The organism is Porcipelethomonas ammoniilytica, from assembly GCF_025567485.1.
GTDB classification, from domain to species: Bacteria; Bacillota; Clostridia; order Oscillospirales; family Ruminococcaceae; genus Porcipelethomonas; species Porcipelethomonas ammoniilytica.
The window spans coordinates 57,672-100,168 of the sequence record NZ_JAOQKH010000008.1 but is presented as its reverse complement, the minus strand read 5'-3'; the positions used below and the strand labels follow the sequence as shown (position 1 = coordinate 100,168).

49 protein-coding genes, 1 tRNA gene, 1 other RNA gene and 3 pseudogenes (1 of these 54 only partly in view) are annotated in these 42,497 nt (G+C 35.2%); 16 read left to right on the top strand and 38 right to left on the bottom strand.

Annotated features, from left to right (window positions below):
* Positions 1-118: 118 nt before the first annotated feature.
* The 13 genes from OCV67_RS08230 to OCV67_RS08170 all read right to left on the bottom strand — a co-directional run bounded on the left by OCV67_RS08230 (position 119) and on the right by OCV67_RS08170 (position 9,564).
* Entirely contained in the window at positions 119-1,192 is a 1,074-nt protein-coding gene (locus OCV67_RS08230) for a DNA cytosine methyltransferase (protein WP_147643499.1), read from the bottom strand.
* Positions 1,170-1,409 (bottom strand): helix-turn-helix domain-containing protein, encoded by a 240-nt coding sequence (locus OCV67_RS08225; protein ID WP_147643498.1) that lies wholly within the window; start codon positions 1,407-1,409, stop codon positions 1,170-1,172. The genes OCV67_RS08230 and OCV67_RS08225 overlap by 23 nt, the downstream gene beginning before the upstream one ends.
* Positions 1,410-1,485: 76 nt before the next feature.
* Positions 1,486-2,226 carry a DNA adenine methylase gene (locus OCV67_RS08220; protein ID WP_147643497.1) on the bottom strand — a complete coding sequence of 247 codons (741 nt, stop codon included), beginning with the start codon at positions 2,224-2,226 and terminating at the stop codon, positions 1,486-1,488.
* Positions 2,227-2,283: 57 nt separating this feature from the next.
* Complete coding sequence (locus tag OCV67_RS08215) at positions 2,284-3,138, bottom strand: peptidoglycan recognition protein family protein (protein ID WP_147643496.1); 855 nt, start codon at positions 3,136-3,138, stop codon at positions 2,284-2,286.
* A 3-nt stretch (positions 3,139-3,141) separates the two neighbouring features.
* The gene (locus OCV67_RS08210) at positions 3,142-3,312 is read right to left on the bottom strand and encodes a hypothetical protein (protein ID WP_178085057.1); all 171 of its coding nucleotides are present in this window, start codon (positions 3,310-3,312) and stop codon (positions 3,142-3,144) included.
* Between the two features lie 10 nt (positions 3,313-3,322).
* On the bottom strand, positions 3,323-4,459 hold the full coding sequence (locus tag OCV67_RS08205; RefSeq protein WP_147643495.1) for a hypothetical protein: 1,137 nt from the start codon (positions 4,457-4,459) through the stop codon (positions 3,323-3,325).
* 14 nt (positions 4,460-4,473) lie between these two features.
* Positions 4,474-5,091 (bottom strand): hypothetical protein, encoded by a 618-nt coding sequence (locus OCV67_RS08200; protein ID WP_147643494.1) that lies wholly within the window; start codon positions 5,089-5,091, stop codon positions 4,474-4,476.
* The gene (locus OCV67_RS08195) at positions 5,088-6,239 is read right to left on the bottom strand and encodes a baseplate J/gp47 family protein (RefSeq protein WP_147643493.1); all 1,152 of its coding nucleotides are present in this window, start codon (positions 6,237-6,239) and stop codon (positions 5,088-5,090) included. Before OCV67_RS08195 ends, OCV67_RS08200 begins: the two co-directional genes overlap by 4 nt.
* 12 nt (positions 6,240-6,251) lie before the next feature.
* On the bottom strand, positions 6,252-6,608 hold the full coding sequence (locus OCV67_RS08190; RefSeq protein WP_147643492.1) for a contractile injection system sheath initiator: 357 nt from the start codon (positions 6,606-6,608) through the stop codon (positions 6,252-6,254).
* A gap of 11 nt (positions 6,609-6,619) precedes the next feature.
* On the bottom strand, positions 6,620-6,988 hold the full coding sequence (locus OCV67_RS08185; protein WP_147643491.1) for a hypothetical protein: 369 nt from the start codon (positions 6,986-6,988) through the stop codon (positions 6,620-6,622).
* Positions 6,989-6,997: 9 nt separating this feature from the next.
* Positions 6,998-7,903: a phage protein gene (locus tag OCV67_RS08180; RefSeq protein ID WP_147643490.1), complete on the bottom strand. Its 906-nt coding sequence runs from the start codon at positions 7,901-7,903 to the stop codon at positions 6,998-7,000.
* Positions 7,896-8,225 (bottom strand): phage baseplate plug family protein, encoded by a 330-nt coding sequence (locus tag OCV67_RS08175; protein ID WP_262644429.1) that lies wholly within the window; start codon positions 8,223-8,225, stop codon positions 7,896-7,898. The genes OCV67_RS08180 and OCV67_RS08175 overlap by 8 nt, the downstream gene beginning before the upstream one ends.
* Positions 8,226-8,637: 412 nt before the next feature.
* On the bottom strand, positions 8,638-9,564 hold the full coding sequence (locus tag OCV67_RS08170) for a phage baseplate protein (protein WP_147643488.1): 927 nt from the start codon (positions 9,562-9,564) through the stop codon (positions 8,638-8,640).
* Positions 9,565-9,714: 150 nt separating this feature from the next.
* Here OCV67_RS08170 and OCV67_RS08165 point away from each other — a divergent pair, with 150 nt between their 5' ends.
* Entirely contained in the window at positions 9,715-10,062 is a 348-nt protein-coding gene (locus OCV67_RS08165) for a hypothetical protein (RefSeq protein ID WP_147643487.1), read from the top strand.
* Positions 10,063-10,113: 51 nt separating this feature from the next.
* Here OCV67_RS08165 and OCV67_RS08160 read toward each other — a convergent pair whose 3' ends face one another.
* The 6 genes from OCV67_RS08160 to OCV67_RS08135 all read right to left on the bottom strand — a co-directional run bounded on the left by OCV67_RS08160 (position 10,114) and on the right by OCV67_RS08135 (position 12,813).
* Entirely contained in the window at positions 10,114-10,356 is a 243-nt protein-coding gene (locus tag OCV67_RS08160; protein ID WP_147643486.1) for a hypothetical protein, read from the bottom strand.
* A gap of 15 nt (positions 10,357-10,371) precedes the next feature.
* Entirely contained in the window at positions 10,372-10,695 is a 324-nt protein-coding gene (locus tag OCV67_RS08155) for a hypothetical protein (RefSeq protein WP_178085056.1), read from the bottom strand.
* Positions 10,696-10,697: 2 nt separating this feature from the next.
* The gene (locus OCV67_RS08150; protein ID WP_147643485.1) at positions 10,698-11,372 is read right to left on the bottom strand and encodes a capsid assembly scaffolding protein Gp46 family protein; all 675 of its coding nucleotides are present in this window, start codon (positions 11,370-11,372) and stop codon (positions 10,698-10,700) included.
* Positions 11,373-11,561: 189 nt separating this feature from the next.
* On the bottom strand, positions 11,562-11,801 hold the full coding sequence (locus OCV67_RS08145; protein WP_147643484.1) for a hypothetical protein: 240 nt from the start codon (positions 11,799-11,801) through the stop codon (positions 11,562-11,564).
* Between the two features lie 13 nt (positions 11,802-11,814).
* A complete protein-coding gene (locus tag OCV67_RS08140) occupies positions 11,815-12,255 on the bottom strand; it encodes a hypothetical protein (RefSeq protein ID WP_147643483.1) in 441 nt (146 codons plus the stop codon).
* A 39-nt stretch (positions 12,256-12,294) separates the two neighbouring features.
* A complete protein-coding gene (locus OCV67_RS08135; protein WP_147643482.1) occupies positions 12,295-12,813 on the bottom strand; it encodes a phage minor head protein in 519 nt (172 codons plus the stop codon).
* Between the two features lie 153 nt (positions 12,814-12,966).
* Here OCV67_RS08135 and OCV67_RS08130 point away from each other — a divergent pair, with 153 nt between their 5' ends.
* The 4 genes and pseudogenes from OCV67_RS08130 to OCV67_RS08115 all read left to right on the top strand — a co-directional run bounded on the left by OCV67_RS08130 (position 12,967) and on the right by OCV67_RS08115 (position 15,818).
* Complete coding sequence (locus OCV67_RS08130) at positions 12,967-13,245, top strand: transposase (RefSeq protein WP_147643408.1); 279 nt, start codon at positions 12,967-12,969, stop codon at positions 13,243-13,245.
* 128 nt (positions 13,246-13,373) lie between these two features.
* Positions 13,374-13,670, top strand: a pseudogene (locus OCV67_RS08125) (tyrosine-type recombinase/integrase); the annotation flags it as partial.
* A gap of 303 nt (positions 13,671-13,973) precedes the next feature.
* The gene (locus tag OCV67_RS08120; protein ID WP_147643481.1) at positions 13,974-15,383 is read left to right on the top strand and encodes a leucine-rich repeat protein; all 1,410 of its coding nucleotides are present in this window, start codon (positions 13,974-13,976) and stop codon (positions 15,381-15,383) included.
* A 120-nt stretch (positions 15,384-15,503) separates the two neighbouring features.
* Positions 15,504-15,818, top strand: coding sequence for a DUF4231 domain-containing protein (locus OCV67_RS08115; protein WP_178085055.1), 315 nt, complete (start codon positions 15,504-15,506; stop codon positions 15,816-15,818).
* 123 nt (positions 15,819-15,941) lie between these two features.
* Here OCV67_RS08115 and OCV67_RS08110 read toward each other — a convergent pair whose 3' ends face one another.
* Entirely contained in the window at positions 15,942-16,124 is a 183-nt protein-coding gene (locus OCV67_RS08110) for a hypothetical protein (RefSeq protein ID WP_262644434.1), read from the bottom strand.
* A 41-nt stretch (positions 16,125-16,165) separates the two neighbouring features.
* On the opposite strand from OCV67_RS08110, the gene OCV67_RS08105 reads away from it, so the two are divergent.
* The gene (locus OCV67_RS08105) at positions 16,166-16,582 is read left to right on the top strand and encodes a TIR domain-containing protein (RefSeq protein ID WP_178085054.1); all 417 of its coding nucleotides are present in this window, start codon (positions 16,166-16,168) and stop codon (positions 16,580-16,582) included.
* 87 nt (positions 16,583-16,669) lie between these two features.
* Here the strand turns inward: OCV67_RS08105 and OCV67_RS08100 are convergent, their stop codons facing one another.
* The 9 genes from OCV67_RS08100 to OCV67_RS08060 form a co-directional block, all read right to left on the bottom strand.
* On the bottom strand, positions 16,670-17,476 hold the full coding sequence (locus OCV67_RS08100; protein ID WP_147643477.1) for an N-acetylmuramoyl-L-alanine amidase: 807 nt from the start codon (positions 17,474-17,476) through the stop codon (positions 16,670-16,672).
* Between the two features lie 419 nt (positions 17,477-17,895).
* A complete protein-coding gene (locus tag OCV67_RS08095) occupies positions 17,896-18,081 on the bottom strand; it encodes a hypothetical protein (protein WP_147643476.1) in 186 nt (61 codons plus the stop codon).
* Positions 18,078-18,299 carry a hypothetical protein gene (locus OCV67_RS08090; protein ID WP_147643475.1) on the bottom strand — a complete coding sequence of 74 codons (222 nt, stop codon included), beginning with the start codon at positions 18,297-18,299 and terminating at the stop codon, positions 18,078-18,080. Before OCV67_RS08090 ends, OCV67_RS08095 begins: the two co-directional genes overlap by 4 nt.
* Before the next feature lie 12 nt (positions 18,300-18,311).
* Positions 18,312-18,953 carry a hypothetical protein gene (locus tag OCV67_RS08085; RefSeq protein ID WP_147643474.1) on the bottom strand — a complete coding sequence of 214 codons (642 nt, stop codon included), beginning with the start codon at positions 18,951-18,953 and terminating at the stop codon, positions 18,312-18,314.
* Between the two features lie 62 nt (positions 18,954-19,015).
* Positions 19,016-19,972 (bottom strand): phage tail protein, encoded by a 957-nt coding sequence (locus tag OCV67_RS08080; RefSeq protein WP_147643473.1) that lies wholly within the window; start codon positions 19,970-19,972, stop codon positions 19,016-19,018.
* Between the two features lie 50 nt (positions 19,973-20,022).
* Positions 20,023-20,373 carry a hypothetical protein gene (locus OCV67_RS08075; protein WP_147643472.1) on the bottom strand — a complete coding sequence of 117 codons (351 nt, stop codon included), beginning with the start codon at positions 20,371-20,373 and terminating at the stop codon, positions 20,023-20,025.
* A 422-nt stretch (positions 20,374-20,795) separates the two neighbouring features.
* Complete coding sequence (locus OCV67_RS08070; RefSeq protein ID WP_147643471.1) at positions 20,796-21,188, bottom strand: hypothetical protein; 393 nt, start codon at positions 21,186-21,188, stop codon at positions 20,796-20,798.
* 572 nt (positions 21,189-21,760) lie between these two features.
* A complete protein-coding gene (locus OCV67_RS08065) occupies positions 21,761-21,916 on the bottom strand; it encodes a hypothetical protein (protein WP_178085053.1) in 156 nt (51 codons plus the stop codon).
* 1 nt (position 21,917) lies between these two features.
* Complete coding sequence (locus OCV67_RS08060) at positions 21,918-22,073, bottom strand: hypothetical protein (protein WP_178085052.1); 156 nt, start codon at positions 22,071-22,073, stop codon at positions 21,918-21,920.
* Positions 22,074-22,283: 210 nt separating this feature from the next.
* Here OCV67_RS08060 and OCV67_RS08055 point away from each other — a divergent pair, with 210 nt between their 5' ends.
* Complete coding sequence (locus OCV67_RS08055; protein WP_147643470.1) at positions 22,284-22,931, top strand: dockerin type I repeat-containing protein; 648 nt, start codon at positions 22,284-22,286, stop codon at positions 22,929-22,931.
* A gap of 87 nt (positions 22,932-23,018) precedes the next feature.
* Here the strand turns inward: OCV67_RS08055 and OCV67_RS08050 are convergent.
* The 4 genes and pseudogenes from OCV67_RS08050 to OCV67_RS08035 form a co-directional block, all read right to left on the bottom strand.
* Positions 23,019-24,050 (bottom strand): annotated as a pseudogene (locus tag OCV67_RS08050) (3-deoxy-7-phosphoheptulonate synthase); the annotation flags it as partial.
* 161 nt (positions 24,051-24,211) lie between these two features.
* Positions 24,212-25,177, bottom strand: a complete 966-nt coding sequence (locus tag OCV67_RS08045) for a glycosyltransferase family 2 protein (RefSeq protein WP_147643468.1) — start codon at positions 25,175-25,177, stop codon at positions 24,212-24,214.
* Positions 25,178-25,315: 138 nt separating this feature from the next.
* The gene (locus tag OCV67_RS08040; protein WP_147643467.1) at positions 25,316-25,552 is read right to left on the bottom strand and encodes an AbrB/MazE/SpoVT family DNA-binding domain-containing protein; all 237 of its coding nucleotides are present in this window, start codon (positions 25,550-25,552) and stop codon (positions 25,316-25,318) included.
* Positions 25,553-25,658: 106 nt separating this feature from the next.
* Positions 25,659-27,251: an NAD(P)/FAD-dependent oxidoreductase gene (locus OCV67_RS08035; protein ID WP_147643466.1), complete on the bottom strand. Its 1,593-nt coding sequence runs from the start codon at positions 27,249-27,251 to the stop codon at positions 25,659-25,661.
* Between the two features lie 207 nt (positions 27,252-27,458).
* Here OCV67_RS08035 and OCV67_RS08030 point away from each other — a divergent pair, with 207 nt between their 5' ends.
* From OCV67_RS08030 to ssrS, 5 genes and pseudogenes are all read left to right on the top strand, one after another.
* Positions 27,459-28,448 carry a deoxyguanosinetriphosphate triphosphohydrolase gene (locus OCV67_RS08030; RefSeq protein ID WP_147643465.1) on the top strand — a complete coding sequence of 330 codons (990 nt, stop codon included), beginning with the start codon at positions 27,459-27,461 and terminating at the stop codon, positions 28,446-28,448.
* Positions 28,449-28,482: 34 nt separating this feature from the next.
* Positions 28,483-30,234: a DNA primase gene (gene dnaG, locus OCV67_RS08025; protein ID WP_147643464.1), complete on the top strand. Its 1,752-nt coding sequence runs from the start codon at positions 28,483-28,485 to the stop codon at positions 30,232-30,234.
* 30 nt (positions 30,235-30,264) lie between these two features.
* A pseudogene (gene rpoD / locus OCV67_RS08020) lies at positions 30,265-31,353 on the top strand (RNA polymerase sigma factor RpoD); the annotation flags it as partial.
* Positions 31,354-32,268: 915 nt separating this feature from the next.
* On the top strand, positions 32,269-32,592 hold the full coding sequence (locus OCV67_RS08015) for a DUF1292 domain-containing protein (RefSeq protein ID WP_147643462.1): 324 nt from the start codon (positions 32,269-32,271) through the stop codon (positions 32,590-32,592).
* A gap of 55 nt (positions 32,593-32,647) precedes the next feature.
* Positions 32,648-32,836: non-coding RNA, 6S RNA (gene ssrS / locus OCV67_RS08010), on the top strand.
* 56 nt (positions 32,837-32,892) lie between these two features.
* Here ssrS and OCV67_RS08005 read toward each other — a convergent pair.
* Positions 32,893-35,199 (bottom strand): glycoside hydrolase family 9 protein, encoded by a 2,307-nt coding sequence (locus OCV67_RS08005; protein WP_147643461.1) that lies wholly within the window; start codon positions 35,197-35,199, stop codon positions 32,893-32,895.
* Positions 35,200-35,475: 276 nt separating this feature from the next.
* Positions 35,476-35,613, bottom strand: a complete 138-nt coding sequence (locus OCV67_RS08000; RefSeq protein ID WP_147643460.1) for a cyclic lactone autoinducer peptide — start codon at positions 35,611-35,613, stop codon at positions 35,476-35,478.
* A gap of 286 nt (positions 35,614-35,899) precedes the next feature.
* Between OCV67_RS08000 and OCV67_RS07995 the strand changes: the two genes are divergently transcribed.
* Both OCV67_RS07995 and OCV67_RS07990 read left to right on the top strand, forming a co-directional pair.
* Positions 35,900-36,604, top strand: a complete 705-nt coding sequence (locus OCV67_RS07995) for a LytR/AlgR family response regulator transcription factor (protein WP_147643459.1) — start codon at positions 35,900-35,902, stop codon at positions 36,602-36,604.
* 4 nt (positions 36,605-36,608) lie between these two features.
* Positions 36,609-37,835, top strand: a complete 1,227-nt coding sequence (locus OCV67_RS07990; RefSeq protein WP_147643458.1) for an ATP-binding protein — start codon at positions 36,609-36,611, stop codon at positions 37,833-37,835.
* Here OCV67_RS07990 and OCV67_RS07985 read toward each other — a convergent pair.
* Complete coding sequence (locus tag OCV67_RS07985) at positions 37,821-39,086, bottom strand: bifunctional folylpolyglutamate synthase/dihydrofolate synthase (RefSeq protein ID WP_147643457.1); 1,266 nt, start codon at positions 39,084-39,086, stop codon at positions 37,821-37,823. The genes OCV67_RS07990 and OCV67_RS07985 overlap by 15 nt on opposite strands.
* A gap of 68 nt (positions 39,087-39,154) precedes the next feature.
* On the opposite strand from OCV67_RS07985, the gene OCV67_RS07980 reads away from it, so the two are divergent.
* Positions 39,155-39,231: transfer RNA gene (locus OCV67_RS07980), tRNA-Arg, on the top strand.
* 476 nt (positions 39,232-39,707) lie between these two features.
* Positions 39,708-41,093 (top strand): D-alanyl-D-alanine carboxypeptidase family protein, encoded by a 1,386-nt coding sequence (locus OCV67_RS07975; RefSeq protein ID WP_147643456.1) that lies wholly within the window; start codon positions 39,708-39,710, stop codon positions 41,091-41,093.
* A 55-nt stretch (positions 41,094-41,148) separates the two neighbouring features.
* Here the strand turns inward: OCV67_RS07975 and pyrB are convergent, their stop codons facing one another.
* Both pyrB and OCV67_RS07965 read right to left on the bottom strand, forming a co-directional pair.
* Positions 41,149-42,231 carry an aspartate carbamoyltransferase gene (gene pyrB / locus OCV67_RS07970; protein WP_178085050.1) on the bottom strand — a complete coding sequence of 361 codons (1,083 nt, stop codon included), beginning with the start codon at positions 42,229-42,231 and terminating at the stop codon, positions 41,149-41,151.
* Positions 42,232-42,254: 23 nt separating this feature from the next.
* Positions 42,255-42,497: the 3' portion of an HD domain-containing protein gene (locus OCV67_RS07965; RefSeq protein ID WP_147643455.1), read on the bottom strand. Its footprint extends 426 nt past the window's final position; the window shows 243 of its 669 coding nt (coding positions 427-669); the start codon falls outside the window, past its right edge; its stop codon occupies positions 42,255-42,257.

Genomic DNA, 42,497 nt, shown 5'->3' with positions numbered 1-42,497 from the left:
ATGTTGCTTGACACGCAAAATGCAAAAAAGTGACAAGCAAAGTGCAAAACTTTTGACACGCAAAATGCAAAAAAGACCATTTAAAGAGTAAAAAAAGAACTCCTTAAATGGTCTTTAATCATTTTATAAAACTTAAAATATGGGCAATCACATCAACAGTCCATCCGTTTCCAAGCTGCTTATATCGTTGTGTATTTGATACTCCTTCGGTATAATTATCAGGAAGTGTCTGAAGCCGTTCGCACTCAATAGGAGATAATTTCCTGATTATATAATCTCCGTCAGGCAAATCAATCTTATAAAGTCCGGTAGAACCGCCCTGACCTCCGCCGCTTGCTGAAATTGTAACGGATTTGCCACGTACAGAATAAACTCGATGTCCCTGTGCATTACTTCCAATATCTCCGATTCTGATAGGCTGAAGTACCATTGAATCTTTAGTAACAGTTGTCATGCAATTAGCTTTTCCGTCTTTTCGTGCTTCAATTGCCGAAAAAGTTTCGCCGCCGGCTTTTTTACTTCTGTTTCCTGTATCCTTATATCTGCTTCTGACTGCACAACTAACAGGTTCAGCGATCATGGTTCTTTGATGACGTTCAAGAGTATTTTTCAAATATGCATTGCCATAATTTGCAGTAAGACAATAAGTTTTTCCCTGCCAAGCCATACCGCTTTCAATAATATCTTTCAGTAAAATGCCCTTGTCATCCGGCTGAGTAACATTTGGAATGTTAGTCCAGTAACAGCGTTTTCGGCTTTGTGCTGAAACGAGAGCAGAATTGATCATTATAGGTTCTACTCCCAGCTGTCGGCTTATTTCCGCTTTTATATCCTTATGTATACTATAGTTATTTTCATATAAAAAATATCTACAGCCGCTTTCTTTCAGCGCACGAACATACTGCATAAAAAATTTAAATCCTTCGCCTTCGCATGTTGTTTCACGATTCCGTTTCGCTATACTCCAATATGTACACGGCGAACCGCCTATTAATAAGTCAAAACCCTTGTACTGCGTAAAATCTCCGTCAAATACGTTTCCGCAGTGTTCTATAAAGGGATAATTTTTCTCACTGATTTTAATTGCATATTTATCAATTTCATATGCTGCATATCTTTCAACAGGCATGCCGGCACGTTCAAGCGCCGCCATACCGCAGGAAATACCGTCAAATAAACTTAATACTTTCATTATCTGTCCTTTCTGCCGAAGGGACAATTTCAATGAAATTCTCTAGCTTGCAGTCAAGCTTACTGCAAATTTTATCTATATTTTCTAACTTAAGAAAAGCACAGTTGTTATTGCACATATCGCAGATTGTAGACGGTCTGATTCCTGTAATTTCAGACAATTCCGACTGCGTCATTCCACGTTCTTTTAACAGCTTCAGTAAATTAATTTTAATCATAAAATCGCCCTCCGATGATACTTTTGTTAATACGCAAATAACGTATTCTGTTATTTGTGTTCTAAAAAAAATAACATCAATAATTTGTTATAATAAGTTCCTTGTACAAACCGCTTGAAAGATTATTCTGTCTTTCAACAGCCATAATATTGAAGTCCTTGTACAATTCACGTATATATTCATCGTCATTGTAAGAGAGAATAAACCGTCCTTTAATATTGCTTAAAGAGTTCTTTAAACGTTTGTGATCACTGTCAGTAAACAATACATCATAATATTTTTCAGTTTTATGATAAGGCGGATCACAATAGAAAAGTGCATTCGGACGATCATAAACTTTAATGAGATTTTCAAAATCCTTATGTTCAATTACCACTCCTGCACCTGATTTAAGACGTTTTTCAATTTCGGTCAAATATTCCGGAGAGATGTTCTTCTTGTTGCAGCCGTAAGTTCTGCCGTCTGCCCCGTAACTGATTTTGATTTGAACATAAAACATTGCTGCTCTTTGGATATCGGTCATACCCCTTACATTTATCTGCGCCTTTATATCTTCAAAAATTTCTCTTGCATTAATATAACCTGAAATTTCACGCTGAAGCTCTTCACGGTGAAAGCGTATACATCTGAATAAATTCACAAGCTGACCGTTTGCATCATTGTAAACCTCCAGCGGAGCATGTTTGTCCTTGGCAAAAAGCACAGAACCTCCGCCTCCGAATACTTCAATGTACCTGTCAAAATCATCCGGAAACATTGATACAATTTTCTTTGCAAGAAGACTCTTGCCGCCTATCCATGGAATAAAACTTTTCATATAAATACCTCCAAAAATTAATTTATAAAATAAGGAGCAGATTTCTGCTCCTTAAATTTATGCTTTTGTCAAATTATTTTTATGCACTGCAGCCGTAACAGCTCCATTTACGCCGATTACAACACGATCACCGCTGATTTCAAGAATCGTATATGTATTTTTATATACAAAGCTTGCAAGACTGCTGCCGATGTAATCCTTGGCTTCTGATTTAACTTTTACTTTATCGCCCCTTTTAAATGTTGCTGCCGACTTACTGTAAACAGGCTTGCCGTTCCAATCATAGACGGTATAACCGCTCTTGCAAGCTTTTTTGGCATTTTCCAAAGAAGAATACGCACCGATCTGGCTTTTTACATCAGACCATGATTTGCGTATACGATAAAGCTTTTGAGTGTTGGAAGACGATGCTGCTGTACTATTAAGCTTAGCCTTAACGTCTGTCTTAAATTTTTTCCAAGCAGTATTGCTGTTATCGTCTGAGCCGCCCTTTGACTTCGGAACAAATCCTTTCGGGCAAACTTTACCTGTAACGTCATAATGACGAATCAAATCGTTTTCATTCAGCTTGTACTTTTTACATAAATAAACGCAAAGTTCAACAAGGCTGTTGTAAGTCTTACTGTTTAATTTGCCTGTGCTGTCAGGATGACAATTTTCAATCGATACACTGTAGCTGTTCGCCTGACAGGTACACCATGCGACTTCCTCGTCTGGAATGCAGCATATTATTTCACCATTCAGCCCAATAATATAGTTACTGGAAACATCATTATTATTGCTATTAAAATAATTTCTATTAGCTTCAGCCGACGTATTGGGATTTCCTATGTAATGCACTGCAATTTTAGTTGTTTTAGTCCTCTTCGTATACGGACGATTTTTTGTAATGTACATATTTTTGATATTCATAAATTATACCTCCTTCAAGTTCATAACAGCCGCAAGACCTGCCGAGACAGCTGATACAGCCAATCCCAAAACAGCGGATTTTACAGTTAAATCCGTTGCGGCGATATTTACCGCTATGTAACCTACAGCCGTTTGTAAAAATGTTCTAAGTGAACGCTTTGCCCATGTTTTCATAATTAACCTCCTAAATAACATACAATTTTAATCTCAATGTACCTGCTGTACCTGTGGAGTTGCTCTGCGTTAATGTGAATACTCCTGCACTTGTACAGGTGACTGTATAAGTGTAAATCCTTGTACCCGTATAAATTTGCTTTGTAAACACTGCTCCTGCCGCAATAGCGGAAATCGGAATCACATCACAGAAGTTTACCGTCTCTCTTTCCGTCCAGCTTGCAGCTATATACACCTGTGAATATTTTGCTATCTCAGCATTGGTTACCGTCAGACTGTTTTCATCTGTTGAGCTTTCAGCAAGAAGTGTTCCCGACTGGGACTGCTTTATGTGCGGAACAATTAAATCTCCGGTCAGCGTTCCTCCGGTCAATGGAAGATAGCTTTGCAAATCGGTATTGTCCTGTAGGATTCTCGGAGTTACCGTTGTCCAGCCGCTCGGAACGTCCGCAGTATCGCCGAAATCAGACAGCGTTACATTTGTACCCCTCAAAACCGTTACTGCAAAAACAGAACGGTATGTTCCGGTATATGCGCCAAAATAAAAATAACCGTTTTCACTGTCCTCATAATATCCAAAATTTACTGTACCCCTTTTATGCGGCAGCAGCGTTGTGACCGACATAGTCGGCTTGCTTTCACGGTTGCTTAATTGTATCAGCCATGCGCCCGTCTGGGGAGAACCAAAATTGCCTGCGTCTGTCACAAGTAAGGTTGCTCCGCAGTTTTCAAGCGTATTGATATTGCTTGTTCTGGCAAACATCGAATATCTGGAAATGCTGTCATACGGACCCAATTCATAACGGCGGGTTTTGCCGGTCACATCTATCGTTATATCCTGTGTTCCGTCAAATGATACTCCGTTGATCTTACAGGCTGTTTCAAGTTTTCGGGAAGACAATGCCGCACCTCCGGCGCTATCAGATGCTGCGTATTTATGAGTGTGGCCTAAATTTGATTTGTTGGCATCTAAATTATTTGCAGCTGTCTGCAATTCTTTAATACATTTTTCATTATTATAGAAAAAATAATTAAATACACTGGCAGGAGGTTTATATCCCCCTTGAAATCCTGTCTTTTTAAGGGTTGTACTTGGTTCGACCCCCTCATTTTCCCAATGTACGGGACTTGTAAAATTTGATTCCATTTGTTTCCTCCTTATCAAATAACATCAATTCCGCCGCTCGCAATCCCAAAATATCCGCCGAGCGTACCGCCTTCAACATCACAAAAGCCCTCATTTTCGTTATACTCATCTTCATAATCAGAAAATGTGAATGTGCCCTCATATAAATAATTTTGTAATGTTATACCCACAGGTAAAATAGATTTTATAAGTTTTGTTGTACTTTCAGGGCTGATGTCAATTTTAACAATCGCTTCTAATGGTAATTTAATCACATTAACCATACAAGGTTCTTGACTTTCTTCTATGTATATTTGTGATGGTTCACAATCGAATGTAACGCAAAGTGAATTAAGAACACTTGGATAACTGCCGTTTGATAAATTTTGCATTAACTTAGCTTTAATCATCAGGATATATTGTTCATCTGTGGCTCTTCCTCTTGCCTGTCCAACTGTTTCTCCATACAAGTCTAGCGTTTTACCAGTAGCATTTTCAAGCTTGATCATGTCAAACAATTCTTGCAGTGTTTTCCTGTATTCTTCAAGAGTCAGTCGTTCTAATTCCAATAATTTAAAATTATTACTTTCCTTTGATTTACAAAACACATCAGGCAAATTTTTAACATGATTATCTTTTACAAATTCACTCATGTTTCCACCGCCACTTCAACATTTCGGCATTTTGCTATTTCCCAGTCATTAATTGCGATGTTGCCGTTCTTCTGGGAATTTTCTTTTTGTATTGATAATTCGGTTACTTCAACAACGCCGTTAACTGAATGTATCTGTCCGTATAAGCTGGACAAAATAACGTCTTTACCTACTCCTAAGCTATTAACATAAGTATTAAGATTGCTTTTTATCTCATCTATTCCAGACTCTGAATTAAAATCCGGATTTGCTTTGATTTTAACAGTTATGTCAATATTAATGTAAGAACAATGTGAAAAACTGATTTTATGTGAAAAACCGCCGTCATCAACTATAGTATAACTTTGTGTTCCGTATGTTTTTATGCCTAACGGCTTTTTTTCATAAATTGCTGTGGCTATTTCAAAATGATGATTTTCACCTCCGGCAACATAACATTCAAAACTATGCGGAGGTCTGCCTGAACTATCCGGTGTATCTTTCTCATTTACTGCAACTGAAACGCTTGTAACAGTCTCTACCCTCAGCAGCGCAGTACGCAATGCATTTTCATTACATGCGCCCAATCCCTCTTTAGCATCTTTAAATCTTTGTCTTAATGAATAATCACTTTCTATATCTGTACCGATTTTTATAACGCTGACTCCCTGTACTTCTTCAACGTCAGCTGAAGGGTTTTTTATTATATTGATTCCACCGGCACTTACATTTCCCAGTGTCCCTGCTTCTGTACATTCAACACTTATAAAACATGTTCCGTCTGTTTCGATTATCGAATCTGCCGTATTATAATAATCAATTTCGCTTTCTGTACTGACAAGAAACCCAAAGGGAATTGTTGCTCCTGCTGTCCCCTTTACTTTTACCTTGTACTGCGCAGGGGTTGCAGAATTACGGCTGATTCCCACAAATGTACACAATCGGTCAAGACTTACTCCTGTAGCCGTGTTCGGAAATCTTGCATAATAAATAGCTTCAGCTTCTTCTTCAGCCAAAGCCTGATCGTATGCATTGATTCTTATTAATTTACCTAACGGTGTTGTTTCATCAGTTTCAATATCTTCACCGAATAACTCCTTTGCACGCTGAATCTTACTTTCTATAATATCGTCATATGTTCTTCGTGTATAACCCAGTTCATTTAACAATCACCGCACCTCCTAATTATACGAATTATCAATATTCAGAATTGTTCCGTCGCTGCTTTCAGATTGAAATGATATGTCAAGCTTTCTTGTATTACTGTCAAAGTCAGCTGAAAATTCAGTAATATTAAAGTCATCTACCTGCAACAGCCCCTGTTCAATTTCAGTTTTAACAACTTCATAATCAGGCGTATGTTTTCCAAGAATATTATCAAAGGTTATCCCCTCATCTTCATTTAAACACCACTCACCTTTGTTTGTTCCGATTACTGTTTGTATAGTTTGTTTTATCAGCTCACTGCCGTTGATCATTTGTATCTGATTATCTTTGATCAAAATATCATTATTCTCATCAAGTGCAAAACCTGTCAAATTACCGCCTCCTATAAAACCCCGATTATTATGCAATCGCTCATATTGTGATGACCTACAGGCGGAAGAACGTTCTTTCCGCATTTTGCTTCTGTAATATCCCTGTCACAGCATACACATATAACTATATCGCCGTTCGTTACAGCACTTGCAGTTAATACACCGCCGTCAGCCGACAGCTTATATCTGGAATTTCTTGTAAACGGAACAGATGAAACGGGAGCGTACTGTCTTGCCGTACCTCCTATTTCTTTTGTCAGTCCAAGAGGTTGTATTTTAGCCTGATTTCCGGAAACACTCAATATCTTTGCTAGAAAAGCAGTATGCAGGTCTAGAAGTTTTTTGTTTATCATATCATCAAAAAATTTAAGATTTCCCATTTTTACACCTCAAAATACGCTTATGGTCGTTGTGCATTCACTTGATGAAAATGTATGCGTACCGCTTCTCACTCTGAATTTTCCTTTTGCAATTTCACTTGATAGGTTTATTATCGCCGCCGTTGTCATACGGTGCTGTAACAGCATGGTTATGTTATACCCGTTTATAGTTTCCTTGAAATCCTCCGCTGTCATTTCTTCTTCGTATGGCTCAGGACTTCCTATCATTCCGGTGCTTGCCTGAACAGTAAAATTAATGTTATCGCCGTCCTTGATATGCCTTGCATATATCTTCCCTTTATTTACATACACCGAAACGCCGCAGACTTGTGCATATTTTTTAATGTTTTCCATTAAATCCCCGTCAACTGTCTGCTCGTTCTTATACGTATAATCACGTCTCATTTTAAAAACCGCTGTCGGTATTCCCGTTTTGTCAATCAACGTTTTTAAAATATAACTAGCTTTTGTGTTTTGAGCAAATGATAAATTTTCAACAGTTCGCTTAGTAACATCATCTAAACATTTGATTGTTGTTATCTTATCCGCTCCTTCATGACGGGTAGTAACCTTATTTATAAAGCCTTTAAAAATTACTCCCGTATCATTTTTATACCCTGCTTCAATTGAAATACCTGATTTTATTTTCAGATTATTTATTGTAGCAGTCGAAAGATTATATACAATAATTTCAGCTTCATTGGCTTCCATATCATCGTCAAACGGAACAGTAAATTCAATGTCTAAATTATCCGACTTTATCATTACATTCCCGCATTTTACAGTCGCTGTGCTGCCAAACACTCCTTTAGGTTCTATGCTGAATTTTTTTAAATCTTCGCTCCAATCTTTTGTTGCTTTAACAAGCATACTTTGCGTAGTACCCGAAGATTTTTGCGTTATTACCCTAGACATATTCATCACCTGCATTATCAATAGTTAAAAATACCGTTTCATTTAAGTTTTCAAACGTAACACTGCTCATGTTCCCACTTTCATCAATAGGAATAATTTCAACCTCCGGATATTTACCGCATACAAAAACATCTTTCCACAACGGTATACCGTAAATTATAGGTTCTCCTGCGCAAACTGTTTCACCGTCTTTTTCAAGAGAAAATGTAAACATATCAGCATAAGCGTTATAATTTACCGTTATGGTGAAAATTTCATCTGCTAAAGAAATCTCGAAGGTATAAGGTATAAGTTCCTTTGTGATTTCTATCCTGTCACGCATAATACTGTTACCTCCATTCTCATGATTTTCTCCCCCGCTTCTTTTAATTCAGATATAAAAAATGCACCCTGTTAAACAGAGTGCATATTGACATATTATGCCGATTATAGTATAATAATGTTTATGGGCATACCTGAAACGGTAGGCGGTCAATCCTGCTCCCGGAAGGGAGTGATTTACTATGAATAATTACGTAACATGGAGTGAATTATTCCAATTTGCATCTGTCTTTATAGCATTTGCAACATTTATGTACGCAATCTTTCATAAAAGGAAATAGCCGCCTGACTTCCAAATCATAAGGCGACTATTTATTTAGTTTACTTATCTGGGAGCGACCGTCTATCGGTATGCCCCTTTTTTATTATTATACATCAATTATTGAAATATGTCAACTGTTTATCTTAAAATTTCAGTTTTTATATCCCATTAGCAACTTTGAACCTACAATTAATGTGGTAGGATCACCTTTTTTTGAAAAGCATTTAGGGTTGTTGTCAATCACCCATTGGACAGATTTCCCTAATGACTTATAATTATTGTTAACAAGTCCCCATACTGTATTTCCTTTTTTTACAGTATGATATACGGCTTTATTATCTCCGCTCGTTACTTGTTTTGTGCTTTTTGAAGTAGTAGCTTTTGTTGTAGTACTGCTTTTGGTCTGCACATTTGCTTTATCAACCCAACCATAAACTTTTCCCCCATCATTTGAAATTAAATGATAGGGGTGCTTATTAGTATTGATAATCGTTACTTTACATGTACTTTTTCCCCTGTTTGCCGCAGGCTGAGAAGCAGTTGATGATACATACACGTTTCCGCCTGTAAAAATGACAACATCACCTGTTTTTATAGATGTCGATTTAGGCGTTGTCGATGTCTTATTAGTATTGTTGTTTGATTTTGTTGAGGTTGATTTATATGACGGTTGGGCAATCCTTACAACTCTAAGAGTCATATCAAAATCGCAGCCACCTGCTATAGTGTTCGAGTGGCTGTGGTTAAATGATTGAATTTGCATATTTACAACACTATTTCGTCCAATGTATTTGACTAACGAGCCGTTTTGCATAAGATTTTCAATCTTTGTTCTATCCTCACCTGAAATAGCGCCCATTTCCTGTAGTCGTGAAGTCATTTCACCTACTGTACGACCTGATTTCATAGCATCATACAATCGTCCAGTCCACAAAGCCACATCTTCAAATTGCTGTCCTGTTCCTGCCGCAACATCACCGATTATTCGTAAGCTGTCTCCTGTGGAAAGTGCATCACCTGTAAACACTTGCAATTGCTTACTAGCCGCAAAGATTTCATCACGAGTAAACGGTGTCATACCTGCAAAATCAGTTAATTAACTTACACGTTCATTCGCCTTTTCTGCACTGCCAAGAAGAACCTCAAATTGTGAAGTAATATTTTGATGCAGGGTATAATTCTTCTACAAATGTATATAAAACTGCTGAATTGATTTTTATGCAGGCAAATGCCAAGTATAAAATCCGGTGCAAGTTCTGTTTTATCCGGATTTAAAAGCTTAGGTTCAGGTGCGCAAAAAGTAGCTTCAAATATTAAAACTGCGTTTAGTAATGTTGGAAGTAAAATTAAATCTGTGGCTAGTAATATAAGCAGTGCCGCAGATTCTATAACTTCAAAGCTGTTCAACATAAAAAGTCTTGTTGCAGGTGTTGCAACGGGCGCTGTCGTACAGCAGTCGGTGGGTATTGTAGTTGACCGTCACCCGAAAAAATTGCAGTATGCTCAACAACAGGAACAGCCTCGGATTTTCTTTCGGACAGCTCCAATACATCTAGAGATTGGAGGCATCTGTTAGTTTTGTTCAGTGAAGAATCAACGGATACTATTGCATCGGTTGCGGCAACTATCATACAGCTGTCTCCTTATTAAATGCACTTACATACTTTAGCGTATATTGAGATTTTGCATCAAATGTTGATGGCATCAAAGATACAGCAAGACCATTGTGCCCTTTAATCCATTTTAGGTCTAACCCCGCTTTTTTCTGTGATGGAAAAAACCCTGTGCCTAGATACGGAATAGCATTGCTTGCCGCATTTGTATAATTAAGCGCAATAGTTTCAGCTGTAAATACGTCTGATAATTTCATGTTTGTTACCTCCTGTTACATAAAAGTAATCTGCTTTAGTACTGATTTTGCACCGATAGTCGGCGTGTTACCTGTTGTATCTTCGGACGGCTTTTCAGGTAATTTATCAGCCCTGATAAAACCGTGAATCACAACCGTCCCATTAGGATCGTCTGTCTTTTTAACATCGTGCAGTAACACCCCGATTGCCGTATCATCATTGGCTGGTATGATAGTACCGGCTTTAATAATGCCGTCACTGTCTGCTGTTAATTTTGAACAATCATAAGGTATAGCCACATAATGATCGTTATAAAGAATTTCTTTTGTATTTGTGATATTGGTATTTGTAAATTTCATTATTACTTACCTCCTCCGTAATACTTCAAAATTTCATTTGACTGCTTTTGCTTTTCTGCCCTTGCTTTACCCAGACTTTCAGCAACGGAATTACTTTTATTTCCGTTTTCTGCGTTACCGTTCAAATTACCGCCGTTCGGATTTCTGCCGTTGTCTTTAAACGTCTTATTAACTTTGTCCTCAACAAATCTTTTTACCAGATCGCCAAATGCTTTTACCCTGTTATTAATTGATTCTTCATCATCGGCAATAATAAAATCGACAAGCTCAAGTGCCTTGTCGCTACCGTCATCAAGTCCTGCCGCTTTAATTGATTTAATAGCCAACAGACGGTTTTCTTTGTCCTTAAGCGCTTTTTCACGTTCCGCAAGAGTCTTTTCCTTTTCGGACATTTCAAGCTGTTTAAGTTCCTCAGCTGTCATTTTTTCCTTTTTGAGATTGTCAAGCTCTTTTTGTAATGCGGCATTTTTCTTGCTAATTTCAGCAGTAAGTTTATCTGCTCTGGCTTGCACAAGCTTGTCAAGGTCTGGCGTATTATTGCTTTTGCTGTCGGCATTATTGTCAGAACCATTATTGTCCTGATTACCGTTTATATTACCATTAGCAGTTCCAGAATCCGCACCGGATTCTCCTCCCTCTGCAAAAAATTGCATTGGAATTTTAAAAATTTCTCCCATTTTGCACCTCCATTTAAATTTCTAAGCAGTTTTACGCCTTGCTCAGGGCAGTGCGTGACCGCACGGGACTTGTCGGGCGTTAATTGCTCGATGGGTTACTTTTGATTTTGGGTATAAAAATAGCACCTCTTTAAGAGATGCTAATAAACTTATTGAATTTTGGATATAAGAAAACCGCCTCATGGGCGGTTACGCAAATATTGAATCAAGATTTATTTCTGATTTAACAAATACAGCACCGATATCGTAATCATCATATACGTCAATATCTTTGCTGTTTTCAGAATATGTTTGTATTGTTGAACCATCCACATCAATTAAAAGTTTACGTTTATTAGCATTTGGAAAGGCTTTTTCAATTTTTTTACAAGTTTCTTTAAATTTTTGTGGACTATTATCAGGATAAATATTGTAATCATATTTAGTCATATCTATATCCTCCTTATAACCCAAATTCCTTATTCACATCTGAATTAGTTTTTGCAGCTGTTTCAAGTATATCTCTTAACGCTTCCTCTTTAGACATTGATTTACGGTTCATTTTATCTTTTAATAATTTTTCAAAAGTTGGTGCTGGACGCTTTAACTCAAGAAGATTTGCTGTTTCTTCATCAGCCATAGCAACACGTGCTTCATGCTTATATTTATTACGTAGTTCAAATGCTTGTTTCACTTGTTCTTCAAACGATTTTGTTTTATCAATTTGGTTCGGTATATCATTTACATTTGCATAATACCATTCTCTGACATGTTGATTATCATTTTCAGTAATGGGTTTTCCGATATATGCTGATAGTTTACTTTTATCTACTTTCATTATACCACTTCCACCTGATTTGTCAACAGATTTAGCAGTTAATTCTTCAAATTTTTCTACACTCATCAAAGTATATTCAAGGAAACATCTGCAACGGCAGTCATTTCATGCCGTACCGCTAGTAGATGGACATTCTGCATATACATTTGGCTCAAGCTGGAATTTATCACCAACCTGTATTATAACACCCTCCATTTTCTGATGATTAGCACCATTACGGCTAATTGAAGTTTTCCAGCCTGATTTAGTACGATACCTGTGCTGAGGACGTACACGCTCATCTTTCATTGTACGCCACGCAGCAGTATAAACAAGTCCTGAACCGTCAAGGGAATCTGATATGTCTTTTGCACAGTCCATAAAGCCGCTTTCGGTTACTCTGTGCGTTTCAGTACGTACAATATTAGTCGCTTTACCATAGCTTATATCAAGTCTCTCAGCTACTTTTTTGGCAGTTGTCTCATATCTGTCACCGTTCATCAATCCTATATTGACCTGCTGCTTGATATCGTAAATTACCTCTTTACGATTTTTCTCAAGAATATCAGGCAATGTCAAACCGCTTACCGGATTATAATAACTGCTTATAAATCTTTCGTATTTTCTTTTCGGTAAGCACTTCACGGCTTTGCTCTATTCGCCGTATCTCATGAAGCAAATCATTTAGACTTTGTTCCGCCTTCGGCATATCTGCCCCCCTCCTTATTGGTGCTATACTAAAAAAGTGGACAGCAAAAAGCGAAAGATGGTATAATAATAAAAAAAGGAGAGAAACACATGGAAAACACCAAGTATACAGAGGAATTCAAGCAAAGCATAGTAAGCTTGTATGAATCCGGAAAAAGCAGTACGCAGATATGCAAAGAATACGGAATGAGCAGTTCCACGCTGCATAAATGGATCAAAAAATATACAAAAGTCCAGGTTTCAGAAACTGAAACCATGACCATGGCTGAAATCAAAAAAATGCAAAAGAAATTAGCCTTGCTTGAGGAGGAAAATATAATATTAAAAAAAGCAATGGCTATCTTCTCAAGGGAATCCGGGAAAGAGTAGGCTTTCAAAGGAGCATTCCATCAAACTTCTGTGCAAAGTTTTGAAGGTAGCCAGAAGCACATATTACAGCATTTTAAATCATAAAGCGTCCAACCGTGAAATAGAAAACAATATTCTGAAGTCAAAAATATTCAAAGTTTACTGTGATAATCGAAAAGTACGGTATGCCCAAGGTGTCAGCCAACTATGAGAGTATGCTGAAAGGGCTTGTGAAGAAGTACAACAAGCAGAACAAAGAGCAGCTTCCGAATATCACGCCCCATATCCTCAGACACACATTCTGCACTCGGTTAGCCAATGCAGGCATGAATCCCAAGGCGTTGCAGTATATCATGGGGCACGCCAACATCACAATGACGCTGAACTATTACGCCCATGCAACCTACGATTCCGCAAAGGCAGAAATGGAGCGTTTGGCGGCATAGCCAAATCGGTGTTTTTACTACCGCTGTACTACTTTTGGATTCAAACTTATGCCGAGAAGCACAAAGATATGCCAAGTATCTTCCGATATGACAAATGGCGAAAAAGCCTTAAAATCCAAGACTTATCGCCATTTGCCGAGATATGAAAAGATAATCTAAAAATTTGCTTGAGGTTTATACAAAAGATAGACATAATGTAAATGTTTAATTAATTTTATATTTATATGTTGATTTTTGTAAATTATTGGTATATAATGTGCTTATAAGCATTTAAAAATAAAAATTGTTTAAGGAGAAATCATTATGAAAAAATTTAAAAACAAATTTAAAAACATTTACATTGCTTTTTTATCAATGGCTTTAATTTTTAGCTTTTTAGCTTTTTCAGACGGTAAAATATTATCAAATATAATTACCTATACAATGGTATCAGCAGATGAATTTAATAATTTTACTTATACAATCAATAATGGAAGTGCGTCTATAAGTAAATATAAAGGAACGGATACAAATCTTATTGTACCGTCAAGCATTAATGGCTACCCCGTTAATAATATATCTGTTGGTGCATTTCAAGGCAATAAATACATACAGAAAGTTACAATTGAAAGTCCAATAACTATATTATATGCAAGAACGTTTATGCAATGTTCAAATTTAGAGACAGTAGTTCTTCCAAATACATTATCAGAAATTAAAGATATGGCATTCAAATCAAGTAATCTTGTATATATAACAATTCCATCCAGTGTCACTACAATAGGAAGTCAGGCATTTTTGGGATGTATGAGATTATCGTCTGTAACGATTCAAGGTAATGTTTACATAAACGGAACAGCTTTTATGAACTGTAAAAATTTAATGAATGTAAATATGCCACTAACTTGTACTATTAATTCGTCAGCTTTTGAAGGCTGTATAAATTTAAATTATATTAATAGTAAACAAGTAACCATTGTGCCTCCTAAAAATTACTATCCTTTATTTAATGAAGAATTACGTGATTTTGTATTAAGTCAATTTGGTCAAACGAAAAATATAGGTTTTATGAATACCTATGCAAATGCATTTGCAGAAAAAGTAGTCAATAATTATACAAATAGTTCTATGAACGATACTCAAAAAGCAGTTGTGTTGCACGATTGGCTTTGTGATGCCGTTGATTATGATTATGAAACTACTTCAAGTCAAAAGAATCATGTTGACTATTCCGCTTTCCTTTATAGCACAACTGTTTGTGATGGGTATGCCAGAGCTTATTATTTATTAACCAAAGCAGCTGGTATAGAATCTTATCTTGTACAAAAATCCGGAGTACATGCATGGAATTTAATTAAACTGGGCGATCATTATTTTCATGTTGATGCCACATGGGATGATGGCAAAGGTGTAGGTAATCATAGTTATAATTATTTTCTCTTAAATGACGCACAAATGAAAGCCTTAGGCGGCGCTCACTCATCATGGTCGCTTAGTTGCCCATCTGCACTATTTACATATGATACTTATCCTATTCCAACTGCAAATTATATGTTAGGAGATTTAAATAAGGATGGAAGTATAAATTCAGATGATTTAATTATTCTGCAAAATTATCTTTTAAATAAAGGAACAATAAGCAGTGGAGATGTAATTTTAGCTGATTTAAATTTTGATGGGGTTTTAAATGGCGTTGATCTTACACTTTTAAGGCAAAAAGTTTTACAACAATAAAATTTAATTAAATTAAAAAAGCGGCAAGGAGTGATCTTGCCGCTTGATATTTATAAAATATTTGACATTTCTTGGAAAATAATGTATATTTATAATATTAGATTTCTTAAGGAGAAAAATATGAATATACAAGAATATATAACAAACCGATTAGATCCACAAATCGCTTGGTATGATAAAAAATCATTGCTTTGCCAAAAACGATATAAATTAATACAAATAGTTGAAATTATTTTAGCTGCAATAATACCTTTGTTATCCGGATATTGCAATACGTTCTTAATATCAATAATTGTAGGAATATTTGGAATTATTATTACAATTTTAGAATCTTTTACTAAATTATTCAAGTATCATGAAAACTGGATACAATACAGAACCACATCTATTAAAATACCAAAAATATGTTTTTTTAACAAAATCGTCTCCGTATAATACAACAAACGAAACAGTAGAAAACATGTTTGTTAAAAACATAGAACAAATTATTTCATCTGAAAATAATCAATGGAAATCTATTCATGTAAACATTAATAACACATCAAATAAAGAAAAAAACTAAACTTCTTCATAAGTTTTTTCAAAAATATCAGGTTTACATGGATATTGTTCGCCATTTACACCTGTAATAATAAAATCTCCTATAGAAGCTTTCATATCCCCTTCAAGTGTTTTTATTACAACAGGTTTGTCAGTTTTATATGCCTCTATAATTACAGGTTTTTTTCTGTATTTTTTTATCATATTACCACCTACATTTTATCAGAAAGGATTTATTTATTATGAAAGAGTATAACTTGTTTATTAGCCACGCTTGGAAGTATAATGAAGATTATTATACTGTTGAAAAATGGCTAAAAAGTGCAAAAGAAAATGAAGAACTAATTTATAAAAATTACTCAGTCCCACAACACGATCCTTTAATTGATTCTAATTCTATCGTTGGGAAGAAAAAATTAAAAGAAATGTTAAAAACCCAAATTAGACCATCATCAGCCATTATTATTATTTCGGGAATGTATGCAAACTATAGTGAATGGATTGATTTTGAAATAGAAACAGCCATTTCAATGGAAAAATACATAATAGGATTAAAACCATGGGGTCAGCAACATATTCCAACTAAAATTCAAAATAATTCAAATATAATGATTGGCTGGAATTCCAAATCCTTGATTGAAGCCATAAAAAATATATAAATATTCATGTGTAATTATATGAGGTAAAGGGCTTTTTATAGCCCTTTGTTTTTTATAATTATACCACACTTTTATAAATTTTGCAAATTATTTCACTTTATTTTCAATTTCGTTATGCAGACGTTTAATAAAGTTTTCCCCTGCAATACCGTTCTGCTGATATCCCCACACACCTAACAGATAATTTACAGCATTCAGTGTACCAGTACCGAAAGACTTATTTTTGTCCATACCGTATTTGTTAACGCCTAGTGTTTTGGCTGTCAACAGTAGTTCTTTAAGCGATAACACACCAATAGTCTTATCGACTTTTTTATAGCCTGTCTTGTCCAGTATAGGCTTTGCAGGACTTGCTGCTGTAGAAATACCCAACGTCTTTAAAATACCTTTAGCGTATGCCTCAGCAAGCTTTTTGTAATTTGCCTTGATGAAATCAGCATCTGATTTGGTATCAACAAATCCGCCCTCTAAAAGTACCGCTGGGGCTGCCGTTTCTCTGATAATTGCAAAATAGTCCGTACTGCCATTTCCAAGCTTAGTCTTAACACCACGGCTCGACATGATTTTCTTTACTTCTGTATTAATATTGTTTGCTAACGTCTTTGATGTACCTCCCACACGGCTGTAATATACCTCAAAACCCTGTCCGCCGCCTGCATTGAAATGAATATCCACCACCAAATCAGGAGCATATTTATTACACATTGCGACTTTACTGTCCATATCAGTATCAATATCCTGAGTACGTGACAGCTTGAAATCAACTCCGTATTTGCTTAAAATTTCAGACAGTGCAAAGGCTGTTTTCAGAGCATACTCTTTTTCGACTATGTACTTAACCGCTCCGGAATCTGTTCCGCCATGCCCTACTCCTATAAAAACTTTTTTACTCATTTTTATTTACCTCATTTCTTAAATTCAGATATAAAAAATGCACCCTGTTAAACAGAGTGCATATTGACATATTATGCCGATTATAGTATAATAATGTTTATGGGCATACCTGAAACGGTAGGCTTGCCATCTTTAGGGCAAGTCTGCCGAACGCTTTTCCTATTGCGTTCGGTAGGCGGTCAATCCTGCTCCCGGAAGGGAGTGATTTACTATGAATAATTACGTAACATGGAGTGAATTATTCCAATTTGCATCTGTCTTTATAGCATTTGCAACATTTATGTATGCAATTTTTCATAAAAGGAAATAACCGCCATACTCTCACATAGGCGGTTATTTATATAACTTCTTTATGATTGGGAGCGACCGTCTATCGGTATGCCCCTTTTTTATTATTATACATCAATTGTGGAAATATGTCAACTGTTTTCTTTAAGATTCATAACCGCTGCAAGCCCTGCCGAGATAGCTGAAACAGCCAATCCCAAAACAGCGGATTTTACAGTCAGATCAGTTGCGGCGATATTTACCGCTATGTAACCGACTGCTGTTTGTAAAAAAGTTCTCAATGCTCGCTTTATGCAATTTTTCTTTAAAATGTTCATTTATGTATCTCCTTTTCCAAGTCCTCAATTCTATGATTTGCAACTTTTATTTGTTCTTCAACAACCGGCATTCGCCTTGCAAAATTATTGTGCTCCGCAACCTTGTTTTCAAGCTGCTGAATCCGATAATTTGTCATTTTGCTTGATACCAGAATACCTCCCAGAGAACCGCCCAGTGTTCCCAATAAGGATATTGCCGCAACTATTATTTCCGTCATAAATTACACCTCCTAAATAACATATAATTTTAATCTCAATGTTCCTGTTGTACCTGTGGAGTTGCTTTGCGTTAATGTGAATACTCCTGCACTTGTACAGGTGACTGTATAAGTATAAATTCTTGTTCCCGTATAAATTTGTTTTGTAAACACTGCTCCTGCCACAATGGCAGAAATCGGAATCACATCACAGAAATTGACCGTCTCTCTTTCCGTCCAGCTTGCAGCCATATACACCTGTGAATATTTTACTATCTCAGCATTGGTTACCGTCAGACTGTTTTCATCTGTTGAGCTTTCGGCAAGAAGTGCTCCCGATTGGGACTGCTTAAAATACTTTGCGCTGACAGTACCGTCTTTATCTATTTCAGCCATTTCAGAATTATTGCTGTTTCGTATGTGCAGTTTTGAATTTAAATCAAAACCCATCACACCAACTCGGTTTCCGTTAATTAAATAATCAATTACTGACAATGCCGCAGAGCTTGACGTTGGTCCTCTGTTTACCTTCAAACTCTCCCCATAATCGGCATTACTTATCGTTCCTCCGGTCAACGGCAAATATGCTGCAGCAGGATCCTCAAATCCCAAAGCCAGAATATCAGCTTTTTCTGCTTTTACCGCTCTTGATACATGACCGTTATTAACCTGCATTTTATAGATTCCGGAACTTAACGTGGGAAATTCAGGGTGTACATAATTGTTTGCATTCTCGGCTATTCNAATGTATCTGCGCATCTTGTATCTGTATATTCTTTAGCTGATTTCAGCGCCGCACTTGCCGAACCAGATTCATCATAACTCCCTCCTCCGCCTCCTGTACTGGAGCTTGAAACTGTACTGACTGAATTACTTATCTGTCCTGTAATAGTTGCTGTTTCAGTACCCAGACAAATTTTATTTGCAGTCGGATCGGTCAAGTTTAACGATAATTTTGATACAACATACAACGCATTTTCTAAATTATGGGGTTTAGAATTTACACGTACGTACTGCGCAATTTTAAATCTGTCTATTTCCGTATTTACTCCCGATAGATCCGCCGCCGTAAGCTCTATTGACAACGCTTTACCCATAGATTTTAAATGTGATTCTCCGTATCTCACCAACGTACCCGGCAACACAACATCGTCAAAAATCAGTACTTTTTCTATCCAGCCGTATTTTTCTACTGCTGACTGTGAATACAGGCAATTCAGATATGTTGTAGTTCCGCCTACTTTTCCCGTTACCTGAAATATATCCTTTGAATCGGTAATAGATTTGGACGCATTCCAACCGCCTATATTATGACGTGATCCGCTCCCCTCCTCTCCTCCGTCCATACGTTCTTTACCAAGAGGAATTACCGCTGTCACCAGACTGTCCGCTTCTATATTTTTCTTAAAACTTAAAAGATTTTCTCCTAATTCTATTTTCTGACTGCAAGTCACAGACGGACTGCTTAAATAATCAATATAATTTCCGTCCTCCTCATGCCTTATATAAAGATATCCTCCGTACCTTTCTATCAACTTCTGCTGTATTGATTCATATGTATTCAGAAATGTACTGTCCGCCGCTGAAATCAGGTTATCTGTATTGGAATTATCTCCGTCTGTTACATTTACTATCCCTATTTTAAATGAATGTATATTATCTATACCCGCTTTTTCATTGTGACGCTGANCCACGAGGAATTGCCGCCGTCACCAGACTGTCCGCTATATACATTATTCCCTCCTTACAGTTTTGCCTGCGGTATTGCTATGCTTACCGTTCCCGACGTTTCTGTTGAAATTTTTATATCATGAACACCGCTTATTACTACTGGTATAGCAGAGCCTGGACTGGTAAGATTTGTATACTTTCCGTATAAAACACCGTCAATGTACAAATCCCATCTTTTCACATTATCTGAAACAGAAAATTTCGCCCTTACAACTTTTCTTCCGAAATCTATTTGAAAATCGGTTTCTCTTTCAAATCCGAAATTACGGTCGGCGTATTCCTGTATGGAAAGCGTCCCGTCACTGGAAACATATCGGTTTAAAAGTGCCAAATCTTCCTTCGTTACCATACCGTCAAGATTCATATCAGCACGTGCTATTAGGTCTTGGGTTATGGCACTTCCGTCTATCAGCCATTATAAGATATTCTTCAGATACTTGACTTGTCCCTTTATGAATCAAATTCAATGGGTCAATAAAATCAAGAACATCTTGAAGTAGTGTCGGAAGATATTCCACAATTAAGTCTATTGTATCTACCACTATTTTAAAGACAGGCTCAGCAAATTTCCAAATATTTTTTATAACAGGTACTAGCTGCTCAATAATAGCTTTTGCTGATTTAAGAACGTCCCTGTAGCCTTGTTAAGCCATATCTCCCATACTTTTTCTTCTTCGTGTATATCTATAAACTTTGATATAAAACTCGTAAACTGACCAGTTTGTATATATCCGTCAAGCAAGTCAAACGGAGATGAATATCTTGAGAAAATCATATCAAAGAAATTTACTCCCGCTTCTCCTCCTTGACCAAGTATTTTGATACAACCGTAAAAAAATCCTTAAATTCTTCCTTTGTTAAAACTGCTTCAATCAGTTCTGCGAATTCACTCATTCCCAACTCAGATATTTCATTGGACTTCATTCCGCTTAAATCTGCAAGGAATGAATAAATATCTGTTTCACACCTCGGAAGATTTTCTAAAACTGTTCCGGCTATTCCAATAACAACTTCAAGTCCTATCGCTGAAAAATCCACATTACTTTTTATCTTTGAATGTACAGATGGACTTTTAAAACAATTCATAAATTCCGATATACCGATTTTTGAAATAATTTTAACCATTACAAATATATCTTTTGCACAAAGCTTTCTAAGTTCAAATTTCTTTTCTGACATTTTATTTACCTCACTTTTTAATTTTGAGTATGAAAAAAGCGTCCTAAAAAGAACGCTTGACTTTTTATGAAATTGTGGTATAATAAAAGTGAAAAGGGCGACTGCGATAAGCGGTTCTCCCGAAATGTTTTGGTTTAAAGAAACACCGTTACATTTGGCAGATGGGCGGTGTTTCTTTTATTTAGAAACTATTTCTTGTTTTTATAAATATTATAAAACAAGGAGATAGCAGTTAGAATTACTAAAGTGTACTGAAACAGTCCATCATATGTAACCATAGCTATCACCTCCCTTGTCAGGGAGAAACCGCCTACCGAACGCAATAGGAAAAGCGTTCGGCAGACTTGCCCTAAAGATGGCAAGCCTACCGTTTTATGCAGAAACCCGATTTACTTTTTAGTCCTGATTTATTCAGGACTTTTTTATTATATCACGAATGTATTATTTTGTCAATTTATATCGTTTTTGGATAATAAATATGGTATGGCAACGTAACAGGGTTATTGGTCAAATCCGCATAGCATTCAAACGTTGCCTTAATAACTGTAGCTTCTTTGTTTTTACCTTCAATTTCAAGTCCGCTGGTGCTGTTTATACGTATCAGTTGTCGGTGCATAATGCTCGCCGTATTTTAATCCCTTGTGGAATGTTCCGGCACCAAACATTATATTCCCCGGTGTATTTTTAGATATGCCTGAATGCAGTACTTCATCATTAATTCCTGCCATGTTATTTCACTCTCCATTCTTTTACTTTTAAATTTATTTGTATTCGTTTGAGTTCGTCAACTCCTGTAGGAACAGGCATTGACGATGTATAGAAAACGGCAATACCCGTTTTATCTTCGAGTATCGCCGTTAATCTTTCCTCGCTGTCAAAATACAAGTGCGTTTTCTTTTCTCTCTAGGGGTTGCAATCCTCAAGAAATGCTTTATTTTGCAGGGATAATCACCCTTTTACTTGATTTTTATATAAAAGATAGATATATTGTAAATATTTTGTAAATATTATAATTCAGTGTTGATTTTTGTAAATTTTTGGTATATAATGTGTATATAAGTATATTTAATAAAATTTATTTAAGGAGAAATTATTATGAAAAAATTTAAAAAGATTTTAACAGCAATAACAACAACTGCTATATCGGCTGCTTGGCTTTGCAGTATGTTTTCTGCGAGTGCAGATACTACACAATTAAAAACTTTTAGGATATTTCACGAAGTGGCAGTCAATTCAAATATAGCATATTTTGATTATACTATAAATTACAGTTCAATAGTCACCGCTACACCAAGTATTAAAACAAATTTACTTGACAATGGCTACTTTACTTCCACAAATAATGGCAAAGTACAGGCTACATATCTGGGAAATTCAATAAATACCAATGGTATCATAGCTACCACAGATTTTTATACTCCTATGTCCGTCACAAGCATTTTTAATGAAATCAGCTATAATGCAACAATAAGAAACAGTAATAACAACAATATAGATCCTAATTCAATTACAATGACATCTGTTTTAATGGGTGACGTTAATCAAGACGGAGTGGTTAATGCAGAAGATATTAGTGCTTTAAATAAATATTTATTGAGTCCAATTAGTTTTCCTCTTTCAGAAAAAGGGCTTTTAGCAGCTAACGTTAAATTTGACTTTGACAATGATGGTAATCCTATTATTAATTCGATAGATTCCGCACTAATTATAAATTATTGTAATGGCATTATAGAACATTTTTAATTGATTTTATACTTAAAAACCTATAAATGAGACTTAAAAAGTAGTAGACACAAAAAGTGTCTACTACTTTATTTCATCCTTTTATTATTAAAGCAAATCAGCAATTTCCAAAATAAGTTTTTCAGATTTTTCCCATCCGAGACACGGATCTGTTATAGATTTGCCATAAATACAGTCATCAACAGTTTGATTACCGTCTTCAATATAGCTTTCAATCATTAAACCTTTAACAAAATTCTTAATATCATCTGAATGTCTGCGGCTATGTAAAACTTCCTTACTGATTCTTATCTGTTCAAGGTACTTTTTACCGGAATTGGAGTGATTTGTATCAACTATTACGGCTCTGTTTGCAAGATTTTTCTTACAATACAATTCATAAAGCAAAATAAGATCCTCATAATGATAATTCGGAAGATTCTGCCCGTGCTTATTAACAGAACCTCTCAGTATAGCATGAGCGTAAGGATTACCGTCTGTACTTACTTCCCATCCTCTGTACAGGAAATTATGACTTCCCTGAGCAGCAGTAATTGAATTCAGCATAACTGAAAAATCGCCTCCGGTAGGATTTTTCATACCAACCGGAATATCCATTCCGCTTGCCGTTAATCTGTGCTGCTGATCTTCCACTGAACGTGCTCCAATTGCAACATAAGAAAGCAAATCATAAAGATATCTGTAATTTTCAGGATAAAGCATCTCATCTGCACATGTAAGCTTAGTTTCAGCTATTGCCCGTGTATGAAGATGACGGACATGAATAAGTCCCTCTAAAATATCCTCTTTTTTTGTAGGATCAGGCTGGTGGATCATTCCTTTATATCCTTCTCCTGTAGTTCTCGGTTTATTTGTATAAATTCTAGGTATAATAATAATTTTATCCTTAACTTTTTCTTGAATTACTGCTAAACGTCCCACATAATCCATTACCGGTTCTTCCTTATCTGCCGAACAAGGACCAATTATCAATAAAAATTTATCAGAATTACCCGTGAAAACGTCTATAATCTCCTTATCACGTTTTTCCTTTGTTGTAAGAACTTCTTTCGGAAGCGGATACATATCGCGTATTTCACTTGGCAAAGGCATTTTTCTTTTGAAATTCATACTCATTGTTTTTTTACTCCTTTTATTATAATGTAATACTTAATCGCTTTAAATGGATAAAGTGACATTATTGGTAATAATGCCCCAAAAGCTTCTTCTTTCGGGGCAATCAAACCTTGTTATTATTATATCATATAATTTGCATAATGTCAACTGAAAATAAGTATAAATTATCTTTTATCAGAATTTTCCTTACACCTGTAAGAAGTACGAAGTATATAAATAGGACGTTTTTTAGTTTCAGTATAAGTTTTGGACATATACATACCTACTATTCCCATGCAAAACAGTTGTATACCGGCAATAAAACACATAATACATACCAGTGACGGCCATCCGGAAACCGGATCCCCAAAAATTAGTTTTCTTATAATAATAACAAAAATCATTATGAACGCCAACGCACAAAACAACAATCCGGCAAATGAAGAAAGTATAAGCGGAACAGTTGAAAATGCCACGATTCCGTCAATAGCATAAATAAACAATCCCCAAAATGACCATTTAGTAGTTCCGCACACACGCTGAATATTTTCAAACTCAAGCCATTTTGTCCTGTAGCCTACCCATGCGAAAATTCCTTTTGAAAAACGGTTATATTCTTTAACTGAAATTATTGAATCCACCATCTGACGGGTCATCATACGGAAATCTCTTGCGCCGTCCACTATATCAGTCTGAGAAATCTTTCTAATTATCTTATAAAACTGTCTCGCAAAAAATGAACGTATTTTCGATTCGCCTTTTCTGGTTACTCTCCTTGAACCAACACAGTCATATTCTCCCTCAAGCAATGTTGCATACATTTCTTCAATAAGTTCAGGAGGATCCTGTAGATCTGCATCTATAATAACTACATAATCACCATTTGACTGTTCTAAACCGGCATACATAGCCGCTTCTTTTCCAAAATTTCTGGAAAATGAAAGATAACTGACATTCGGATCCTTCTTACTGCATTCTTTCAGTACTTCTAAAGTTTTATCCTTAGATCCGTCATCAACAAATAAATATTCCATATCTATATCGTATTTTTGCTTCATAGAATTATATACTTTATTCATTGCGTCCAAAAAATATGGTATAGTTTCCTGTTCATTATAACATGGGACTATAATAGTAATAAGATCTGACATATTTTGCTCCAATCTGTATAAAATAACAATCAATTTTTTTATTATTATACCATATTTCACACTGCTTTGCAACAATTTAACAAAAATATAATAAGGTGTGAAATAAAAATTCCACACCTGCATAAAAACAAAAAATATTTACTTTATTTCACTTAAACAATTATGACAAATCTTTTTTCCTTTGAAGTCTGTAAGATTTAATTTTGAATGACAAAAAATACACGAATCCTGAACTTTCGTGATAATTATTTTTTCATCTTCAACACGTACATCAACAGAGGATCTGATTTCCATACCTAATTTTTTTCTAATATCCTTGGGCAATACTATTCTTCCCAAATCATCAATATTTTTAGTTATTACTGTATTCTTCATGTTCCGTGCTCCTTTAATTTAATTATATATATATTATAATATATTTGTCGAATTTTGTCAAGATGTGTCAAATATTTTATTTATATTTAATTATTTAATTTTATATTTACATTTCAGGCCCCATTTTTCTCATTATTGCCAAAGCAGTTTTGATTCCGTCAACAGCCGCAGACATAATTCCTCCCGCATAGCCTGCGCCTTCCCCGCAGGGATAAAGATTATCCAGTGAAACAGAATTCATATTTTCTGTACGTTTGCACCTGACAGGAGAGGAAGTTCTGGTTTCCGGTGCTGTAAGCAGTGCATTACCATCACCGAAGCATTTCATTTTTTTGGAAAAACACCTTAACCCCTCACCCATCATAGAAGTTATGAAATCCGGAAAAATTTTATTTAAATCGCATGAACATATTCCTCTGTCGTAAGTCGGTCTAATATCAGATTTCAGAAACGGACTATCCTCTAAAAAACCTTTTACGGTAGTTGCCGGAGCATACTTCTGACCGCCGACGCATTTAAAAGCATTCTGTTCAATTGTACGTGCAAAATTCATCCCGTCCAGAATACCGCTGCCATAATCTTTATCCGAAACGGATACCACAAGCGCTGAATTGGCATTTTCACCGTTTCTGGCAAACTCGCTCATTCCGTTAGTGACAACTGTTTTTTCCTCGCTGGCAGACGGAACCACATGTCCTCCCGGACACATACAAAATGTATAAACGCATCTTCCGTCAGGGCGGCGATACGAAAGCTGATATTCTCCAACCGGAAGATTAGGATTGTCCGCATATTTTCCATATAAGCTGTAGTTTACATCCATTTGTTTGTGTTCGATTCTCACTCCTACAGAAAACGGCTTCGGCTCAAGAAAAACATTCTTATTTACAAGCATTTCAAATGTATCTCTTGCAGAATGTCCAACTGCCATTACCAGTGCACACGCTTTTATTTTATTAATTCGGTTATATGTTATGCCGTTTACAGATCCGTTATACACGCTAAAATCATCCAGTTTAGCGTTAAAAATAATTTTGCCGCCAAGAGATAAGATTTTTAAACGTATGTTTTTGACAATTTCACGCAAATTATCCGTTCCGATATGCGGTTTTGCTTTTATAAGAATTTCTTCGGGTGCGCCGAATTCTGCAAATTTTTCCAAAACATATCTGCAAAGCGGATCGTTTATTCGTGTGGTAAGTTTTCCGTCCGAGAAGGTTCCTGCGCCTCCTTCTCCAAATTGTACGTTGGATTCTGTATTAAGCTCACCACCCTTCCAATATTTTTCAACGTCTTTAATACGCTCGTCTACAGGTTTTCCTCTTTCAATAATAACAGGTCTGTACCCGTATTCAGCAAGCAAAAGACCGCAGAACATTCCCGCCGGTCCGAAACCGGCAATAACTACTTCCCCGTCACGTTTTAAAGAAGATATTTCAGGAGTAAAAATACTGTCTGAAACATACCGGCAATTTTTATTCCGGCAGATTTTCTTTTCAGTATTTTTACTTAAAGCTTTTACATATATTGAATATACAAAATGAATATCATTCTGTTTTCTTGCGTCAAGAGATATCTTATTTATATCAGCGCTTAATATATCATTTTCAGACATGTTAACAGTTTTCAGTGCTTTTTTTATAACTAAAGACTTATCTTCGTCAAGAGCGCCTTTGATCTGATCAATTATAATGGGCATAATAACCTCCAATTATATATTTTCGCAATTTTTTCGGAATAATGATAAATAAAATTATATCATAATTTCTTTAAAGTATCAATATTTATGAAAAAGCACTATATTTTTTTATTTTTCTATTGAAATATAAGTTTTTTTTTGGTATAATAATTAATGTATAAGTTTATACATTCTTGTCGTTTTTTTAAGTATGGAGGTGAACCGGCAATGACAGTCAGAGAACAAACCGAAATTCTCGAACTAAGTACTCTAAGTACCTATGCCTGCACTTCTGCCGGTCATGGAAAGCGTAAAATCTACGAGGAAAAGTGTCCCTTGAGAACAGATTTTCAGCGGGATCGTGACCGCATTCTTCATTGCAATGCTTTCAGGCGTCTTAAAAGAAAAACTCAGGTGTTTTTATCACCGGTCGGCGATCATTACCGCACACGCCTTACCCATACGCTTGAAGTTTCACAGATTGCAAGAACTATTGCAAGAGCTCTCAGGCTCAATGAAGACCTTACAGAAGCAATTGCTTTAGGACATGATCTGGGACATTCTCCTTTCGGACACTCCGGAGAAGCTATACTGGATGAAATCTGTCCCTATGGATACAAACATTATCTTCAAAGCGTACGTGTAGTTGATTACATCGAAAAAAAGGGACAGGGACTCAATCTTACTTATGAAGTAAAAAACGGCATTGCATGCCATACCAACAAAATTTCAGCTACCGCCGAAGGAAATGTCGTAAGATTATCCGATAAGATCGCATATATAAATCATGATATTGAAGACGCTATACGTGCAGGTATCCTTAAACCTTCCGATTTGCCGGAAAATGCAGTAAAAATTCTTGGCTCAACCAAGTCGAAAAGAATTACTACTCTGGTAAGCTCAATAATAGAAAACGGTGCTGATGAAATACGTATGACAAACAAAATAAAAGCTGCTCACGATCAGCTTAGAAGCTTCATGTTTGAATTTGTATACACAAATCCGACCGCAAAAAAAGAAGAAAAAAAAGCAAAGATACTTGTTGAACAGCTTTATGAATACTTCAAAAAAAATCCGGAAAAAATGCCGGAAGAATACATTCAGATTTGCAGAAAATTTGACCGTGACAGAGCTGTTTGCGATTATATTTCCGGAATGAGCGACGGATACGCAGTTGATCTATACACCGAATTATTTGTACCTCGTTCATGGAAATAAAATAATCGGGTACTTAAAAGGAGGAACATAAAAAATGCCGCTTCCGGAAGAATTTATCTATCAGCTGAAGCTTGCAAATCCTATTGAATCAACAATCGGCAATTATATTAACTTGCTCAGACGCGGCAAAGACTATGTTGCCTTGTGCCCGTTTCATTCAGAAAAAACTCCGTCCTTTCACGTTTACACCGATACCCAGAGCTTTTACTGCTTTGGCTGCGGCGCCGGCGGAGACGTTATTACATTTACAAAAAAAATCGAAAATCTTGAGTACATTGAAACAATAAAGCTGCTGGCTCAAAAAGGCGGTCTTGACGTTCCGGAAAACGATACTGATAACAGAGCCGCAAATTTAAAAAAACGTATTCTGGAAATTAACAGAGAAACTGCAAATTACTATTTTAAACAGCTTGTTTCAGGTGATGATAAAAAGGGTCTGAAGTATTTTGTTGACAGAGGACTCAAACCTGAAACTATAAAAAAATACGGCTTGGGTTATGCTCCTGCAAGCTGGGACGGTCTGTATAAGCATCTTTCAAAATCCGGTTATTCAAACGAAGAAATGATTGCGGCAGGAGTCAGAACTGTCAGCCGAAATAATAACAATGTTTATGATACATTTCGTGAAAGAGTAATATTCCCTATAATTGATTTAAGAGGAAACGTAATTGCTTTCGGAGGAAGAACACTAGGTAATGGTATTCCAAAATACTTAAATACCGGTGATACTCCGGTTTTTAAAAAAAGCAGAAATCTTTTTTCTCTTAATCTGGCTAAAAATTATCCGGCAAGGAAAATGATTCTTGCAGAAGGATACATGGACGTAATTTCTATAAATCAAGCCGGATTTGAAAATGTCGTTGCAACCTTGGGAACTTCGCTTACCTCCGATCAGGCAAGACTTATGAAAAGCTATGCAGATGAAGTTATTATCTCATATGACAGCGACAGCGCTGGTCAGAAAGCTACTCAGCGTGCAATCAACCTGCTGAGCGAAGCAGGTATAAATACAAGAATAATAAAAATGAACGGCGCTAAGGATCCGGACGAATTTATAAAAAAATTCGGAGCTCAAAGATTTAAGATGCTTCTGGAAAATTCCGACGGTGCAATTAATTTTGAATTGGAAAAATGCCGAACCGGACTTGACCTTAACAGCGAAACTGATAAGGTGACATTTCTGAAAAGATCTGTAAAGGTTTTATCAGGAATTTCCAACCGTCTTGAACGCGACGTTTACATTTCAAAGGTCGCAAGGGAAAATGAAATTAGTATTGATGTTCTGCGAAGTCAAATTGATGCGGAAATTAAAAAAAATATTAATATAGAAAAGAAAAAAGAATGGCAGGCTATACGTTCAAAATCCTTATATAATGATCCTATTGTACCGGAATCCTCCCGAATTCCCAGACAAGTTAAAGCAGAAGAAGGTATACTTGCCTATCTATTTAGATTTCCGGATAAAATGGAAACAGTTATGCAGTCTGTTTCTCCGGAGTATTTTGTAACAGATTTTTACAAAAAAGTTTTTGTCTCATACTGTAAAAAAATGCAGAATCACAGCAATTTCAGCATATCTATGTTCGGCGATGAATTTACTGATGATGAAATGGGCAGAATAACGGGAATAGAAGCAAAAAACAAGGAAATTATTATAACAGAAAAGAATCTTAAGGATTTTATCAATATTCTGATTGATTATAAAAATAATCCGATAAACCATGGAAATAAAATTTCTTCTGATGATGATTTGATCAATATCGTAAAAGCAAAAAGAAAGAAATAAAAAACAGCAAAAACTGCTGAGAAACGGAGCGTTAATATGTCAGAGAAAAAAAATACTATTGAAAGCTTGATGGAAAAAGGTAAAAGCACCGGAAAGCTTACTACAAAAGAAATTACCGATGCTCTGGAAGAACTTGATTTTGACGTTAACCAGATGGATACTTTCTATGACAACTGTGCAAGCTATAACATAGAAATTGTAGATGATTATTCTACTGACGCCGATCTTAAAATCGGTATGGACTCAAGTCTCAACGACGATCTCGAAATGGCCCTTTCAACCGAAGGAATCGCTATTGATGATCCGGTAAAAATTTATCTGAAAGAAATCGGACGTGTTCCGTTACTTACAGCAGAAGAAGAAATTGAACTTGCCCAAAGAATGACTCAAGGCGATTCATATGCTAAAAAACGTCTTTCAGAAGCTAATTTGAGACTCGTTGTAAGTATTGCTAAAAAATATGTGGGACGCGGCATGCAGTTTTTGGATCTTATTCAGGAAGGTAATCTCGGTCTTATAAAAGCAGTGGAAAAATTTGACTATACAAAGGGATTTAAATTTTCAACTTATGCTACATGGTGGATTCGTCAGGCTATTACCAGAGCTATCGCTGATCAGGCAAGAACTATAAGAATTCCGGTTCATATGGTTGAAACAATTACAAAAGTAAAAAAAGTTTCCAGTCAGCTGCTTCATGAAAACGGTCATGATCCAAGCGCTGATGAAATTGCTGAAAAACTGGACATGCCAGTTGAAAGGGTACGTGAAATAATGAGAATCGCTCAGGATCCCGTATCTCTTGAGACTCCTATCGGAGAAGAAGAGGATAGTCATCTTGGCGATTTTATTCCTGACGACGAAGCTCCTGCACCGGCTGAAGCCGCTTCACTTATGCTTTTAAAAGAACAGCTTAACGACGTTCTATCAACTTTAACCGACCGTGAAGCAAAAGTTCTTAAACTGCGTTTTGGTCTTGAGGACGGACGCTCCCGCACTTTGGAAGAAGTAGGAAAGGAATTTGACGTTACACGTGAAAGAATAAGACAAATTGAAGCCAAAGCTTTAAGAAAACTTCGACACCCAAGCAGAAGCAAAAAGGTTAAAGACTTTCTTGACTAAGTCGCTAACCTTAATACATAAAAAAGAGGACTGTTCAGTCCTCTTTATTTTATATTCAATTTTTATTTATTGGAGGTTATTTAAAATAACATAGATTAATACACTGGAATCACCCTATAATTATTAATCAAATATTAAATACAAGTTCTGGCGGATCCACTCCCCTTCTATTATGGTTTTTTATAATATAAAATACCATTCATTAGCATCACCTAAACTCATTAAATAGTCTATACTTAATAATTTAGTGCACTGGTACCACCTTTTCATAATTATTTATCTTTGCGTTTTATGTAAAGACATTAAGTCATAAAATATGAGATATTACCATACCTCACAATATTTAATTTGAAACCACAACTGAACCATCAACTGCTTACTTCAACTTACAACTCAATGACTTACCGATTATCTCAAAGACTCTCAATATTACTCATATGGAACTAAAATCATATTTAATTTAATCTTAATATTCCCGTTATTATCATTTGAAACAATCAAGGAAGCATAAGCCACCAGTCATGGTTTCGGGCTGCTGTTCTTCAATTGATTCCATCGGTACCCATCCTCCATTCCGATTCAAATTTATTTCCGTAAAAGGAACTCCGATTCCTTATCAACTGCCTTACAGAAATACCATCGTTAAAAGATAACAAATAAATCAATGGTTCATATTATGAAATAACCAATATTATAAATGATGAATATCATCTTAGAACTTTTTATTTGTTTTCTTTTGATGTATATATAATAACACTTTATTTATAAAATGTCAATAGTTTTTTATAAAAAAACTGCACAATTTTATTCAAAATGTTCAAGCAAAATTACTATTGACTTTACCCTGCGTTTGTTGTATAATTAATTTGTTAGGGTTAAAAAATCTTAAAACAAAAAGATTGGAGAATTTTATTCATGTCAAATTTAAACGAGTTTGAACCGGATTTATTTACTTTGGAAGACGAAGAAGGAAATGAACAGACCTTTGAACTGGTTGACGTATACAAAGAAGATGACATTACTTATTATGCGCTTATTCCTCAGCAATCTGATCCGGATAACCTTGAAGAAGACGATTATTTCGTGATTCTCAAAAAAGACGACAATGACGGTGATGAGTATTTAAGCTCTGTTGACGATGAAAACGAACTTGACAGGCTCGCAGAAATTTTTATGGAAAGAATTTTTGTAGAAGAAGACTGCGATTGTGACGATGAGAATTGTGACTGCTGTCACTAAAATTTACTATTGATTTTCAGTGAAAAGTATGTTATAATAGTATTAAGAAAGCTATTATATTCTGCCTTGTACGTGTCAATGTAGTTTTTATAATCCAACACTCTTTTAAAGGGAATCTGACTCTGAACAGAGGATTGCAGACCTCCCGCTATGCGGACGAAGGGAGCGTGAGACTTTCAGGAGGATACCCACCTGGCTTTTTAGCTTGGTTTTATGTGCTATATGACGGCAAGGCGGTTTATATTAACTAACGATTAATCCCGTATTCTTAATTGAATACGGGATTTCTTTTAATATAGCTTATTTACTATTGATAATCATTCTTTTTAATTTAACTGCATCAAAAATATTAACTTTGCCGTTCTTATCAACATCTGCTGCCGACTTATCAGATATTTCTGCATCCTTTTTTACAAGATACTTCTGAAGCAGAACAATATCCGCAACTGTAATTTTACCGTCTTTATTTAAGTCGCCAGCTCCGGCGCTTACAATCGGCGTAGTACCGTCCGGTTCTGTACCTCCGATCAGTACGCCATTGGAATATACGCATATATTCGGTGCTTTCTGCATTTCTCCGCTGTATCCGTTGTACTCGGAGTTATCTATTTTAAGCATTCCTTGTGCGCTCCAATCATCCGATGTATCCCACGGTGAACTCCATGAAGCCAGCTGAAACTGATATTTTTTATTTGAATTGGCAATAGCATAACCGTCCCACTTAATTTCAACATAATAAATATTATCTTTATAAAGTTCAGGTCCGGTTAAAACTCCGTCAGCGCCGGATTCAATTGCAGCCTGATCATATACCTCTCTCGCATCAAGCGACGATATATCCATTCCCGATGCATCAAAATAATATCTTACTGAAATGTCCTTCAACGCTTTTACAGAATCGGTACACACATATAATGTCAAATCAGTACATCCAATACCGCTGCCTTGGATCTGATCTGAACACACGCCTTCAATCCAATAATTATTTCCTCCAGATTCACCCGTACTTTTATCCGGCGGCGGAAAATCAGGAGTCACCTGCATTGATTCATCTCCGTAAAATTCATAAAGTCCGGCGCATGCTCCTACAAATGCCGCATTGTAATCAATCGTAACTTCATTATAAATCCAATCATTTGTTGTATCACTATGATTATCATCACCATCAGGACCGCCTACCAGTGCACCGTAAAGCACATGCTTTTGTTCCCTTGTATCCTCTGCCATAGTAAGACCGGAAGCTGCTCTGTGATGAGGATATTTTACAGCATTCTCATTATAGCCTACTACATAAGCCGTTCCGGCGTCATTATCACCCAAAAGGTATTCCATCTGACTTCTTGCCCAATCACTGTATTCAGACGGTTTTCCGTCATTATTGTATTTATCATAAACCAGCGCCGCAAGCTGAGCCGCTGTATTATAGCGTGCTGAACCCCATTTATCAAGGAAAAAATATCCCTGAGGAGATAATTTCCCAAGACTTCCGCTCATACAGTTCTGTATCTGTTTTTCAATCTGACTCCAGAAATCTTTTATTTCATACTCATTTTTCCCGCTTATTGTTCTGAAACGGTCAAGTATTGTATTATCCTTATCATTGCATTCGGAAATAAGGCACATAGCACCCGTCCAGACGTCATTCCAACAGTGAACATAAGTAGGCGGTGCATAATAATCATTGTTCAGAACGCCAAGCGCCTCGTCAAGATAATCAGTATCGCCTGTCGCCATATAAAGCCACATTCCTGCCCAGCAATAATCATCGACCCATTTTGAAGAATTATAAAAGCTTCTGGGTCCATCTTCATTATCACTTAACTGCTTTTCATTCGTCTGAGCAAATTTAAATAAAGCTTTTGCATAATCAAGACATTTGTCTGCATAAGCAGCGTCAGTAGCTTTAAAATTAAGATAAGCAGACGCCAGAGACGCAGCAGTTGCAACTACATAATCGGTCTGCGGCTTTTCAGCCGTAAGAAAAAATCCTTTTCTTTTCATTTCATCAATTTCAGGCGCATTCCAATACGAATGATCAATCTCACCCTCGCCTACCTGGTAACAAAACGCAACTACATCTCCGCTTGCATTCCGGAAAGTACATTTCATAAAATAATCATTAAAATATTTGAGAATTGTTTCTATATGGTCATTTTGTCCGGTTTTTACATATGAATCTCTGAACTCATAATATCCCCATCCCAAAGTGGAAGCCGCATAAGCTTCAGGCATACCGAATTTCACATGATCTCCGGCGTCATGAAATCCTCCTGAAACATCAACATAGCCATCTCCGTCAGGATCAAGTATACCTTTATATTTATTTATAAATTCACTTGACAGATTCGTATATTCCGTATTAAGCGGAAGCTGTGAATCATAAGTATGGCAGTCACCTCTCCATGTAAATCTGGTGTTTTCTTCAACTTCTTCGCCGCACATATTAGAATCATAAAAATAAATGGAATACTGCAAGGCTTTAGCAAAATTACTGTAATCCTCCGCAGCTGATACGCTGATTTCATTGGTTAAAAAAGGAGACGTCATGTAAAGTACAGCAGAAGCGGCACCCACAACAGCACATGACAATTTTTTCAATAGCTTCATTTTTATTTCCTCCGTTCAAACAATTTATGCATCATTCTATCCTCAATATACTTATTAGATTTTCATTTTTTAAGAATTTCATTTTGTCAATCCACATAAATTAATCCATAATTATAATACCTTATTTTTATAAAAAAGTCAATATTTTGTTTATATTTTTCCTATGAATTTTTGTACATATCTAATAAAATTCAAATATTTATGTTATAAAAAAAGTTCGGATAAATCCGAACTTTTATGTATTATTTTCTACCTTCTAATACTCGGGAACAAAGATTACTTCATTTCTTTCAGCATCTTTGGTTCTTTTGGCTGATGGCATCCATAAAATGATGTAGCGCCTGCTGCCTTTACAGCAGTATTCATGCCGATTTTTGCGATTACTTCCATCGCTTTTTTTGAAATTGATTTCATCAGAAAAATTCTCCTTTATAATTATTTACCGAATTTTATTCGGCAAAAAAATAATACCATATTTTGCCATAAAAATCAATCTTTTTTCATAAAAGGAACAATAAATTCATTAACAGGTTAATTTAATTAATTATTAATATTCTAATAACAATTTATTTAAATATTCAAAATGAATTGGAAACAATTGCTAATGATAACAGAAAATTAACATTTTATACACAAAAAATTATATAATATTTTTTCAATTACGATTATAATATAAAAAAATAAAAAGGAATATAGCTTTATGAATATTGCAATTGGTGTTAAAAATTTTAATATTTCACTTATTATTCAGGAAGAAATCTTAAAAATATCTCAAAAATTTACAGTTCCTGTTAATATATCAATATTTACAAACGGTATTGAATTGTTAATTGAAAAAAATAAATTTGATATAATTTTCATTGATACTGATTTAAATGATATAAACAGCATCCAGATTTCAAATTGTATTCGTCTGACAGATAATATGAAAAAATTAATTTTTATCTCTGATGAAGATGAACTGATTTTTAATCTTTTAAAATATCAGCCATACCGATTTATCAGAAAACGATATTTTAAAAGCGAATTGAACGAAGCGATTATATCAATATTTAAATCCCTTCAGGATGTAAATAAACCTTTTATCTGCCGAAACGGTAATATTAAAATACCTGTAAATCTCAATGAAATATATTTTTTTGAAATATTCGGACACCATATAGAAGTAAATACCATAAATTCCAAATTACATATAACCGGTACTTTAAATACACTCCAAAATCAACTGGAATCATTTGGATTCATAAGGGTGCATAAAAGCTATTTAGTAAATTTAAAACATATTATAAACTTCGGTTCAAAAAAAATAACTATGTCCAATCTGGCTGTACTTCCGGTCAGTAAATATAGAAGTACCGAATTAAAAATTAAATTAAAAAATTATACAATTCAGAACGGAGCTTAATTTTATGATAGATAATATATGGACGGCTGTTGAATTTTTAGCCTCAATAATTGAATGCTGCCTTATAACACACTATATTTCCAATTTTCTTGAATTTAAATCAAATGAAAACAAATCAAAGAAAAAAATTCTATTTTTTTTGCTGACTGCGTTCAATAATATTATATTGAGCCAATTTTTACAAATAGACGCTGTAATTGGTATAATCCAACTGATAATTGCTCTGGTATTTTCTTTCTTTTTTATGAAGGACTCTTACTTTAAAAAAATTTTTGCCTCATTCACAAGTATATTCTTGATTTTGGTAATAAATTCCGGAGTATTATTTACCTTCAGTAAAATTTTAAACGAAGATATTCAAGTGCTAGTTTCGTCTATAGGAATTTTCAGGTTATTAATTTTATTTATAACTAAATTTTTATACTATATTTTAACATTAATTCTAATAAAAATATTCCGTAAAGATGAATATAAGCTGGCAAAAGAAGATATTATATACATATTAGTTATATTTTTTATTACCTTGATTGTCGGAAATCTTATGTTTGAGTACGCACTGAAAAACAATAATAATTTCAGCATGCTTTTCAATATAATATTTGTATTCCTCGTCACTACAAACATTCTTTCTTATTTCTTATTGCGCCATATTAAATCAAACACAAATAATGAAAAAGATAATACCGTGAAAATTAATACTACAGTTAATACAAGTGAAATAACTCAAACAACTTTAAATTTAATACATAATAAATTATATAACGACGCTGAAGATTATCTTCAACAAATCAATAACCAAGAACCTGCCGCAGAAATTATACCAGACAGTTCTTTCATAAATGCTATAGCCAATTCAAAGCTTCAGGAATGTAATAGAAAAAAAATAAAACTAAATATAAACTGTACCGGATTAATAGATATTTTTTCAGAAGAAGATATGGGTATAATTTTATCGGTTGTTCTGGATAAAACTATTGAACACTGTTCGTCTGATAAAATTTCATCAAAAATAGATTTAAAAATAGTTAATGAAAACTATCACCTGAGTATTATTATTTCATTTACACATAATGATAATTTTATTTCCAGCACATATATAAACAGCTTATCAGAAGATGCTATTATTAGCAGCATAGTAAAAAAGTACCAAGGACTTATTACATTTGACGATAAAGAAAATTTATTTATTGTTAATATATGGCTTAAATCAAATAAATCAGCTGTTAATTAAAAATTCACTTTTAACAGCTGAACAAAAATACAGAGAACCGCATACAATTAAGGCGACAGAATTCTCAACGGAATAATTACATGCTTTTTTTAACGCTTCTCTGTATTCACAGTACTCAGCCGGACAATTATTCTTCTTAAAAAGGTCACAAAGCTTTTCAGCTGGTATATTATTCTCTATAAAGCCTTCTGCACAAAATACATACTCAAAAATTTCTGACAATTTTTTAGCAGCATACTCATATGCCTTACCTTTAACCATTCCTATTAATCCGACAAATCTTTCTTCTCCACTATTTCGCAGTATTTCACAAAGAGAATTTATTCCTGCAATATTATGTCCGCCGTCTATAATTATTAGTGGGTCATACCGTACTATTTCAGCACGCAGTTCTACTGATACTGACGATAATGCACTATATATATGATCATATGATATTTTAAATTTTATATTATTTAATATTGATAAAATTTCGATGGCAGTAACTGCATTGACGATCTGATGTTTTCCGCACATTTTTAATTTATACGATTTATTTTTATATCTAAATTCCGTTTCTTTCAGATTAAGCTTGTCAATATAAATTTGACTGCTGTCCGGAACAATCAGAGTACTTCCCTTTTCAAATGCTTTGCTTAATGCAATTTTTTTAACTGATTCTTCATTATCGTATGACAATACTGCATAGCTGTTTTCTTTAATGATACCAACCTTTTGTACGGCAATTTCTTCAATAGTATCTCCAAGTATTTGAGTATGATCAAGTGAAACAGATGTTATTACCGATACAAGCGGAGAAGAAATTATATTGGTAGCGTCAAGTTCACCGCCTATTCCGGCTTCAAGAAATACAATATCACACGCTTCTTCTTTATAATAAAGAAGAGCTATTGCAAAAGTAATTTCAAACTGTGAAAAAAATAAATTATCCGCATATTTTTTTACATACATACAATAATATGCAACTTTTTCTTTTGGAATATTCTGACCGTTTATACGTATTCTGTCACAGTATTCCTTAATATAAGGAGAAGTAAACTGTCCGGTTTTATAACCGGCATTTATTAAAGCGTTTGAACAATACTCCAACACAGAGCCTTTTCCGTTAGTACCGGCAATATGAACAAATTTCAAATTATCCTGAGGATTACCGATTAAGTTTAACAACTTTTTTATTCTGGATAAATCTGTTACTTTTCTGCCGCTTTGACTAAAACTATTTATATAAATCATTGCTTCTTCAAAATTCATATTAAATCTCCTAAAAAATAATATTTTCACTTGCAAACATATAAAATTTATGCTATAATTAAATAGATGTTTCCGTAGCTCAGCTGGATAGAGCGACCGCCTCCTAAGCGGTAGGTCGGGTGTTCGAATCACCTCGGGAACACCAAATTTATGTAATCCTACGCATTTACGTAGGATTTTGTATTACATATACGTTTTTTACACGATTTTATTTAAAATTAATATGATAACTGCATTATAACGTTCTGCATTTTTTGCGGAGCATTATTTTTTATAAAAATTCCCCTTCAGTAAGGGGAAAGTTTTATTGTACAGCGTTAGTATTCTTTTGTCAACACGGTATCAATCATGTCTTCTCATCTTTGTTTAATTCTACTTCCTATATTCATAATACACCCTTCTTAAGTTAATGATAGCATATAATTATACCTATGTCAATAAAACAATCTCAAACGATTCAGATACGTTACATTTAATGACTGCATCATTTTTAAAAAAACAGACTGTATCATCAACAGCCAAAACTGTTCCATAAAAATGAAAAAAAGTATTGCTTCTCAGTTCAACACATGATATAATATAGTAAAATAATAACTGGAATAAAACAGGAGCTGTTGGAATTTGAAAAAAATTATATCAGTATTGTCAGCAATACTTATTTGTATATATATATCGTCATATGATTATTGTCAAGCAATTTCTTTTACACCTTCATTTGAGGTATATAGTCAGTCGGCATATATGATTAATCTTGACACAAAAGCTGTAGTTTATGAAAAAAATGCGGACGCAGAACAAATGCCGGCTTCACTGGTAGATATAATGACGGCAATCATTGTTCTGGAAAATTGTACGGATACAGATTCGGTTACGATAACGGCAAATAAGATGTTATATGAAGAATTTGATGAATATGAATATCAGGACGATTTAAGGTATGCTGAGATATGGGACGGCGATACGCTGACGGTGACTGATTATCTTTATGCGCTTATGCTGACGTCTTCCTGTGAAGCTGCAAATATTCTGGCTTATCATTTTGGAAATCAGAATATTTCTGCTTTTGTAGATAAAATGAATAAAAAAGCACAGGAAATCGGAGCCGTTAATACTGTTTTTACTAATCCACACGGACTTTATGATCCAAAGCAGGTTACAACAGCTAAAGACATGGCGCTGATAACTCAGTATGCTTTAACAGTACCGGGATTTGAGGATATCGCAACTACAGAGGAATATGAGGTTCACCCTTCAAGCTATGTGACTGCTCACGAAGGTGATTGGAGTTGGAGCCATTCAAATATAATTATGAGTGCTGCAAGCGATTATTATTTATATGGAGTAAAGGGAATTAAAACCGGAAATCTTCAGCTTGGCGGACGAAATATAATTACAATGGGAAGCTCAGACGGTATAAAATATTTGCTAGTTTTACTGAACGCTCCTTTTTATAATGAAGAAGGAAATTCAAGATATTATCATCTCGAGGACGCCTACAATCTACTGGAATGGGTATTTGATAATTTTAGCTATCAGGTATTGCTTTCTGACGATGAGGAAATTGCAGAAATCAAGGTGGAAAATTCAGATGGAAGCGGATATGTTTTGGTAAAACCAAAAGAAGAATTGTCCACTTTGTGGTATAGTGATATAGATACAACGTCAATACAAAAAAATATCAAACTGGCTGAAAATGTAAAAGCGCCTGTTAAAAAGGGAGAAAAGTTAGGAGAAATTGAATTAAAGCTTTCTGACGAACAAATTGCCGTTATAGATTTGGTGGCGTCTACGGATGTTGAAAGATCTTTTCTGAAATTTAATTTGTCAATGACAAAAAACTTTTTCAGTTCAGTATGGTTTTTAATTGCGATAATTGCAACTATCTTTCTCTCGCTGATATATCTGGGATTATGTATCTGGGCATATACCGATGCAAAAAAACGTGCTAAGGGAAGCTTTTCAAATAAAAAAATAGTTAAAAAGTTATATGGAAATAAACGTAAGTAAAATATTTTAGAAAGTTAAAAAATCACTGTGAAACACAGTGATTTTTTATTATTTTTTAGTGTGTAAGAAGAATTCTTTCATCGCAGTATTCACATTCGATAGTATCTCCTGTACCAAGATATGATTTTGGCAGATAGTGTTCAGTATTGGTTATGCATTTGGGATTTGTACATAAGCATTGCGGACGTTCAATACCCTTAATCAGTTTAATAGGTTTCTGATTTTCCAGCATGGTCATTATAAGCGCCATTCTTACATACATTCCGTATTTTGCCTGTTTAAAGTAAACCGCACGCTTATCATCGTCAACTTCATCTGCAATTTCATCTACTCTTGGCATAGGGTGCATAATAATCATATCAGAACGGCTTTTTTTCAATTTTTTTCTGTCAAGTATATATGTATCTTTTTCCGCCAGATATTCTTCTTCACTTGCAAAACGTTCCTGCTGTATTCTGGTCATATAAAGCATATCCAAATCATTTATAACTTCATCAAGAGATGTGACTTCTGTAAATTTGCTTCCGCTTGCAATAATTATATCTTTTATATATGACGGGAGTCTAAGCTGAGGAGTGGAAATCAGAACAAAAGTATTTCCTGAGTAAGCGGATAGAGCCTTGCAAAGAGAGTGAACTGTCCTACCGTTTACGAGATCTCCGCAAAGACCTACATTGAGATTATCCAGTCTGCCTTTTTCTTCCTTAAGAGTAAGCAGATCTGTAAGCGTTTGAGTAGGATGGAGGTGACCGCCGTCACCGGCATTTACCACTGAACAATCAGCAGTCAGCGCTGCTGCTTTTGCGGCGCCTGGAAGAGGATGTCTTATAATAAGTATGTCGGCGTAGTTACTGACAATTTTAGTGGTATCCTTCAAGCTTTCACCTTTGGAGACAGAAGAAGTTGCCGGATTGTCAAATCCTATTATGCTGCCTCCCAGTCTTATCATTGCCGACTGGAAAGACATCTGAGTACGTGTGGAAGGTTCATAAAAAAGAGTAGCCATTATTTTTCCGTCACATGCGTGAGTATATCTCTGGGGGTGATTTTTTATATCGTGACCCAGTTCGATTATTTTATTCCACCATGAAACCGGATAGTCGTTTAAGTCTATTAAATGAGGATATTGCGATATCATTTTAACCTCCTGAATTTTTACGTTTATAGTAATGAAGAACCGTTTACAATCATTTTAAATTGGATTCCCAAATATGAGCATGCACGTTTGCATAATAGCATACGGTTTAAAAAAATTTCAAAATACTCTATAACGGGAGATATTTCAGTATCAATTATCAAGTCAAGAATAATTGCAGTTTTACTTTCATTAAAATATAAGGCGGATTTTTCAACGGCATAGTTTACTCTGTCGTGAATATCAAATGTAAGAAAGTCGTTGTTTCT

Bases quoted from the DNA above. Each gene is read 5' to 3' on its own strand.
- OCV67_RS08200 (WP_147643494.1), bottom strand. From the start codon at position 5,091: ATGAGTGAATTTGTAAAAGATAATCATGTTAAAAATTTGCCTGATGTG.
- OCV67_RS08075 (WP_147643472.1), bottom strand. From the start codon at position 20,373: ATGAATCTTGACGGTATGGTAACGAAGGAAGATTTGGCACTTTTAAAC.
- OCV67_RS08175 (WP_262644429.1), bottom strand. From the start codon at position 8,225: ATGCGTGACAGGATAGAAATCACAAAGGAACTTATACCTTATACCTTC.
- OCV67_RS08225 (WP_147643498.1), bottom strand. From the start codon at position 1,409: ATGATTAAAATTAATTTACTGAAGCTGTTAAAAGAACGTGGAATGACG.
- OCV67_RS07995 (WP_147643459.1), top strand. From the start codon at position 35,900: ATGAATATTGCAATTGGTGTTAAAAATTTTAATATTTCACTTATTATT.
- OCV67_RS08030 (WP_147643465.1), top strand. From the start codon at position 27,459: ATGACAGTCAGAGAACAAACCGAAATTCTCGAACTAAGTACTCTAAGT.
- OCV67_RS08095 (WP_147643476.1), bottom strand. From the start codon at position 18,081: ATGAACATTTTAAAGAAAAATTGCATAAAGCGAGCATTGAGAACTTTT.
- OCV67_RS08005 (WP_147643461.1), bottom strand. From the start codon at position 35,199: ATGAAGCTATTGAAAAAATTGTCATGTGCTGTTGTGGGTGCCGCTTCT.
- OCV67_RS08090 (WP_147643475.1), bottom strand. From the start codon at position 18,299: ATGACGGAAATAATAGTTGCGGCAATATCCTTATTGGGAACACTGGGC.
- OCV67_RS08205 (WP_147643495.1), bottom strand. From the start codon at position 4,459: ATGGAATCAAATTTTACAAGTCCCGTACATTGGGAAAATGAGGGGGTC.
- OCV67_RS08015 (WP_147643462.1), top strand. From the start codon at position 32,269: ATGTCAAATTTAAACGAGTTTGAACCGGATTTATTTACTTTGGAAGAC.
- OCV67_RS08170 (WP_147643488.1), bottom strand. From the start codon at position 9,564: ATGACACCGTTTACTCGTGATGAAATCTTTGCGGCTAGTAAGCAATTG.
- OCV67_RS08115 (WP_178085055.1), top strand. From the start codon at position 15,504: ATGAATATACAAGAATATATAACAAACCGATTAGATCCACAAATCGCT.
- OCV67_RS08150 (WP_147643485.1), bottom strand. From the start codon at position 11,372: ATGGGAGAAATTTTTAAAATTCCAATGCAATTTTTTGCAGAGGGAGGA.
- OCV67_RS08145 (WP_147643484.1), bottom strand. From the start codon at position 11,801: ATGACTAAATATGATTACAATATTTATCCTGATAATAGTCCACAAAAA.
- OCV67_RS08140 (WP_147643483.1), bottom strand. From the start codon at position 12,255: ATGAGTGTAGAAAAATTTGAAGAATTAACTGCTAAATCTGTTGACAAA.
- dnaG (WP_147643464.1), top strand. From the start codon at position 28,483: ATGCCGCTTCCGGAAGAATTTATCTATCAGCTGAAGCTTGCAAATCCT.
- OCV67_RS08180 (WP_147643490.1), bottom strand. From the start codon at position 7,903: ATGTCTAGGGTAATAACGCAAAAATCTTCGGGTACTACGCAAAGTATG.
- OCV67_RS08070 (WP_147643471.1), bottom strand. From the start codon at position 21,188: ATGTCAGAAAAGAAATTTGAACTTAGAAAGCTTTGTGCAAAAGATATA.
- OCV67_RS08130 (WP_147643408.1), top strand. From the start codon at position 12,967: ATGGAAAACACCAAGTATACAGAGGAATTCAAGCAAAGCATAGTAAGC.
- OCV67_RS08065 (WP_178085053.1), bottom strand. From the start codon at position 21,916: ATGGCAGGAATTAATGATGAAGTACTGCATTCAGGCATATCTAAAAAT.
- OCV67_RS08160 (WP_147643486.1), bottom strand. From the start codon at position 10,356: ATGAAATTATCAGACGTATTTACAGCTGAAACTATTGCGCTTAATTAT.
- OCV67_RS08055 (WP_147643470.1), top strand. From the start codon at position 22,284: ATGAAAAAATTTAAAAAGATTTTAACAGCAATAACAACAACTGCTATA.
- OCV67_RS08045 (WP_147643468.1), bottom strand. From the start codon at position 25,177: ATGTCAGATCTTATTACTATTATAGTCCCATGTTATAATGAACAGGAA.
- OCV67_RS07990 (WP_147643458.1), top strand. From the start codon at position 36,609: ATGATAGATAATATATGGACGGCTGTTGAATTTTTAGCCTCAATAATT.
- OCV67_RS08105 (WP_178085054.1), top strand. From the start codon at position 16,166: ATGAAAGAGTATAACTTGTTTATTAGCCACGCTTGGAAGTATAATGAA.
- OCV67_RS07985 (WP_147643457.1), bottom strand. From the start codon at position 39,086: ATGAATTTTGAAGAAGCAATGATTTATATAAATAGTTTTAGTCAAAGC.
- OCV67_RS08230 (WP_147643499.1), bottom strand. From the start codon at position 1,192: ATGAAAGTATTAAGTTTATTTGACGGTATTTCCTGCGGTATGGCGGCG.
- OCV67_RS08210 (WP_178085057.1), bottom strand. From the start codon at position 3,312: ATGAAAACATGGGCAAAGCGTTCACTTAGAACATTTTTACAAACGGCT.
- OCV67_RS08155 (WP_178085056.1), bottom strand. From the start codon at position 10,695: ATGAAATTTACAAATACCAATATCACAAATACAAAAGAAATTCTTTAT.
- OCV67_RS08040 (WP_147643467.1), bottom strand. From the start codon at position 25,552: ATGAAGAATACAGTAATAACTAAAAATATTGATGATTTGGGAAGAATA.
- pyrB (WP_178085050.1), bottom strand. From the start codon at position 42,231: ATGATATCGCAATATCCTCATTTAATAGACTTAAACGACTATCCGGTT.
- OCV67_RS08100 (WP_147643477.1), bottom strand. From the start codon at position 17,476: ATGAGTAAAAAAGTTTTTATAGGAGTAGGGCATGGCGGAACAGATTCC.
- OCV67_RS08000 (WP_147643460.1), bottom strand. From the start codon at position 35,613: ATGAAATCAATTTCAAAAAAAGCGATGGAAGTAATCGCAAAAATCGGC.
- OCV67_RS08085 (WP_147643474.1), bottom strand. From the start codon at position 18,953: ATGCAGGTTAATAACGGTCATGTATCAAGAGCGGTAAAAGCAGAAAAA.
- OCV67_RS08185 (WP_147643491.1), bottom strand. From the start codon at position 6,988: ATGGGAAATCTTAAATTTTTTGATGATATGATAAACAAAAAACTTCTA.
- OCV67_RS08220 (WP_147643497.1), bottom strand. From the start codon at position 2,226: ATGAAAAGTTTTATTCCATGGATAGGCGGCAAGAGTCTTCTTGCAAAG.
- OCV67_RS08165 (WP_147643487.1), top strand. From the start codon at position 9,715: ATGCCAAGTATAAAATCCGGTGCAAGTTCTGTTTTATCCGGATTTAAA.
- OCV67_RS08120 (WP_147643481.1), top strand. From the start codon at position 13,974: ATGAAAAAATTTAAAAACAAATTTAAAAACATTTACATTGCTTTTTTA.
- OCV67_RS08215 (WP_147643496.1), bottom strand. From the start codon at position 3,138: ATGAATATCAAAAATATGTACATTACAAAAAATCGTCCGTATACGAAG.
- OCV67_RS08035 (WP_147643466.1), bottom strand. From the start codon at position 27,251: ATGCCCATTATAATTGATCAGATCAAAGGCGCTCTTGACGAAGATAAG.